The following is a 57133-nucleotide window of genomic DNA, read 5'->3' on the forward strand; positions in this document are numbered from 1 at the left end:
CCGAGACTCCAGAGATGCGACCTCCGCCGCCGCTTCAGCGACGTCCAGATGCGTCGCCACCCCGTCGCCGAGCCTTACCTGGGTCAGTTTCAGGCTGTTGCGCGCAAGGTCGAGATTCTGCCGGGTCACCGCCAGAGTGTGCTGCAGTCCGCGCAACTGGATGTAGTCATTGGCGACCTCGGCCTGCAGTGACAGCAAGGCGGCGCGCTGGTCGTTTTCCGCGACTTCGACGTTGGCATCGGCCGCCTCCACTTCGCGCCCTACGCGCCCCCAGAGATCCAGTTCCCAACTCGCGCCGATCCCGCCATCCCACTGACTGAATGGCGCCCGGCCGGAATTGCCTGAAGGATCGTTCAGCCCCTCGGCGCTGTTGCGCTTGCGCTGGTAGCCGAGGTTGCCGGACACGTCAGGCGTCTCTTCGCCCGCCACCACATCCCGCGCCGCCCGGCTCTGCGCCAGTCGGGTCGCGGCGATGCGCAGATCCAGGCTGGCGGCGGTCGCCCGGTCCATCAAGGACGACAGCTGCGCATCCTGAAACACTTCCCACCAGCGTGCCTTTATCGGGGTGGTATTGATGCGACTTGGCGCCTGGTCTTCCTGCACCGGCAGCCATTCGATTGTGCTGGTCTGCGGGCGCTGGAAGTCGTGTCCGACCTGGCATCCGGACACCGCCATCAGCACTGCCAACGACATCAGACGCTTGGCGAACAGGCGACTCATAAGGCACTCACCTGTGGCTGCCGCGCCTGAGTCTGATCACCGGATTCGGTGTCGATGCTGGCTTCGACCGACATGCCAACCCGCAGCCGGCGGGCCAGAGGCTGGTCGGCATCCAGCACGATCCGCACCGGGATCCGCTGCACGACCTTGGTGAAGTTGCCGGTCGCATTATCCGGCCGGATTGCGGCAAAGGTCACGCCGGTGGCCGGCGCTACGCTTTCAACGTGCGCCTTGAGCACTTCGCCCGGAAAGGTATCCACGCGTACTTCCACCGCCTGACCGGCGTCGACGTGAGTGAGCTGGGTTTCCTGGAAATTGGCGACCACGTAAGCCCGATCCAGCGGCACCACGGACAACAGTTTGCTGCCCGGATTGACATAATTGCCCACCCGCACCGCCCGTTCGCCCACGGTCCCGTCCACTGGCGCCACGATGCGCGTGTAGGACAGCTGAAGTCGTGCCTGATCCCGCGCAGCGCGGGCACGCTGGACGCTGGCTTCGGCGCTGTGTTGCTGCGCGACCAGAATGTCGACCTGCTTGCGTTCGGCGGCCAGCGACGCCACGGCGCTGGCATGCTGCGCGTTGGCGGTGTCGATGCGATTGCGCGCCTGTTGCGCGTTCTGCAAGGTGCCTGCGCCAGCACCGGCCAGGTGTTCGTAGCGAGTACGTTCCTGCCCGGCGAATTTCACGGCGGCATTACTCGCGGTCAGCGCCGCCTCGGCCTGAGAGATCACCGAAGCCTGACGCTGCAGCACCGCGCGGGCCTGTTCCAATTGCGCTTCGGCAGTCGCCACGCCCGCTTCGGCGGATTCCAGTGCGGTCTGCAGATCACGGTCATCGATCTGCGCCAGCAGTTGCCCTGCCTTGACCGGCTGGTTGTCTTCGACCAGCACCTGGCTGATGAAGCCGGACACCTTGGGCGCCACCACCGAATAGTCGGCGGCGATGAAGGCGTCGTTGGTGGTCTGCCGTGCGCCGTCGCCGGTCAGTGTGTAAATGCTAACGCCTGCGAGCACGATGGCCGCGCCCCACAGGGCCAGTGTCTGTCTGGAAGTCATGTTCATGATAGTTCTCGTGTTGCTCAATTCAGGGCGCGAGGTGGATACACCCGCGTCGGCATCAGGCAGATGGGCACTAGCAGCGCGACGGCCAGCCAGCCCATGCAGTAATAAAGATCGGCGCTGGTCAGCACGACCACCTGCTCGTACACCCGATGCGCGAGGGAGGCAAGGCTGTCGTCAGCGGCCAGTTCAGGTGTGTTGCCCAGACGATCTACCAGGGTGTTGGAGTGAAAATGCTGGCGGGCCGTGGTCAGCGCGTCCAGAACGCCGGTGGCGACGACGGTCGACAGCCCGCGGACGGTGTTGAACCAGGCCGACGCGAAGGGCCCGTCCGGTGGCGCGATGCCTCCGGTGGACTGCATCAGCAGCGGCAGCACCGCCATCGGCTGGCCGATGATCTGCAGCAGTTGCAGGCTGTAGAAATTGTCGCGGATCCACTCCGAGGTCATTTGATTGGCGAGTCCGCAATACAGCGCCAGAAGCCCCAGCCCGGTCGCCAGCACCCAGCGGCAGTCGATCCAGCGAAAGTTGCACAAGGCCGCGACCAGTGGCAGCGCGATCAGCTGCGGCAGCGCCACGATCAGCATCAACGGCGCGGTCTGCAATGGGCGATAGCCATGGACTTGCGCCAGGTAGCTCGCGGGAATCGACCCGACGGCCGTCAGGATCACCAGCACGCCTGCCAATGTCAGCAAAGCGTGGGACAGGTTGAGATTGCGCAGCATCGACAACTTGAAAAACGGTACCGGGGTGCGCCATTCGTTGAGCAGGAAGGCGATCAGCAACAGTGTGCCGCCGCCCAAGAGCCAACAGATCAGCTCTGATTCGAACCAGTCCAGGCGATTGCCTTGCAGTATGCCGGTGATCAGCGCAGCGATAGCCGGCAGCCCGAGCAGCACGCCGCGCCAGTTGAAATCTTTGAAGCGCTCCAGACGTAGCGGATCCTGGGGAATGCCGTGAGAAATGGCGATCATCGCCACCAGACAGGGCGGCACGACCTGCCAGAAGGTCCAGTGCCAGTTGAAATACTCGGTCCACAAGGCCGCAAGGGGCGTCCCCAGGCTCGGGCCGAAGGTCGCAGTCAGGGCGTATCCCGCCAGCCCGTAGAGCTTGATACCCGGCGGCAGAAAGCGCAGTGCAACGGTCATCAACATCGGCGGCAGGCAGCCGGCGGCCAGTCCTTGCAACACACGCAGCACCAGCAGACTCGGGTAATTGGGCGCCAGCGGGCACAACAACGCCAACACCACGAACGCGGCGATGGCGCTGAGCGTGAAGCGGCGCAGCGACAAGGTCACGGCGAACCACGGCGCGAACGCCATGGCCGCGACCGAAGTCGCCGAATAGCCGGAGATCAGCCAGGTCGCTTCATCCGCGCCGATGAACATCGCGCCGCGGATATCGGCCATCGCAATGCGCGTGACGCCATCGTTGATCCCCGCAACCAGGACCGCCAGCAGCATGCCGACCAGTCCGATGATGGTCTGCAGGCCGAACGGCGCCGCAACGGGCGCGGCTGGCGCGGAAATGGCTGGGGAAGGCGTAGCGAGAGAAGTCATGGGTGAAGCGAAATCCGGTCTTTGAGGCCGGGCATTTTAGAAAGATGTCAGCGACAAGAAAATTTACATTTGAGCAGCGTATAAGTGCGTCTGATGCATGGATTGGGCGGAGACCCTTGCTCGGGACAGTGCCTATCGCTGCCGCTTTGCGGCAGATCGCCAGCAAGCTAACTCCCACAGAGCCCGTAGGAGCCAGCTTGCTGGCGATCAGCATGCCGCCTATATCAGGTTAATCGCCAGCAATGCGGAACGCCGCCCCGGTGGCTCCTACCTAGGCCGGGGTGCCTTGGTCTAGGCGTACGGACTATCCCAATACCGCTTGTGCATGCCCAGCTGTTTCTTGACCGGCCGGGGCAGGCGCCTCTCCTGTCGGCTCAGTTTGTAGGCGACCAGTTTCAATGCATTGCGCACCAGGGAAACCGGCCACCACCAGAACCGCCGCGGCCCGATGAACTTTAGCTCGGATTTCACGTAGCGCATGCCCTCGCCCGCAATGCCGCCGAATGCTTCGTAAATCCAGGGTTCTCGAGCCTGGAACACACCGATGTCGAAGTAGCGGCGAAACTCTTCGCGCAAGCTGTAGTTGTGGGAATGGCGGCAGACCGCTGAGCCTTCGTAAGCGACTTTCCAGCCATCCAGCAGCATGCGCGCGGTCACGTACATGTCTTCGGACAGGATCACATGTCGCGGAAAACCACCCGCCGCCACCAGTGCCTCACGCCGGTAGGCGGCAAAGGAATTGGACATGAACGGGGTCTTGATACCCAGTGTCGGCGCATCATCGAGGGTCTTGATCCGGGAAACCGGCGGGTAATTGAACAGCCGCGCATGCTGGGCCAGCAGGTTCGCGTCCTTGTGGGGCAGTTGACGGCCGCAGACCGCCCCTACTCTGGCATCGGCGAACGGCAGCAGAATGTTGGCAATCGCCGAAACGTCTTCGACGTAGGCATCCTGCGTCATGAACACGTAGACGTCATAGCCGGGCCAGGTCTCGACCATCATCTGCCGGGTGCCGCCGTGGTTGAAGTCTTTGCTGTCGATCCGCACGACATTGGGACAGCGTGCACGGGCCAGTTCCAGCGTGCCGTCGGACGAACTGGAGTCGACGATGAGGGTGTCGAACACGGCGGTCTGGGCCTCCAGCGAATCCAGCAGCCGCTGCAGGTCCTTTCGCCCGTTGTAGGTCGGGATGACGCAAGCCACACGCAACGACATGACAATACTCCAGGGCTAGGACCGGATGCCCAATTTGTTCATGCGCAGAGGTTAGCTCATGCGCTGGCGGTCGACCACGCCCGGCATCGACCGCAGCCATTGAGCCGGCTTGCCGTTCAGCCCAGAACTTCGCTCAAGGGAATGAAGTTCACGCTGCCGCCTTCGGCCACCGTGGTGCCTTCCCGGATCTCGATCAGACCGTCGGCCCAGGCGGCGCTGCGCAGCACGCCGGAACTCTGGTTGCTATAGGCCACGGCGCGCCCGTTCTCCAGACGACCACGCAAGTACTCGCGGCGCCCGCCCGGCTTGTGCCAGACCAGTCCGGAAGGCACGGCGAACTGCATCGGCGTGACGTCCGCGACGCCCTGGCGGCGCAGCAGGTAGGGTCGCGCCAGCAGCGCAAACGTCACCAGCGTCGACGCCGGGTTACCCGGCAGACCGATCACCGGCACACCGCGATAGTGGCCGAACGTCAGCGGCTTGCCGGGCTTGATTGCCAGCTTCCAGAGGTCCAGTTCGCCCTCTTCGCGCAGCGCGTGCCCGAGGAAATCCGCCTCGCCGACCGACACGCCGCCGGTGGACAGAATCAGATCCACGTCACTGAGACCGGCCAGCGCGGTACGAGTCAGTTGCAGATCGTCAGGCAGAATGCCCGCGTCGATTACGTCGCATTCCAGCCGCTTGAGCCAGCTGCACAGCAGCACGCGGTTGCTATTGTAGATTTGCCCCGGCCCCAGCGCCTGACCCGGCTCGATCAGTTCATCACCGGTCGACAGCACCGCCACCCGCATGCGACGCACCACGTCCAGTTCGGCCAGCCCCAGCGAGGCGGCCAGGCCCAGTTCGATCGGTCCCAGTCGCGTGCCTTTCGCCAGCACCCGGTCGCCGGTCAAGGTTTCCTGGCCGCGAGGACGGATGTTCTGCCCGACTCTCATCGGCTCGCCGAAGGTCACCCGCTGGTCGTCCAGCACGGTGGCGTTCTCCTGCATCTCGACACAGTCCGCGCCGTCGGGCAGCGGCGCGCCGGTGAAAATCCGCGCACAGGTGCCGGGGGTCAACGGCTGGGGCGCCTGACCGGCAAAAACCCGCTGGCTGACCGGCAACGGCTCGCCGGTCCAGTCGGCCAGACACAGCGCATAGCCATCCATGGCGCTGTTGGGCCAGGGCGGCAGATCGAGTCCGGCGATGAGATCCACCGCCAGTACCCGGCCCTGGGCCTGGGCCAGCGGCACTCGTTCGCGCTCGGTGACAGGCGCCGCTTCGGCGATGTCCAGCAGGCGCGCCAGGGCTTGTTCGACGGGCATCGGGCTCATGGGTGCTTACCCACGGGTCGCGCAGGGCTCGGCCTGCTTGAGGTGCGGCACAAAATTGCACGGACGAAAGCGCGAGTCCAGCTGCTGCGCGAGGATGCCGTCCCACGCCGTGCGCACGGCATTGGTCGAGCCGGGCAGGCAGCAGACCAGCGTGCCGTTGGCAAGGCCGGCCAGCGCACGGGACTGGATAGTAGAGGTGCCGATGTCCGGCACGGAAATCTGCCGGAACAGTTCGCCGAAACCGTCGACCTGCTTGTCGAGCAGGCAAGCCACCGCTTCGGGGGTGCTGTCGCGGCCGGTGAAGCCGGTGCCGCCGGTGATGAGCACGACCTGAACCTGGTCGTCGGCGATCCAGGTCGCCACTTGCGCGCGGATCTTGTAGAGGTCGTCCTTGAGCAGCACGCGCTCTATCAGACCGTGGCCGGCTTCAGTCAGGCGGTCGACGAAGGTCTGGCCGGAGGTGTCGGTTTCGAAGGTGCGGGTGTCGCTGACGGTCAGCACGGCAATATTCAGGGGAACGAAAGGTGTGTCAGCCTTGGCTTTCATGGCCTCATCCGGTTGTGATGGAAACAGGCCGGTGTTATATCACAGCACTCCTTCACGCCGCCTGACGAGTCTCCCATGAATATCAGCACTGCCTTGCCACCCTGCTCGATTCTGTTGCTTGCCGGCGGCCAGGGTCAGCGCATGGGAGGACGCGACAAAGGACTGGTGGAGTGGAATGGCGAGCCGCTGATCGCGCATCTGCATCGCGTGACGCGTCCCTTGACCGACGACCTGATCGTTTCATGCAATCGCAATCAGGAGACTTATGCGCGCTACGCCGACCAACTGGTTCAGGATACTGACACCGACTTCGCCGGCCCCCTGGCCGGCATCCGCACCGCGCTGCCAAAAGCCCGCCACGACTGGCTGCTGATCCTGCCTTGCGACGTGCCGCTGATCGATAAAGCGCTGCTGCTGGAGCTACGGCAAATGGCGTTCGAGCACCCCGACAGGCCGATCATGGTCCGCGAGGGCGACCACTGGCAGCCGCTGATCTGCATCCTTCCCACGGCCCACGCCAGGGTGCTGGAAGCCGCCTGGCAGAGCGGCGAACGCAGCCCCGGACGGGCCATGCAGACCCTGACCCCGATCGCGCTGCAATTGCAGGAAGGAGACCCGCGCCTGGCGAACCTCAACACGCCCGATCTCTTGACCCAGGTCACGGATAGCCGACGCACGTAACTGGTCATTGAACTTGCGTCGGGTGTATACGTCTGAACGTCAGTAATCAAGCATCCCATTCGGAGACACAGTAATGAAACAACGGACCCTTCCCGCTGCCTTCCTGCTTGCGCTGGGCATCGCTACCCTTGCCGGCTGCTCTTCGCCGACTGTGATCACCTTGAACGATGGCCGCGAAATCCAGGCAGTCGATACCCCTAGCTACGATGAAGAATCGGGCTTCTATGAGTTCGAACAGCTCGACGGCAAGCAGACCCGCATCAACAAGGATCAGGTCCGCACCGTCAAGGATCTGTGATCGTCCGGGCAAGCGCGATCCCGTATTCCACGGGCACGCGCTTGCCCGAGCAGCACCTCGGTCGGCGCCTCTCGCCGTCTACCAGTCCAGCTTCAACCGACTCTCGAAGCTGCGCGCCTCCCCCGTCACCGGATCGATGAACTCCAGCTTCCTGGCCAGCAACTTGAGCGGCCTCTGGTAATCATCCTCCACGTCCTTCAGCACCTGCGGATAAAAAGGATCGTTGCAGATCGCGGCGCCCAGCGCGGCCATGTGCACCCGCAACTGATGCTTCTTGCCGGTGACCGGAAACAGCGAATAACGCCAAAGCTCGCCATTGCGTTCACAGACCTCGATCCGGGTCAGGGTGTTCGCAACGCCGGGCCCTTCCTGCATGCGGAAAAACGGTTCGCCATCCACCAGCCGGCTTTCATGGATCATCGGAAAGTGTCTGTCGGGCAGCGCCGGGGCGATGGCTTCGTAGGTCTTGTCGATACGCCGGGTGGGAAACAGCGCCTGATGAAGGGAACGAGTTTCACGATTGGCGGAAAACAGCACCAGCCCGGCCGTATGCCGGTCGATACGATGCAGCGGCACCAGGTCCGGGTTATCCAGCCGTTTGATCAAGCGCCGCAGCAGGGTCTGCTCCACGTACTCGCCAGCCGGGGTCACCGGCAGAAAATGCGGCTTGTCGGCGACCACCAGATGCTCATCCGCGTACAGGATGGTTTCCGTGACCGGAATGACCGGCTCGTTGGGGATCTCACGAAAATAGTGGACCTTCATCCCCTCCCGGTAGGCCAATCCGGCATCGATCGGGCGTCCTTCGCCGTCCAGCACACGGCCTCGGGCAACGCGGTCCAGCCATTGCTCGCGGCTGATGGCGGGAAACCGGGCGCACAGACAATCGAGCACCGTCGTCCAGTCGCCTGGCGGCAGGAACAACGTGCTGGCTTGATGCTGCGCGGGGCTGAAAACGGATTCGGACATGCGGGAAACTCGAACTCGACACGGGAAAGCGAAGGAGCGGCATTATCCCTCAAGCGGCCGATCACCGCACACATTCACGCTGCAACCCGTAAAGCGGATCTGCCCGGGCGTGAACCATCTGGTACATTTCGCAAAAAAGGCCGTATCGCGGCCGCTCGACGTGAGATCGCTCAATGAACCAGAACAAGAATTCTTCCGTGCTCGCCGGCCTGATCGGTGCCGGCATCCAGGCCTCCCGCACCCCGGCGCTACATGAGCATGAAGGCGATGCCCAAGGCCTGCGCTACCTCTATCGCCTGATCGATCTGGATGCGCTTGGCGTGACGGCCGACGCCCTGCCCCGACTGCTCGACGGAGCACAGAACTGCGGTTTTACCGGGCTCAACATCACCTTCCCCTGCAAGCAGGCAGTCATCCCGCTGCTCGATGAGCTGTCGGATGAAGCCCGGGGTATCGGCGCGGTCAATACCGTGGTGTTCGAGAATGGCAAGCGAATCGGGCATAACACCGACTGCCTGGGTTTCGCTGCGGGGTTAGAGCGCGGTCTGACCGATGCGCCACGTCAGCACGTCGTGCAGCTCGGCGCGGGCGGTGCAGGCGCGGCCGTCGCTCATGCCTTGCTCAGTGCCGGCGTTCAGCGCCTGAGCGTGTTCGAAGTCGACGCCGCGCGCGCCCAGGCGCTGGTGGACAACCTCAATGCACACTTCGGCAGCGATCGCGCCCGCGTCGGCAATGACCTGCCTGCTGCGATGCGCGAAGCCGACGGGCTGGTCAATACCACGCCGGTAGGCATGGCCAAACTGCCTGGCACGCCGTTGCCGGTCGAGCTGCTGCACGCCGGGCTATGGGTTGCCGAGATCATCTACTTTCCGCTGGAAACCGAGCTGCTCAGACACGCCCGTGCGCTGGGCTGCCGAACTCTGGACGGCTCGACCATGGCGGTATTCCAGGCCGTCAAGGCGTTCGAACTGTTCACCGGCCGCAGCGCCGATGCGGAACGCATGATGGCGCACTTCCACAGGCTCTGAGCAGAGATTTCAAGGTTGCAGGTAGCGCAACACGGCATCGCAGATCATGGCCTTGTGGCGCTGCTTGACCTCCTCGCTCCAGAGTTCGATCTGGAAGATTTCGCTGAAGGTATGGCGATTGGAAATCCGGTAGAAACAGAACGAGCTGATCATCAGGTGCAGGTCGATGGCTTCGACCCCTTTGCGGAACACGCCTTCGGCCTCGCCGCGCCTGAGGATTTCGTCCAGTGCGCGAATGATGTTCTGGCTCTTGGCCTGAATCGTTGCTGACTGCTTGACGTTTTCGCCGTAGTGGATGTTCTCGATGCACACGATGCGGACGAAATCGACGTTGTTGTCATGGTGATCGAAGGTGAACTCCACGACCCGATGGATAGCGTCCAGCGGGGCCAGCTCGGCAAGCTGCAACTGGCTTTCGGTGTTGCGAATGTCGCCGTAGAGTTTTTCCAGCACTTCGACGTACAACTGTTCCTTGCTGCCGAAGTAGTAATAAAGCATGCGCTTGGAGGTGCGGGTCCGCTCGACGATAGCGTCGACCCGTGCGCCTGACAGACCGTAAGCCACAAATTCAGCCACAGCGGCCTGGAGAATATCCTCGCGGGTCTTCTCGGGATTGTTCTTGCGGGTTCTGGGCAATACTTCGGCTGGCTCGACGCCTCGGGTGTCGGCAGTTGTTTTCATTATGCGCTCGTGACCACGGTTGAAAGCCCGATTATGCGGGCCGCTCCGCCGACAGGGAAGCGGCCCGCTCGATCGCGGTTACAAGCGTGCCTGCCGGGCGGCCACCCTGCGCGCCTTGGCCATGGCCGCCAGGCGTACCGGAACGTTGGCCGCGCCGTAGCCTGCGTAGCCATTCTTGCGCTGCAGGATTTCGAAGAAAAAGCGTCCGTCGAAGGCGTCGGTGTAGACGTGGAACAGCTCGCCGCCCTGGCTATCGCGGTCATACAGCACGTTGTAGTACGCCAGCTCACTGAGGAACTCATCGTCGAAATCGAAGCGCGCCGCCAGATCGTCGTAATAGTTGAGCGGAATGTCCAGCAGCGGCACCCCGGCCTCCTTGGCCAGACGGACCTGCGCGAATATGTCGTCGCAGGCAAAGGCGATGTGATGCACGCCGGAGCCCCGATAGGTCGACAGCGCATGGGAAATGGCCGTGTTGCGGTTTTCGGAGATGTTGAGCGGCAGCCGGATATTGCTGCATGGACTGCGCAACGCACGGCTTTTCACCAGGCCATAGGGATCGGGCAACACCACTTCGTCGTCCGCTTCGAAGTCGAGGATGGTCTTGTAGAACAGCACCCAGCTGTCGAGACTGTCGGCCGGCAGCGCCATCGCCATATGGTCGATACGCTGCAGGCCGCCCGCGCTTTTGACCTGAGGGTCGATCACGAAATCGCTGTCATAGATCGACTGACCCGGCCCCGCCTCGTCGACCAGATAGATCAGACTGCCATCCGGTGCCCGGACTGCCGGAATCTCGCGCTCGTTAGGGCCGACCAGCCCGCGATAAGGCTGAGCCTTGAACGCCCGCGCGCGATCCAGCGCCCGCTGCCCGTCATCCACCCGCAGGGCCGTAGCGCACAGCGACGGACCATGAGCTTCGAAAAAACTGTGGGCGAACGAGTACGGTTCGGCATTCAGCACGATGCGGATATCGCCCTGACCGAGCAGGCTCACCGCCTTGGAGCGATGTTGCCCGAGCCGCGCGAAGCCCAGACGTTGCAGCCAGCCCGAAAGCCGAGCGGCATGGTCTTCGTCGACCGCGAACTCGAGAAACTCCACCCCGCCGTACTGCCCCGCGGCCGGCGGGTCGAACAGAATGTCCGGGACGGCCGGCGCCGACTCGGCCGCGAGCAACTGGCGGGTCTTTTCTTCAAGGTACAGCAACGAACGCAAGCCGTCCGCGGCGTTGGCCCGCGGCGGCGCCGCGCGAAACCCGTCATTGAAGATTTCCAGCGACAGCGGCCCGGCATAGCCGCTGCGTAGAATCGGCGCCAGGAAACCGGCCAGATCGAACTCGCCCTGACCTGGGAAACAGCGGAAATGCCGGCTCCACTCCAGCACGTCCATCGCCAGCACTGGCGCGTCGGCCATCTGCACGAAGAAAATCTTGTCGCCCGGAATCTGCGCGATGGCGCTGGGATCGCCCTTGAGGGACAGCGTGTGGAAGCTGTCGAGCAACACGCCCAGCGCCGGATGATCGACCTGGCGCACCAGATTCCAGACCTGCTGCCAGGTATTGACGTGGCGGCCCCAGGCCAGCGCTTCGTAGCCGACCCGCAGTTGTCGGGCGCCCGCGCGTTCAGCCAGCAGGTGCAGGTCGTCGAGCAGAATGTTCTCGTCTCCCAGCGAGTCGGCCGCCGTATTGCTGCACACCAGCACCAGGTCGGTCCCCAGCTCCTGCATCAGGTCGAACTTGCGCTCGGCACGGTCAAGGTTGCGTTGCAGACGGTCGCGGCGAACGCCTTCGAAATTGCGAAACGGCTGGAACAGTGTGATGGCAAGGCCCAGATCGGCACAGATCTGGCGTACCGCGCGCGGACTGCCGTCGTAGTACAAGAGGTCATTTTCGAAGATCTCCACGCCGTCGAACCCGGCCGCAGCGATGGCTTCGAGTTTCTCCGGCAGGGTGCCGCTCAACGAGACGGTGGCGATGGATCGCTGCATGCTTCGAACTCCTGAATGGAACGGGGCTGTGAGCACCGCACAAGGGCCAGCCACGACAGGCTTGATCGCCCTGTTTTATGGATTTGTTGAGAGCGCAGGACAAGTATTTGCGTGCGCAAATCTGGCTGCAAGTTAAAGTGTACCAACCGGTTAGTTTTACGTTCGATTATCGAACGAAAGCGTTTTTTACGAATTGACCCTGTGTAAATCCGCGCCCAAGATCAGCCCCACATCGCAAACGCTTCACCGTTTTTTGCTCGACGAAACGGCAGTCCATAACAATTTCAAAAACAGGAACATTGCTCATGTGCACCTATGCTTTCGCCTTCACATGCCAGCCTCGCACTCTCCATTCCCGCCTGCGCCCGATCGTCGCCAGCCCCGAAATCGCGTTGATCTGAAACCAATCGGCGCACTCGATGGCCGCGACGTGTAACTTGTCCGCCCTTTGCGTCGTCAGGTAAACGCCTGTCACGACCCAATGACGCCTTCACTTTACCGGCCCGTCGAGTGGACTTTCAAAGTCCGACTACGCGTGCGGCGTAGTCCTGGAACGGATGGAACATCATGCTCAAAGCACACAGCAACCCGCTCGCCCGCCCCGTTCACGCGAGCATGGGCGACAAGATTCGCGGCGCCCTCGCCGTCGGCAAGACTCGCTGGGGCATGCTCGCCCTGGTGTTTTTCGCCACCACGCTCAACTACATCGACCGCGCCGCCCTGGGCGTCATGCAGCCGATCCTGGCCAAGGAAATGAGCTGGACGGCGATGGACTACGCCAACATCAACTTCTGGTTTCAGGTCGGCTACGCCGTGGGTTTCCTACTGCAGGGACGCTTCATCGACCGGGTCGGCGTCAAGCGCGCGTTCTTCCTGGCTGTGTTGCTGTGGAGCCTGGCCACCGGCGCCCACGGGCTGGCAACCTCGGCGGCCGGCTTCATGGTCTGCCGCTTCATTCTCGGCCTGACCGAAGCGGCCAATTATCCGGCCTGCGTGAAGACCACCCGTTTGTGGTTTCCGGCCGGCGAGCGCGCCGTCGCGACCGGTATCTTCAACGCCGGCACCAACGTCGGCGCCATGGTCACGCCGGCGCTGCTGCCACTGATCCTCACGGTCTGGGGCTGGCAGGCCGCTTTCGTCGCGATGGGTACGCTGGGCCTGCTGTGGGCCGCGATCTGGCGTCTGAAGTACTACAACCCCGAAGAGCACCCTACCGTCAGCCCGGCCGAACTGAGCTACATCAATCAGGGTGTGGAACCCGAGCCGGTCAAGGTGCCGTTCTCGCACATCCTCAAGATGCGCGGCACCTGGGCCTTCGCCCTCGCCTATTCGCTGACCGCGCCGGTGTTCTGGTTCTACCTCTACTGGCTGCCGCCGTTTCTCAATCAGCAGTACAACCTGGGCATCAGCGTGACCCAGATGGGGATTCCGCTGATCCTGATCTGGCTGACTGCAGACTTCGGCAGCATCGGTGGCGGCGTGTTGTCGTCGTGGATGATCGGTCGCGGCGTGCGCGCAAGCACCGCGCGCCTGGTTTCGATGCTGGTCTTCGCCCTGACCATTTGCAGCGTGGTATTCGCGGCCAACGCCAGCGGATTGTGGATCGCGGTGCTGGCGATTTCCCTGGCCGTTGGCGCGCATCAGGCCTGGACCGCCAATATCTGGAGTCTGGTGATGGACTACACACCCAAGCACATGATGAGCACGGTGTTCGGTTTCGGCGGCATGTGCGCGGCCATTGGCGGCATGTTCATGACTCAGCTGGTGGGCGCGGTACTGACTGCCACCAACAACAATTACAACGTGCTGTTCACGATGATCCCGGCGATGTATTTCATCGCGCTGACCTGGATGTATTTCATGGCGCCTCGGGAAGTGCCGGTGGTGAAATAGGTGCCTGACCGCGCGAGCCCCGCCCTGGGGCCTCGCGCGGACTTTCAGTCGAGCACCGAAGGGTCTTGCTGAATCAGCATGTGCTTCATTTCCTCGAAATGACGCTGCGAGAAGTCGCTTATCTTTTCCCAGGCGCGCGCCGTCTTTTCCGCGACCTCGTCATCGAGCACTTTCAGTGGCTGGCCGGTGGACCACGCGGTTACCAGGATCTGACACGCCCGCTCCAGAGTCCAGATGTCATCGAAGGCTTCGCCGATGGTCGGCGCGGTCACCATTACGCCATGGTTGCCCATGAGCAACCGACTCTTGTCGCCCAGCAGTCCGGCAAGCCGTGCACCCTCGGCGACGGTATCGGCCATGCCGCCGTAGAGTTTATCCACCGCCATGCGATTGAAGTACCGTGCCGTGTTCTGGTCAATCGGTGGAATGTGCGGTTGCGCCAGGCAGGCCACGGCGGTGGTGTACACCGGGTGCAAGTGCAACACCACTCTGGTCTGCGGTAGACGCTGGTGAATCTGTCCGTGAATCGACCATGCGGTGCTGTCCACATCGTCGCGCTCGGCGCTGCCGACGTCGTCGGCGTCCAGCAGCAACAGGTCGCTGGCGCGAATGCGCGAAAAATGCTTCCACTTGGGGTTGAGCAGAAACTGCTTTCCATCGGTTGAGACCGCGGCACTGAAATGGTTGGCCACCGCTTCATGCATGTTCAACTGGGCGATGAGGCGAAAGGTGGCCGCCAGATCAACGCGTGTCTGCTCTTCAAAAGACAGGGACATTGACAGGTACTCCTCGTGCGGGCATGTGCCGCGAGGGCACATGCCGCTGCAGGTTCAGGGTTTTGGCATCAGTTCGGCGATGTCGGCGGCCGTCGGTGCCTGAAAGTTGTACTTCTTCAGCAGCGCTGCGTATTCGGGCGTTTTGCTGTAGGTGTCCAACGCCTCGACCAGCGCACTTTTCACTTCGTCATTGCCTTTCTTCACGCCGAAGCCGTTGAGCACCGGGTAGATCAGGGTCTGCGAAGAAATCTGTACCCGGCTGCCCAGTTTTTCGATCAGCCCGCGTGCCACCGCAGCATCCGTGATCTGGGCTTCCACTGCGCGCGACAGCAGTGCCTGGGTCGTCTGAGGGTCCGTGCCGTATTCACTGATCTGGATAGGCCCCTTGCCGTTTTTCACGCAGTACTCCTCGGAGAGTTTCTGCAGCTGCTGCAACCAGGACGTAGCGCCCATCGACCCGACCTTATGGCCGCAGAAGTCTTCCGGCACCTTGGGCTGATAATCGCTGCCCTTTAGCGCGATGATGGCTTCTCCGCTCTTGAGGTAGGGAATCATGTCGATCACCTTGAGGCGGTCAGCGGTGATGTACATCGATGAATTGACCAGATCGAACCGGCCGCCCTGCAAACCGGTAATCAGGTTCGGGAAGCGTGTGTCGATGTGCTGGGCCTCGCGGCCCATGATTTTGCCCAGGCCCTGGAGAAACTCGACGTCGAAACCCGCCGGCTTGTTGTTGTCCATGTATTCGTAAGGGAAAAAGGTCAGATCGGAGCCGGCGGTGATCGTACCTGCTTGCTGAAATGCGTGAGCCGCAAGCGACGTGAAGCCGATGACCGTGCTCACGAGACCCAGCACGACAGGACGGGCGATGTTTGCAATGACTTTCATGCGATGTCCCCACAATTGAGATGTTGGTCAGTAGGCGGTTGCCAGGTCCTGCCCGGCCTGTTGAACGAAGAACGAGGCGCCGCGTGGCTTTTGCGGCAGACGGATATGGTTCGCGGTGCTGCGTACCAGGCCGCTCTCCTCGCCCGCAACCATGCATCCGGCGTGGATGCTGGGCAGCGGGTTATCGCCGTAGGGCAAGGCGTCCTCAGCGGCGTAGACGCTGATGAACAAGGTGCGCGGGAAATCGGTTTCGTTTGGAGCCGAAGCGTGCAGCAGGCGGGTGTGCATGAAGCACACCGACCCCGACGGGCCGAAGCAGGCGACCGGCTGCCCGCAGTGGCCCTTCTCGACCTCCTCCTCGACAGCACCCGTGAAGCGGCCTGCTTGCCAGTGCGACCACAGCGGACCCTTGTGACTGCCGGGGATGACTTGGAGCGGGCCGTTTTCAGGGGTCACATCGCTGACCATCAGCAGAGCCGTGACGATGTCGTCGTTGCTGTGCGGCGTGAACAGAAAGTCCTGGTGCCATTTCACCTGGGTCGCGGTGTGGGGCAACTTCGAGTTGACCTTGCTGTGATGAAAGCGCGTGCCGCTGCCGCCGATCAATTGCGCAGCGATGGCGGCCATGCGCGAGCGCAGCCCGGCATGAGCGAACGCATCGGATATTTCGGTGGGCGAGGCCACGCGGCGCAGCGAGGGATGATCCGGCCGGTGATCGCTTTCCACGTCGAAGCGGGGTCGACCATCCTGGGTTTCGCCCCAGGCTTGTGACTCACCGCGGCTTTCCCCTACCCATCGATCGAAGTCATGCTGCAGGGCCGCGACTTCCTCGCCCGACAGTACGTTCTCCACGACCAGAAAACCTTGTTGATGAAACTGTTCTATCCCGGACTGAGTAATCATGATTGCTTCCTGAAACCTGAGTGATTGAGGGTCAAGCCAGCGAGACGTCCTTGAGGAAAGCTTCCACCCGAGGGTGTTGGCCACTGCGCAACAGGTCCGGTGTGTCGTCGCACACGACCCTGCCTTTTTCCATGAACACGATGCGGTCGGAGACCTTGAAGGCGAAGTTCATCTCATGGGTCACGATGACCATGGTGATGCCCTCCTTCGCCAGGGTTTCCATGACCTGCAACACCTCGTGAACCTTCTCCGGGTCCAGAGCCGAGGTGGGCTCATCGAACAACATGATCTGCGGCCGCATCATGAGCGCGCGGGCAATTGCCACCCGCTGCTGCTGACCGCCCGACAGTTGTTGCGGATACTTGTAGGCATGTTCCAGCATGCCGACCTTGTGCAAGAGCTCGAAAGCCTGCTGGCGCAACTGCGTCACCGGTGCAAGGCGGTGGTAACGGGGCGCCAGCAGCAGGTTGTCCAGCACAGTCAGATGGGGAAACAGGTTGAAGTTCTGGAACACCATGCCGATGTTCAGGCGATGCTCGGGATGCTCCACGACCCGCGGCTTTTCCGCGCCCCGGCGAGCCAGCTGAATGAAGGGCTCGCCGTTGATGCGGATTTCACCGTTGTCGATCTTCTCCAGGCCGTTGAGCAGGCGGATCAAGGTGGTCTTGCCCGACCCGGACGGACCTATCACCGAGACCACCTCGCCAGGCGCAATGGCCAGACTCACGGCGCCGAGCACTTCGATATCGTTGTAAGCCTTGTGCAGACGGGTGGCCTGCAAAGCCGGCCCCTGGCCGAGCTGGGCGGGACGTGTCGTCGTGGCGCCCTGCCCCGCTGCAGGGACCAGCACCTCGATGCCCGGTGCCCGACGCGGCTTGCGCAGACCGACGTCGAGAAAGCGCTCGAGACGTTTGAGCAGGAAATCGAAGATCGTCACGATCAGTACGTAGTAGATCGCGACCGCGGTCATCGTCTCCATCACCAGGAAGTTCTGCGAATACAGGCGCTGGCCGACCATGAGGATTTCCGTGAGGGAGATCACCGAAACCAGCGAGCTGAGCTTGACGATGGAAATGAACTCGTTCGTCAGTGTCGGCAGGGCCACGCGCAACGCCTGGGGAATCACCACGCGCCATTGGGTGCCCAGAAAACGCAAGCCCAGTGCCCGTGCCGCTTCGCTCTGTCCCTTGGGGATCGACAACAGACCTCCGCGATGATCTCCGCCACATAGGCGGTTTCACAGATCACCAGGCCGATCAGACCGGCCCAGAACGGATCACCGAGCAGCACCGCAGTCGCGGGCACTGCCTGCGGCAAGTTGTAGGTGAATATGAGCAACACCAATAAAGGCATGCTCCGAAACAACCAGATGTAACCTTTGGCGGGCACATTGAGAAGTGGGCGAGGCGACTGTTTCATAAGTGCCAACGCAAACCCCAGCACAATACTGATGATCCAGGTAAGCACACTCAATTTTATAACAGTCCAGGAGGCCAGCCAGAAATCCTTGTAGCTGAGCAGACTCAACATGTAGTTCCAATCGAATACCATATTCATATCGCTCGGCAAAAGGGATCGAAAGCGGCTAGCCGCGCCTGGAAATTCACCAACGCGATGAGCAGAGAATGGAAACTTTGCTGTATAAGGTCAATTAGTAATTTTTTGGGACTGAATAAACCTTTCCTATACAGCGTGCCCTTCAATTCCATATTGACCCAGCCACCGATCCATTTTGGGGCGTTGACGAACTGGCTGCCACGTAGCAGTGCAGAACGCCCTGACCGCTAAAATGAACGACTGCCGCAAGGCCATGATCTATAAATGAAATCTGGAATGGCATGGATTTCGCTCAATACTTTTTTTGCGCTGCAATCCCGCTTCCTGAAAAGGGATAATCTATAGGCTGACACTTCAATGCATTTCACCCTCAAGCAACTAAGGTATTTCGTGAGCGTGGTCGAGGAAGACAGTATCGTCGACGCGGCCCGCAAACTTCACGTGTCCCAGCCTTCTATCTCAGTGGGCATAAAGAATCTTGAAGACGCATTGAAACAGCAACTTTTCATTCGCCACCACGCGCAGGGCGTCTCTTTGACGCCCAGTGGCAGACGGCTGTATGAACGCGCCAGGGAGTTGCTTCGCTTATCCGAAGAACTCGAAAATAATTCGCGCGCGGAAAACGAACAGATATCGGGCACTGTCGGAATCGGCTGTTTTGAGTCAGCGGCTCCGCTGTACATGCCCGAACTGGTGGCAGGTTTCAAACGAACGTATCCCGATATCAACGTACAACTGTACGACGGCGAGCAGCATGAACTGCTCCTGGGTCTGCATCGGGGCCGTTTCGATCTGGTGTTCACCTACGACCTGGAGCTGGGCAGTTCCATCATCAAGGAAGCGCTCAATGCGCCGCGCAAACCCTATGCGCTGTTGCCGGCGCATCATCCCCTGGCGCAAAGACGCAGCGTGACCCTGCGTGAGCTCAGCCGGGAGCCTATGGTGCTGCTGGACGTAGTGCCGAGTCGAAACTACTTCATCGATATCTTCAAGGAAAACGGCTACCACCCCAGAGTGGCGTACAGTTCTCCCTCAATAGAAATGGTGCGCTGCATGGTCGGCCAGGGGCTGGGATTTTCGGTGCTGGTGACCCGCCCGCGCACCGATCTGACGTACGACGGCAGGCGGGTCGCCCAAGTGGACATCAAAGACGAGATGCCCGCCTCGACCCTGGTCATGGCCTATCTGCGCAACTCGCAGCCGACCCTGGCCACCCGGCTTTTCATGGCGCATTGTCGGCGCGCCGACCTGTGCCCGCCGTCGGTCGGTTCGAACACGATTGTCGACCCGGTCAGCGAAACGTCACACGTTGCGCGGGAAGCGGCGCTGCCCTGACACAGCGCGGTTCATGGGCAGCGACCTGAATGACAGCGGCCGTGCCTGCCGACGCCCCTCAACCGGCCCGTCTCTGCTGCCACGCCGCCGCCAGGCCGCTCAGGCAGATCACGGCAATCCCCAGCTGTGCGATGGGTGGCGGGACGTGACCGAAAACCAGATATCCCAGCAATCCGGCCCAGACGATCTGGCAATAACTGAACGGCGCGAGCATCGCTGGCGCTGCGTAACGAAAGGCCTGGGTCAGCAGCAGATGCGCGGCCATCCCGCAGGCCCCCAACGCGAGCAGAAACGGCAGGTGACGCCATTCCGGCATCTGCCACACGAACGGCACCAGCGCGCTCATCAGCAAGGTATTGAACAGCCCGGCGAAGAAGTTGCTGGTGGTCGGGCTGTCATACGGGCTGACCAGACGCGTCAGCAGCTGATAAAGCGCAAAGCACAGCGCCGAGGACAGTGGCAGCAGGATCGCGGGAGTGAACAGTTCGCCGCCGGGGTGGATGATGATCATCACACCGACGAAACCGACGATCACCGCTGCCCATTGCCCGCGCGTGACCCGCTCATGGAGCAGCGGCACCGAGAGCGCGGTCACCAGCAGCGGCGCAAGGAAATTGACTGCCGTGGCTTCCGCCTGGGGGATGAACATCAGACTGCTGGTGAACAGCAGACTGGTGCCCAGTAGCGCCAGAGCTCGTAAGGCCTGCATGGCCGGGCGTTTGGTACGCAATACCCGCAGGCCGGCCGATGGCATGAAGATGCAGGCCATCAGCAGCGTGTGCACCAGATAGCGCGCCCACACCACCAGCAGGATCGGGTAGAAGCCGGACAGGTATTTGGACAAGGTGTCGTGGCTGGCGAACAGAAAGGTCGCCAGCAAGATGAAGCCGATACCCTTGAGCGGTTGGTTGACGCCGGACAACGGGGTACTGGCTGTGCTCATCGGGCTTCCTTGGCGGTGTGTCGAACAGAAGATGGGGGCATTGACGTCGGACGGACGAGGCACGGCACAGGAATCGCCCGCGACCGCCCCGATGATCGAACCTACTCAACTTCCGCACCGTCCGCAACAAGTGTTACGGCACAGCCGGTGCCTGAAGGTCAGGCGCGGGTATCCTCGTCCAGCGATTCGACGCCAACCTGATCCCAGACTTCTTCGGCCAGATGAAAAGTGGCATTGGCCGCCGGGATGCCGCAGTAGATCGCGCTCTGCATCAGCACTTCCTTGATCTCGTCGCGCGTCACACCGTTGTTGCGCGCCGCCTTGAGATGCAGGCGCAACTCGCCCTCGCGGTTCATGCCGATCAACATCGCGATGGTGATCAGGCTGCGGGTATGCCGCGGCAATCCCGGGCGTGTCCAGATGTCGCCCCAGGCATGACGGGTGATCATCTCCTGAAACTCTTCGTTGAAGGGCGTGAGTTTCTTCAGGCTGTTGTCTACGTGGGTGTCGCCCAGCACGGCGCGACGCACGCTCATACCGGCCTGATAGCGTTCTTCTTCAGTCATGGGGCATTTCCTTGTGCGAGGGTGTGTCCGGCGTCAGCCGCGAATGTTCGGCAAGGGCCCGCTCGACCCAGAGCTGTGCCTGGCCCAGGTAATGAGCCGGGTCCAGCAGGCGATCGAGCTCGGGGACAGAAAGCTGTCGAGTGACGTCGGGATCGCGACCCAGGACGTCGCGCAAGTGTGCGCCCTGCTCGACCGCGCTTCGACAGTTTCTTTCCACCAGTTCATGGGCGGCATCACGCCCGATACGCTGCGCCAGGGCGATGCTCACGGCTTCGGCCAGCACCAGACCGTGAGTCGCTTCGAGGTTGATCTGCATGCGCGCTGCATCGACCTCCAGGCCCTGCACGACCTGAAGAGCCTGTTGCAGTGAACCGGAAACCAGACAGCACAGCTCCGGCAGGGTCTCCCACTCCGCATGCCACAGCCCCAGACTGCGTTCGTGTTCCTGGGGCATGGCCGCGAGCAACGTCGACACCAGGCCCGGCGCGCGGGTGGCCGCCGCGATCATCACCGCAGCGCCCACCGGATTGCGTTTGTGCGGCATGGTGGAAGAACCACCCTTGCCGGGTGCCGCCGGCTCGAAGACTTCGCCGATTTCGGTCTGCATCAACAGGCTGACATCACGTCCCAGCTTGCCGAGAGTTCCGGCCAGCATACCCAGCACAGTGGCGAACTCGACCAGCCGGTCGCGGTGGGTATGCCAAGGCTGCTCGGGCAATTTCAGCGCAAGCTCTTCGGCCAAGGCTTGCGCCACGGCGAGGCCCTGATCGCCCAGCGCGGCGAGTGTGCCCGAAGCACCGCCGAACTGCAGGGTCAGCAGACGCGGCTTCAGCTCGGTGAGCCGCTGACCATGACGAGTCAGCGCGCCCAGCCAGCCGGCGATTTTCAGACCCAGAGTCACCGGCGTGGCCTGTTGCAGCCAGGTACGGCCCGGCATCGGTGTGGTGGCATGACGGCCTGCCTGGTCGGCCAGTGCGTCGCCAAGCGTTTGCAGGTCGCGCTCCAGCAACGCGACCGCTTCACGCAATTGCAGCACCAGCCCGGTGTCCATCGCATCCTGGCTGGTGGCGCCCATGTGCACGTAGCGCTCCGCTTCGGGGTTGGCTGACGCGATACGCTTGCCCAGCGCCTTGACCAGCGGGATGGCGGAATTGCCCGCGCTGCACACCGCCGTTGCCAGCGCCTGAAAGTCGTAATGCCCGGCGTCGCAGCCCGCTTCGATATCGGCGACCAGCGCTTCGGGGACCAGCCCGACCCGCGCCTGGGCCCGGGCCAGCGCGGCTTCGAAATCCAGCATGCCTTGCACCCGACCCGCGTCGCAGAATACGTCGCGCATCCCGGCGCCCGTAAACCAGGCGTCGAAAAGTTGATTGCTCGGTCTGTTCACGTTACAGCTCCAGGTCCAAGTCCATGTCTATGAGCTCAGGTGGCATCCGAATGGCTCACCCAGCCCTTGATCAGAATCGCCAGCGCCGCGAGCGCGGCCGGCACCACCAGCGCTGTCAGTACTTGTTCGAAATTCCAGCCCAGGCCCAGCAGGGTCGCGCCAGCCCAGGCGCCAAGAATCGCGCCGAAGCGACCGATGCCCAGCATCCACGACACGCCGGTGGCGCGCCCCTGGGTCGGATAAAAACGCGCGGCCAGCGACGGCATCGCCGACTGCGCGCCGTTGATGCACATGCCGGCGACCAGCACCAGTGTGGCGAGCACCGCGACGTTGCCCAGGCTTTGACCGACCAGCCAGGCGAACACGCCCGCCAGCGCGTAGGCCACACCTATGACCTTGTGCGGGTTGAAGCGGTCCATGGCCCAGCCCACCCCCACCGCGCTGAGCACGCCGCCGAACTGGAACAGCGCGCCGATGAACGCCGACTGCTCCATGCTCGCGCCGCTCTCGCGCATCAGGGTCGGCAGCCAGCTGGTCAGCAGGTAAACGATGACCAGCCCCATGAAATACGTCAGCCACAGCAGCAGGGTTCCCGCGCTGTAGGTGCCGGAAAATATCACCTTGAAGACGTTGCGACTGGCGACGGTCTTCTGCTCGGGCACGCTGAAGTCCTTGGCCAGCGATACCGGGCCGGGGCCTATCGGCGCCAGCACCTGACGCACCCGCTCGGCGCCCCGGTTGCGAACCACCAGAAAACGCGCCGACTCCGGCAGCCAGATCATCAGCACCACAGCCAGCACCAGCGGCAGCACCCCGCCCAGCAGCAACAGACTTTGCCAGCCCAGGCTTGGAATCATCTTGGCCGAAACAAAGCCGCCGCAGGCCATCCCCAGGTTGAATCCGCAAAACATGCTGGTCACCAGCAGCGAGCGGATGCGCTCAGGCGTGTACTCGGACAACAGGGTCGTGGCATTGGGCATCGCCGCGCCGAGGCCCAGGCCGGTCAACAAGCGCAGGATCATCAGTTGTTCAAGATTGTTGCTGTAGGCAGACGCCAGGCTGAACACGCCAAACAGCGCAACCGCGACCACCAGCACCAGCTTGCGGCCGAAGCGGTCGGCCAGCGGGCCTGATCCCAGGGCGCCGAACACCATGCCGATCAGCGCGGCGCTCATCACCGGCCCCAGACTGGCCCGGTCGATGCCCCAGTCCTGGCTCAGCGCGGGAGCGATGAAGCCCATCGCCGCCGTGTCCAAGCCATCGAGAAACACGATCAGAAAGCACAGGGCGACCACGCGCCACTGGTAAGAGGAAAGCGGTTGGCTGTTGATGAACGTCTGTACATCAAGCGTTCCGGCGGCGGTTCCGCTGGCGGATAGGGTCATGCTGGTTACCTTTATTGTTATTAGGAAGCGCCTGACCCGCTATCTGCGAGTCTGGCGGTACAGCGCACGCGGGATGTTGCCTAGAAGTCGAAGAACACGGTTTCGTCGTCGCCCTGGACCCGGATGTCGAAGCGGTAGCCCAACTGCCCTTCCACCGTACAGCGCCGGGCGATCAGCGTCTCGCGGCGAGGCGGTTGCTCGATCAGGTTCAGCACCGGATCGACCGCGTTGGTCTGGGCGTGGTCATCGAAATACAGGCGGGTCTGCAAGTGGATATTGATGCCACGGGCAAACAGCGAGACGTTGATGTGCGGCGCCATGCTCACGCCGGCCGCATTCGGCACGCTTCCCGGCATGACGGTCCGCAGCGACCATAAACCGTCATTGTCGGTCGCGGTGCGGCCGAAGCCGTTGAAAGGCCGCTGTGGGTCGTAGACGCTGTCGTAGACACCGGCGTGATCGGCCTGCCAGAACTCCAGGTAGGCATCGCGGATCAAGTGGCCGTTGCCGTCGTAGACGTTGCCGAGCAACAGGATGTGCTCACCCGGAGCGCCTGGCTTGGCCATGTCGTTCCAGATTTCCAGCTCGCGAGTCGGATTCCCGGCCACGGCCAGCGCCAGACCGATGTGCACGTAGGGGCCGGCGGTCTGCGAGGGCGTTTCCTGCAACAGTTGAACAGGCATGTCGAAGCTCCTCAGCAGTTTTCGAAATGGGTCTTGCGCTGACCGCGCAGCACGATGTCGAAGCGGTAGGCCAGGCAATCCATCGGGTTGCCCATGCCCATGTCGAGTCGGGCGATCAGGCTCTGTACGGCCTCGGGCTGGGTGATGGACTTGACGATCGGGCACATCGGGATCAGCGGATCGCCTTCGAAATACAGCTGGGTGATCAGGCGCGTGGCGATGGACGGGCCGCTGACCGAGACGTGGATATGCGCCGGACGCCAGTCATTGGGACCATTGCGCCACGGATACGGGCCTGGCTTGACGGTGCGGAAACTGTAATTGCCGTCGCGATCGGTCAACGTGCGCCCCACGCCACCGAAGTTGGGGTCGATCGGCGCCAGGTAGGCGTCGCGCTTGTGACGATAACGGCCGCCAGCGTTGGCCTGCCAGATCTCCACCAGGGTGTTCGGCACGGGTTTGCCGTATTGATCGCAGACCCGCCCGGCGACGATGATTCGCTCGCCGATGGGCAAACCGCCATGATCGAAATTGAGCAGCAGATCGTTGTCATGGCGACCGAACTGCAAATGCGAGAAGTCGGGCCCGGTGGTTTCGGAGATCGACTGCGGAATGCTGACCAGCGCCTGGCGCGGAGAGCGCAGGACCGAGGTTTTGTAGTCCGGTGTCAGGGCTTTCGGATGCCAGTTGCGATCACGAATGACGAAGCGGCTGTTGTCCGCGACAGACATGGTGTTCTCCCGAGTTGTAATTATTAGGAGCGTTGCGTGTGACAGCGAGCGGGTGGCGGTCACGACGCGATGCAGGCTGCGGCGGAGTGTCGCGTGAGAACACGAATTCGGAAATTGAAAAAATATCGTCGATCCATAACCGTCTGGTTATGAATAACGGCCCGCCCGATAACCTTCGCCCACGGCCCGCAGTTCGTCCACGCACCATTGGGCCGCGCGCGACAGCGGCACCGCCGGATTGGTACAGATCCCCACCGATCCGCCCGGCTCGCGAATGCCGACGTCCAGTTCCGCCAGCGTTCCGCTCTGCATGTCCTGCACGACGGCGTCCAGCGGTGCGATCCAGATCGCGTCGCTGCATTCCACATAGCGGCGACTGAGGGTCAGGGACAGGGTTTCCAGGCGCTGACGTGACGGCTGGATGCCGTATTGCACGAACAGGCTGTCAGCGAACTTGCGGATGGTCGTCCCTGCGAGCGGCAACACCAGCGGAAAATGCTCCAGATGCTCCCGGCGGCGCTCGGCGCCCAGCAGCGGATGCCCGGCCCGCACGACCAGGGTCATGGACTCGTTGTACAGATGCTCGAACGTCAGGCCCTGAATCTGCGGGCTGTCGGTCATGCGTCCGACCACCAGGTCCAGCTCACCGACCCGCAACTGCGAGAGCAGATAGGCGCTGGGGCCGGTCATCACGCTGACGATCAATGCCGGGTAACGGGCGTGCAGACGCTGGATCGCCTCGGGCACCAGCAGGCTTTCGGCGGTGGACAGCACGCCCAGGCGCGCGGTCACGGTTTCGTGCGCGCCGGAGCGCAGGCTGTTCACCCCTTCGCGAAGCGCCTGCACGCTGGGCCCGGCGAAACGCATGAAGGCAACGCCCGCCTCGGTCAGGGCCGCACCGCTCTTGCTGCGCACGAACAACGAAGTCGCCAGCAGGGTTTCCAGTTCCTTGAGCGTTTTGGACAGCGCCGGCTGACTGATCGACAAGGCATCCGAAGCCCGGGCCAGGCTACCCTGGCGGGCGACTTCGAGAAAGCACACCAGATGGCGAAATTTGATGCGGGTGTCGATATTCAATGCGCGTCCTGCCTGAAGAGTCGAGTCTGCCCGTGTCATTCAGGCCGCTCGTGGGGCCGCCGGCGCTCAGCGAGTCAGGAACGAGGCGACCTGCGCGCTTTCGAACGGCCAGTCCAGCTCGGCGCCGGTGTCGATCCGGCGCAATACCGGAATGCGCAGACAATAGCGTTCGTGATGCACGGGATCCTCGGCGATGTCCACCAGCTCCACCAACAGACCGTGCTCCACGAAGGGCAACAGTTCGGCCTCTGCCGTTTCGCACAGATGGCAACCCAGGGTCCCGAACAACTGGCATTCCGGAAGCATCGACCTATCCTCAGGCATGAATGAAAACCGGGGCCGGTATTCTAAGCCCGCGTGCCCTGTGCGTCGAGGCAAGCCTGCCGGCAACGCAGTTACAGGGTCTCTTACAACGGCTCGCCGGGCTAGCGCCAGTCGGGTTGACGGAAGGCACGATCCGAACCCGACATCTTCATGGAAATCTTGTCCAGTAACCGCTCGGCGTTGAGCTGGGTCGCGTTACTGCTGACCGCTATGAACAGCAAGCCCGCGACCACGGCGGCGGACGGAATCCGCCCGGTAGCCTGCTTTTCGAGACTGGCCAGAAACAGACAGGCCGCGACCCCGCCCAGCATGGCGCCAGCCAGCGCTTCGGGCAGCGGATGGATGAAGGGGGCGACGCAGAACGCAGCGAACAACCCGCCGAGCGACAATCCCAGGCCGGCAGCCGGCCAGCGCAATGTCGGGCGGACTTGCCGGACCAGCAGGCTCAGGCCTACCGGCAGCATCAGGCACATGTTCATCGCATGACCGCTGAGCACATAAATCCCCAGGCTTTCCAGCGCGACGCCCCAGCCTTTGAATGCCACCTTGCTGATGATCACCGCTGAATAGGTCACCAGCAGCGTCGCGGCCCACAAGGCGGCCGAGCGTCTGGAGCGGGTGGTCCACAGCCAGATTCCGATCACCAGGGCGGCGGGCAGCATGACCGAGATGCCGCCGTAGGGCGTGAGCGTATGTAAATCCATCGTTCGAGCCTCGCGTGCTGACAGTGTCGAACTGTGCATCACAGCAAAAGCTGATGGCCGCGCGCCACATATGATTTTCTATCAGCCGGTACGCAGCGCGCCGGTTTTAAAGCGCCGTTTGCTCAACGCATTGGCACGGTCAAGCACCGGCTTTTCGAAGCCGCGATAGCCGACCCAGCCGTAGCAGACCGCCGCCGCCATCATCAGCAGCGCAAACAGCAGATTGTCCAGCTGGCTCTGCGGCCAAGGCCCGATCCAGGCCCAGACCTTGCCGATCACGCCCAGCACCAGCAGGTGGGACAGGTAGATGGTGTAGGACATATCGCCGATCGCGGTCAGCGTTCCGGGCATCGTCACCCGCCCTCGCCGTTCCAGCAACGCCAGCGTCATGACGATGATGCCGAACGGGACACCCACCACCAGCATGCGCAGCAGGCCCGGACTGTCGTACAGCCGCAGCCAGCCGATCAGCGGCAGGCCAACGACCACCGCCAGGCCCAGCAAGGCCGCGACCGCAACGTCCGGAACGTCGGCGCTATGCCTGCTGTAAAAGAATTTCGCCAGCAACGCACCGGTGATGAACTCCAGCGCATACGGGTGCAGGATGATTTGCAGCGCCGGGTCGAACGACTGCCAGTTTCCAATCGCGTTGAAACCCACCAGCGCCGCGGCCCACGCCGCCAGCGCCCAGGTGAGACGCGATTCACGCAACAGCAGAAAGCCGCTGAACACCACGTAAAACCACAGCTCGAACACCAGCGACCACGCGACCATCACCAGCAGCACCTTGTCGCTGGGCAGCAGCAGGAACGACATCAGCAGGTTCGACGAGCCGTGGCCGCTGTTCACCAGCCCCGGCTGCGCCAGGTAGACGGCCAGGGTGATGAGGAAATACAGCCAGTAGGTGGGGTAGATGCGCGACACGCGATTGAACAGGAAACGTTGCGCCTCGACTGCATTCTGGAAACGTCCGCGACTGACGATCACCATCACGAAGCCGCTGATGACGAAGAACAGGTCCACACCCAGTTGAAAGAAATCCAGGAAAGCCGGCAGCAGGCTGTCGCCGCCCGAATACTTCGCTTCCACCGATATCATGTGAAACAGCACGACGCCCAGCACCGCCACGCCCCTGAGCCCCTGCAGGGAATACAGCCGCTCCATGCCACTCTCCATCACTGACCCGCGCGGTCGGTCAGGCGCCCGCGCCGGTACTGCCAGACTTCTGATCTCGAGGCAGCAGGCGCCGGCCCGCCGGCCTTCGAAAATGTGCTAGAGCATAGCTAAACCACAGCCTCCTGAAACCTGCATTTTGCGCCGGGACTCCCAAGGCGCGCCGGCTCGGCGGATCACAGGACCGCCCACAGAAATGAACCTTCTGGAATCGGCTGTACTCGAAGCCTCCATACAGTCACCCTACGGAGAGAACCATGCCTAGCCAAACCGCACAGAATGCCCAGGAAATCCTCAAGGCAGACTTCCAGACGCTGGTTGCCGATACCGAGAAACTGCTTGAGCACACCGCTTCGCTGGCTGGCGAGCAGGCCGACGAGCTGCGCGACCAGATCCGCGAAAGCCTGCTGCAGGCCAAGGCGACCCTGAAGACGACCGAAGAATCGGTTCGGCTGCGTGGCGAGGCCGCACTGGTTGCGACTGAAGAATATGTACAGGCCAAGCCCTGGCAGTCGGTGGGCATCGCCGCCGGCGCGGGTTTCCTGCTCGGTCTGCTGGTCACAAGGCGCTAAGTCATGACACATGCAACGGATCCAGTGCCGCCTGTAGCGGAACAAGGCGCATCGCCGCGACGCCTGGGCGCTGCTTTCCTGGGCCTGATGCACAGCCATGTCGAGCTGCTGGGAATCGAGCTGCAGGAGCAGAAAGCGCGCACCGTGAGCCTGCTGCTGTTCGCCGGGCTGGCCCTGGTGTTCGCCCTGCTGCTGTTGACCGGCCTGTCGGCGCTGCTGCTGATTCTGGTCTGGGACAGTTATCGAGTGGCGGGCATCATCGGACTATGCCTTTTCTACTTTCTGGCCGCGCTATTCTGCGGGCTGCGCATCCGGTCGGCGATCTACGATGAGTCGTCGCCGTTCAGCGCAACGCTCGAAGAGCTGGCCAACGACCGGGAGCGACTGCTGCCATGAGTGAACCCAAGTCCCATCAAGGCAGTTCCCGCCGCGAACTGCGCAAGGCGCTGATCCGCCTGCGCATGGAGATGCACCGCCAGGAAATCCGCCACGAATCGGCGCATCTGCTGCAGCCGCTGCAACGCTTTCGCGGCATGCGCAGCAACTGGAAAGGCGCGCTGGGACTTCCTCAGTCGCCCCTTTGGGGCGTGGGCGTGGCGGCCATCCTGGGGATGTTCGGCGGACGCGCCACCAAGACCCGCCGCTCGGGCAAGACCAGCAAAGTCGCGAGCCTGTTCAAGCTGGGCGTGACCTTGCTGCCGCTGCTCAAGGTCGCGGTGCAGAACCGTACACGCCGCCTCTGAAGCTGCATGATCAGAGCCCGTCCAGGCACGCCTGGGCGGGCTTTTTCGTTTCACGCCTTGCGTACCTTCGGTTCACCCGCGAAGCTACAGACTCTACGACTCGACGGAGCGAACCCCTTGGACTGGCAGACCCTGCTCAACCGTGAGCGCCTGGGCAAGACTCTTCACAGCCCTGAAGAGCTCGGCCGCAGCCCCTTTCACAAAGATCATGACCGGATCATCTTTTCCGGCGCCTTTCGCCGCCTGGGGCGCAAGACTCAGGTCCATCCGGTTTCCAGCAACGACCACATCCATACTCGCCTGACTCACTCGCTGGAGGTCAGCTGCGTCGGTCGCTCACTGGGCATGAGGGTCGGCGAGACCCTGCGCCCGGCCCTGCCCGACTGGTGCGACCCCAGTGACCTGGGCATGGTCGTCCAGTCCGCCTGCCTGGCGCATGACATCGGCAATCCGCCGTTCGGCCATTCCGGCGAGGACGCCATTCGCAACTGGTTTGCGCAAGCCGCCGGGCGTGGCTGGCTCGATGCAATGAGCGCCACCGAGCGCGACGACTTCCTCAATTTCGAAGGCAATGCCCAAGGTTTCCGCGTGCTCACGCAACTCGAATATCACCATTTCGACGGTGGCACGCGGTTGACCTACGCCACGCTTGGAACGTATCTGAAATACCCCTGGACGGCGCGTCACGCCGATTCCCTGGGTTACAAGAAACACAAGTTCGGTTGCTACCAGAGCGAGCTGCCCATCCTCGAACAGATCGCCTCGCGCCTGGGCATGCCGCAACTGGAAGACGAACGCTGGGCGCGGCATCCGCTGGTGTACCTGATGGAAGCCGCCGACGACATCTGCTACGCGCTGATCGATCTCGAAGACGGTCTGGAAATGGATCTGCTCGAATACGCAGAGGTCGAATCCCTGTTGTTGAGTCTGGTGGGCGACGACCTGCCGGAAACCTACCGGCAACTGGGACCGGGCGATTCGCGGCGGCGCAAGCTGGCGATTCTGCGCGGCAAGGCCATCGAGCACCTGACTAATGCCGCGGCGCGGGCGTTCGTCGAGCAGCAGGACGCGCTGCTGGCCGGGACGCTGCATGGCGATCTGGTCGAGCACATGCACGGCCCTGCCAAGCGCTGCGTGCTCAGCGCCAAGGACATGGCGCGCAAGAAGATCTTCCAGGACAAGCGCAAGACGCTGCACGAGATCGGTGCCTACACCACGCTGGAAGTCCTGCTCAACGCCTTTTGCGGCGCGGCCGTGGAACAGTTCGGTGGCCGCACGCCTTCGTTCAAGCATCGGCGCATCCTCGATCTTCTCGGCAACAGTGCGCCCAGCCCCGACGCGCCGCTGCACGCCTCGTTCCTGCGGATGATCGACTTCATTGCCGGGATGACCGACAGCTACGCCAGTGAGATGGCCCGCGAGATGACCGGTGGAGCGGGACATCTCTGACACCCGATACGGAACACGGCCGCTGATGCTGTAGTAAAACAGCGCAGCAGCCGTGATTTCTCTTAACGGCACACCGAAACTTCAGATCAGCCCTACACGCTTGTCAGAAACGTCCTATCGCCACCCCTCCCCGTCTTCACAATAATCCGCGCACCCAATTGCTGCATCGGCAGATCATCCGGCCGTCAGCGGCGACCCGATCCGCAGCTGTATCGATGCTATCGGAAGTGCCATGTTCAAACACAACCTGCGGATACTCCTGGTGGAAGATCACCCCTTTCAGCTGATCGCCACGCAAATCCTGCTCAACAACCAGGGCTACTTTCTGCTCACGCCGGCGCTCACCGCCGTGGAAGCGGTAGCTGCCATGGAGCGCAGCCCTGAACCGTACGACCTGCTGCTATGCGACCAGTGCCTGCCGGACCTGCCGGGTTTCGAGCTGATCACTCGGGCCTTCGAGCGTGGCCACGTGCGCAAGGCCATCGTTTTGAGCGGGCTGTGCGACAGCGTGCTGGAAAACATCGAACAAACCGCCCAGGAGCAAGGGCTGCCATTGCTGGGGTGCCTGACCAAACCCCTGCACGGCCCGGACCTTGCCCGCCTGCTCGCTGAGGGATTCACTGAAACGGGACGCGAGCCCCTGGCAGGCCCCTGAGAGACATCAACCGTTAAATCGTAGGAAAGCATTACTCGCACCCCTGGATTATTCCAGACGAAACTAAACAAGGGCTGTTTAAATCGCCATCGAACAGCCGGTAAACAAGTTCAAACGTGAAACTATCGCGACCCGCGACAGGTTAATTCGTACTCCGATACTCAAATTTCTGTAGGAAACTTCCTATATAGGCCTGTCGGCCCACTGCCTTCATGTGCGGCCCCGAACAACTGAGCTAAGGTGCGCGTTTTCTTCGCTGCTTCTATGGATCTAACTATGAACTCAGTTTTTATCATCGACGATCATCCCGTCATCCGTCTGGCCGTACGCATGTTGCTGGAAAACGAAAACTACGAAGTCGTAGGGGAAACGGACAACGGTGTCGATGCGATGCAAATGGTTCGCGAATGCATGCCCGACCTGATCATTCTCGATATCAGCATCCCCAAGCTGGACGGGCTGGAAGTGCTGGCCCGCTTCAGCGCCATGGGGCTGCCATCGAAGATCCTGGTGCTGACTTCGCAGACCCCGCATCTGTTCGCCATCCGGTGCATGCAGTCCGGAGCGGCGGGTTACGTCTGCAAACAGGAAGACCTCAGCGAGCTGCTCAGTTCGGTCAAGGCCGTATTGTCCGGCTACAATTACTTTCCCAGTCAGGCACTGGCACCGGCCGTGATGGAAGACGGGCGAGCGCACGAGATCGAGTTGTTCAAGCTGGTCAATGATCGCGAACTGATGGTCTTGCAGTTATTTGCCCAGGGGCGTTCCAACAAGGAAATAGCCAAGGGCATGTTTCTCAGCAACAAGACCGTGAGCACCTACAAGACCCGGCTGATGCAGAAACTCAAGACCAGAACCTTGGTAGAACTTATCGAGATGGCAAAACGCAACGCGCTAGTGTGAGAAACCGGATGCCCAGGCGCCATAAACTTTTATACGTACTGATCGCAAGCTTGTGGCTGGGATTGCAGCCCCCGCTTCTGGGCGCGGCGGATCATTATGTCCTGCTGGGCCGGTCCAGCCCCGCACACATGGACGTAAAGCTCGACAGTAATCAGTGGCGCTGGGTACGCAGCAAGCGAGAACTGATTCTCGGCACCTCGGCGCCGGACTATCCACCCTTCGACATCACCCTCTCGGGCAACGATTACGAGGGCATCACAGCCGATTACGCCAGCATCGTTTCCCAGGCGCTGGATCTTCCCGTAAGGGTTCAGCGCTTTGAAAATCGCAAGGCTGCGATGCAGGCGCTCAAGCAGGGTCTCATCGACCTGCTGGGCAGCGCGAACGGCTTCGAGGCCACGGACCCCGGCATTCGCCTGTCGCAGCCCTACGCGGTGGATCAACCGGTGCTCGTCACACGCACCGGTGAATCCAGACCGCTGGATGATGGCCTCAAGGGCATGCGCCTGAGCATGGTCTACCACTATCTGCCCACGCCGCTCGTCAAGGCGCTGTATCCCGGCGCGACGCTGGTCACTTATCCCTCGTTTCAGAATGCGATCAACGCCGTCGCCTTCAATGAGGCGGACGTGTTTCTGGGCGATACCATCTCCACCCAGTACATCATCAACAAGGGCTATCTGAACAATGTGCAGATGGCCAGTTTCGGCAAGCACGAGGCCAACGGTTTCAGCTTCGCCGTGAGCAGCGAACAGACTCCCCTGCTCGACATCGTCAACCAGGCGCTCAAGGCGATCCCTCTGGAAGAACGCATCGACATTTCCAAACGCTGGAGCGCCGGCACCGACCTGATGATCACCGATCAGAAGCTGCAGCTCACGTCTCGCGAAGAGCGCTGGATCGCGCGCCATCCCACCGTGCGCATGGTGTTCAACGAAACCTACGCGCCGCTCACCTTCTTCGACAGCAACGGACATTTCCGCGGCGTGACGGCCGACCTGCTGGAACTGGTCCGGCTGCGTACCGGACTGCGCTTCGAGGTCAAGCGGGCCGCGAGCATGGCCGACATGATGAGTCAGGTCAGCCTGGGACAGGCCGACATGATCGGCGCGCTGGTCGCCAGCGACGATCGTCAGGACAGGCTCAATTTCAGCCGTCCCTACATCGAGAATTCGTTCGTGCTCCTGACACTCAAGGGCAAGCGCAGCCCTGCCTATCTGGAGCAGATGGACGGCAAGCGGCTGGCTCTGATTAAAGACAGCCCGCTGGCGCCCTGGATCAAGCGCCAATACCCGGGGATTGTCCTGGTGGAAGTCGACAACCCTTTCCAGGTGCTGGACATGCTGTCGCTGGGACGAGTGGAAGCCGCCGCCACTTCCCTGCTCAGCGCCAACTATTTCCTGTCCTCCGGTATTTTCGGCCAGCGTCTGCAGATCACCTCCACGGTTGGCGAGGAGCCTGCACTGATCTCCATGGCCACGGCCCGCAACGCTCTTGAACTGAGTTCGATCCTGGACAAGGCGCTGGCGAGTATCGCGCCTCAGGAACTGGCCGCCATCAACAACCGGTGGCGCTCATACGCACATACCGGGGTCAACTGGCAGGATTACGAGCGGCTCATCTACCAGATCGTGGCGGGCGCCGGCCTGCTGTTGATCGCGCTGCTGACCTGGAATGCTTACATGCGACGCCAGATCAAACAGCGAGAAGCGGCCGAGCGAGCCTTGAGCGACCAGTTCGAATTCATGCGCGCGCTGGTGGACGGCACCCCGCATCCCATTTACGTCCGTGATCGCGACGGCCTGCTGCGGATGTGCAACGACAGCTACCTGAAAGCATTCGCCGCGCGGCGCGAGGACGTCATGGACAAGACCGTCTTCGACGGCGTGTTGAACGACGCCGCCGAAGCCCGGGAGTATGTCGCCGACTATCAGCAGGTCATGGCCAACGATACCGCCATGGTCATGGATCGAACCCTGCATATCGGCGACCGGTTGTTGACCATCTACCACTGGATCCTGCCGTTTCGCGACTCGCTGGGAGAAGTAAAGGGCGTCATCGGCGGCTGGATCGACATCAGCGACCGCCGGCAGTTGATCGAACAACTGCAGGCGGCCAAGGAGCAGGCCGACAACGCCAGTCGGGCCAAGAGCACCTTCCTGGCGACCATGAGCCACGAAATCCGCACCCCCATGAATGCCGTGATCGGCATGCTGGAACTCGCGCTCAAGCGGGCCGACCAGGGCGTGCTCGACCGCGGCGCCATCGAGGTGGCGTACAACTCGGCTCACGACCTGCTGGACCTGATTGGCGACATTCTCGATATCGCCCGCATCGAAACGGGTCGCCTGACCCTCAGCCCCGAGCGCGCCAACCTGCGCCAGCTGGCGGAAACAGTCGTGCGTGTATTCGACGGCCTCGCTCGTCAGAAACGGCTGAGCCTGGTGCTCAATCTGGACAGCCGGGTAAACGATGACGTACTGATCGACCCGCTGCGTTTCAAGCAGATACTGTCCAATCTCGTCAGCAATGCGATCAAGTTCACCCGCCAGGGGCAGGTCAGGATCAGCCTGCATATCGAAGACGGTACGACCGATCGGCAGCTTCTCCTCAACATGACGGTCGAGGATACGGGCGTCGGCATGAGCGAAGAGGACCGGCAGCGGCTGTTCGAGCCGTTTACCCAGGTCGATAACCAGGGCCAGCAGGCCAGGACCGGCGCCGGGCTGGGTCTGGTGATCTGCCGCAACCTGTGCCAGATGATGGGCGGCGACCTGTCGTTGCAGAGCGAGCCTGGCAAAGGAACCCGTGTCAGCATGACGCTCGAACTCACGCGGCTGGATCCTCGCGACCCGGTCGTGTGCGAACCCGACGTCGAGCCGGTCACCGCCCAGTCGCTGCGGATCCTCATCGTCGACGATCACCCCGCCAACCGGCTGCTGCTGTGCCAGCAACTGGGATTTCTCGGACATCTGTGCGAAACCGCCGAACAGGGCGCGCAGGGTCTGGAATACTGGCTCGCCGAGCCTTTCGATCTGGTCATAGCCGATTGCAACATGCCGGTGATGAACGGGTATGACCTGACGCGAAGTATCCGCGAGCATGAGCGCACCCACCACCTTCCGCGCAGTCCGGTCTGGGGCTTCACTGCAAACGCACAGCCAGAGGAAATCCGTCGTTGTTCAGAGGCAGGCATGGACGACTGTCTGTTCAAGCCCATCAGCCTGACGACTCTGAGCGAGCAACTGAGCAAGCTGACACCATTGGGTCGCGGTGAACCGGTCTTCAGCCTCGCCAGCGTTGGCAACCTGACTGGCGGCCGGCCGGAAATGGTCGAGCGGCTTGTAGCGCAATTACTGCGCAGCAGCGAGGAGGACCGCAACACTCTGGTAAGCACCGACATCGCCGACCGGCAGCAGATACGCGAGCTGGCTCATCGGATAAAGGGCGCCGCGCGCATCATTCGGGCGTCGGGAGTCATCGAGGCGTGCGAGCAACTGGAGAATGGTTGTGAAACAGCGACCGACGCGGAACTGAGCGACATGAAAGCGCAGGTAGAACGCGCAATGTGCAAGCTTGAGGAGGCACTATTCAATCGGCAGGTGCAGACCGTCGACTGAAGCTGGCGGGTGAGCAGGAGCGCGAATCATATGGAAACAGCGGAGAGAAAGCAGGCGCAAGGCCTGCTCCCTGGCACATCAGGCAACCGGATTGATTTCTTTTTCCGGATACCAGACGTCGATCAGCGGGCTGACGGTGATTTCGGTCAGTTCGCTGCGGCCCTTGAGCCAGGCTTCCACGGTAGCGCGTTGCTCTTCGCTCACCGAGCCACGCTTGCTCAGGCAGACCAGACCGAAGTCGTCTCCACCTACGTAGCCCAGACCGTTGGCTTCCATGGCCTCTTTGAGGAACGCATCGAGGAAAGCATCGATCGCCTGATCATCCAGCTCTGGCTTGAAGTCCAGGTTCAGCTCAAAACCCAGCTCCTGGAATTCATCGACGCACAGTTTTTTGCGCAGACGGCGGGAACGGTTAGTGGCCATGAAACAATCCTCATAAATAAATACCGGGCGGCACTTTACCAGTTCGGGCTGCTAAATGCCCGTTTCATGGCGTTTGACGGCCGCGATCCTCAAATCCCGCGCCGCCATCAAAAAAAATGCTTCTCCAAAGCCCGCTCGCTCACAACCCCGTCGCGCTTGCTGCATAATGCTGTTTTATTCGTCGCCGATGCAGTGTCATTCCCAAAACGTTGGGGGCGAGCTGTATTTTTACCGAGGGAATTCATCCATGCCCTCATTTTTTGTCCCCTCTTTGCAGTAGGGTTTTACTTTCATGATCAAGTCGTTGCGTCCTCTGCTGTTGGCTACACTGCTTATCCCGCTGTCTCTTCCCGTCGACGCCGCAGTCGTCAACACCACGCTTTCCCCCAAGGTTCAACAGGCGCTCAAGGCCAGCAAACTGACTGACGACGCGCTGTCGCTGGTCATGCTGCCGCTCAACGGCCCTGGCACTCCGACCGTGTTCAACGCCGACGTTTCGGTAAACCCGGCTTCCACCATGAAACTGGTCACCACCTACGCGGCCCTCGAGATACTGGGCCCGACCCACCAGTGGAAAACCGAATTCTTCACCGACGGCACTCTCAGCAACGGCGTGCTGCGCGGAAACCTCTACCTCAAGGGCGGCGGCGATCCCAAGCTGAACATGGAAAAGCTCTGGCTGCTGCTGCGCGATCTGCGCGCCAACGGCGTCCAGCAAGTGACCGGCGATCTGGTTCTGGATCGCAGTCACTTCGTGCAACCGCGCCTGCCGGTCTTCGACGACGATGGCAACGATGTCAACAAGCCGTTCCTGGTCAAACCCGACGCGCTGATGGTCAACCTCAAGGCCCTGCGTTTCGTGACCCGTAACGACGATGGGCGGATTCTGGTTTCGGTAGAACCGCCTATCGCCAACGTCCGTATCGACAACCAGGTCAAGGCGGCCGCTGGCAAGCAGTGCAACGGTGAAGTGCGCTACAACCCTGTCCCGCAACCCGACGGCAGCGTCAACGTGACCGTCAGCGGCCAGCTCGGCAACGGCTGCAACTCCCAGACCTACCTGTCTCTGCTCGACCATCCGACCTACGCTGCTGGCGCCGTTCGGGCCATCTGGCAGGAGCTGGGAGGCAGCATTCTGGGCAAGGATCGGGTCGACGTGGTGCCCGGCAGCGCCAAGTTGCTGGCGAAAGCCTTCTCGCCGGATCTGGTGGAAGTCATCCGCGACATCAACAAGTACAGCAACAACACCATGGCACAGCAGCTGTTTCTCAGCCTGGGTCAGGAATTTCGCAACGAAGCCGACGGCGACGATGCCAAGGCCGCGCAACGGGTGATCCGCCAGTGGCTGGCGAAAAAAGGCATCACCGCCTCCCATCTGGTGATGGAAAACGGGTCAGGACTGTCCCGGGCCGAACGGGTCAGCGCGCGGGAGATGGCAGTCATTCTTCAGGCAGCGTGGCGCAGCCCATACGCGGCGGAATTCATGAGTTCGATGCCGCTGGCCGGCATGGACGGCACCATGCGCAAGCGTCTCAAGCGCACGCCCGTGCTGGGACAGGCTCACATCAAGACCGGCACCCTGAATACCGTGCGCGCCATCGCGGGCTTCAGCCGTGACAGCAATGGCAACACCTGGGCGGTGGTAGCGATCCTGAACGACCCGCGCCCTTTCGGAGCTTCCTCGGTTCTGGATGAAGTGCTGGTGGACCTGTACCGGCAGCCGAAGCTGACCAACACGACGGTCTCCATCCAGCAGCCTTGAGGCGCAGGTAAAGTCGACGCACTTCCAACCGAACCCGAATCTGTAGGAGCGGATTCATCCGCGAAACGATCGATCAGGCGAAAAAAATGCTGCGCCTATGCGATCGTTATCGCGGATAAATCCGCTCCTACGCGGCCGTCCGTCAGCCGCGCAAGGTCATCTTCCACGCACGATGGATCTTGCCGTTGCGGGCGAAATCCTGGTCGATTGTCTGCCCGGTGATCTCCTCGACCGCATAACGATCCGCCAGATGCTCATCAAGCTGGAATTTGCGGAAGTTGTTGGAGAAGTACAGCACGCCGCCCTGCGCGAGCCGTGCCATCGCCAGGTCCAGCAGTTCGACATGGTCGCGCTGCACATCGAACACGCCTTCCATGCGCTTGGAGTTGGAGAAGGTCGGCGGATCGATGAAGATCAGGTCGAACTCGTCACGAGAGGCTTGCAGCCACGCCATGACATCGCTCTGCTCCAGCCGATTCTTGTCGGAGAAGCCGTTGAGCGACAGGTTGCGGCGCGCCCAGTCCAGATACGTACGAGACAGATCGACGCTGGTGGTGCTGCGTGCCCCGCCCTTGGCCGCGTGCACGCTGGCGGTCGCGGTATAGCAGAACAGGTTCAGGAAACGCTTGCCCTCGGCTTCGCGCTGGATGCGCATGCGCATCGGGCGGTGGTCGAGGAACAGGCCGGTGTCCAGATAATCGGTCAGGTTGACCAACAGCTTGACGCCGCCTTCCGCCACTTCCAGAAACTGGCCCTGGGAATTCTGACGTTCGTACTGCCGGGTACCGCTCTGGCGTTCGCGGCGCTTGATCACGACCCGGCTCTTGTCGACGTTCAACGCCTGGGGAATCGCGGCCAGCGCATCGAACAGTCGGGCCGAAGCTTTTTCAGGATCGACCGATTTGGGCGCGGCGTATTCCTGGACATGGACCCAGTCCCGGTACAGGTCGATCGCCAGCGAATACTCGGGCATGTCCGCGTCGTACACGCGGTAGCATTCGACACCCTCGCGGCGTACCCACTTGCCCAGCGCCTTGAGATTCTTCTGCAAACGGTTGGCAAACATCTGCCCGCCTTCGCTCAGCCGCGCCTGCTCGACCACCACGGGCGCGGGCTTGATCGGATTACCGTTGCGATTGAGCAGCCGTTCGCCGCTCGCCTCCTCTGGCGCTTCGCGTTCAGCCTGGCGTTGTTCGGCGGTGCGGCGCTCGCCGGTCACGAACTGGTCCGGCACGACCTTGATCAACAGCAGCTTGCAAGGCAATGCGCCGTTCCAGAACGAATACTGTTTGTGGCTGCGAATACCCATGCGCTTGCCCAGGTCCGGGGCGCCGGTGAACACCGCCGCTTCCCAGTTCAGGCACGCCTGGCGCAGGCGTTCGCCCAGATTCTGGTAGAGATACAGAAGGCTGGCTTCGTCGCCGAGTCGCTCGCCATACGGCGGGTTGCAGATCACCAGGCCTTTCTGGTTCTGGTCAGGACGCGGTTCGAAGGTGGCGACTTCGCCCTGGTAGACCTTGATCCACTCGGAGAGGCCTGCCCGCTCGATGTTGTTGCGGCCCGGCTGGATCAATCGCGGATCGGCTTCGTAACCCCGAATCCACAGTGGCGGGCGGGCCAGACCCGCCTGGGCACGGGCCAGAGCCTCGTCGTGCAGTTTGCGCCACAGCGCCGGCACGTGACCGAGCCAGGCGGAGAAACCCCAGCGTTCCCGCTTGAGGTTGGGGGCGATGTCGGCCGCCATCATGCCGGCCTCGACCAGAAAGGTGCCTACGCCACACATCGGGTCGGCCAGCGCGCCGCCTTCGGCCGCGATTCGTGGCCAGCCGGCCCGGATCAGGATCGCCGCCGCCAGGTTTTCCTTCAGCGGCGCGGCGCCCTGCTGCAGGCGATAACCGCGCTGGTGCAGGCTGTGCCCGGACAGGTCCAGCGACAGGATGGCTTCGCCACGGTCCAGGCGCAGATGCACTCGCAGATCGGGATTGATCTTGTCCACCGACGGGCGCTCGCCCTGCGGCGTGCGCAGCTTGTCGACGATCGCGTCCTTGACCTTCAGCGCACCGAAGTGGGTGTTGTCGATGCCCGAGCCATGACCGCTGAACTCGACGGCGATAGTCCCGTCCGCCTCAAGATGATCCTGCCAGTCGACATCCAGCACGCCGTGGTAAAGATCATCAGCGTTCTTCATCGGGAAACGCTTGAGCACCAGCAACACCCGATTGGCGAGTCGCGACCACAGACACAGCCGATAGGCTGTCTCCATATCCGCCATGCCACGAATGGCAGAGGTGTGTTCGCGGGCGTCTTCGAGGCCCAGGCCCGCAGCCTCTTCGGCAAGCAAGCCTTCGAGACCCTTGGGGCAAGTGAGGAAAAGTTCGTAGCGATCCGACATGTGTATTCCAGGGCCTGAGCCATCAGCGGCGGGCAACGCATTGCCCTACCAGATTCAAAACAGGCGCCTTTCAGGGAGAACGCCTGCGTGACACATAACGTGTGCCGGTCCACCGTATCCGCTCGAAAGCCGTACGGCAGTCATGACTTCATCGATTCAGCAACCTACCTGTACCGGCAGGCGATAACCACTCTCATTGCGACCCTTCGTCGCTTAAACCCGTTTGGCGGGATGCCATCAGCTAGCTGCGGACCGTCCCGCCGTAAAACGCCGAGCCCGCGGCTCAGGGGCGCTGCGTGCTACATCACCGTTACACTCGTTCGACCCTTATCACGCAAAGGATCCGAAGATGACGTGCTTATGACAAAACAATCATTCACACCGCCAGACGCTTTGGTTAGAACTCATCTCAGGTCGTTACTGCAACGGTAATGACATAGCGCCCGCGACGCCGGCAGCGGGCACCAACGGCAGATCAATCTGCCCGACCTCATCGCAGGTCTCAGGGATATAACAGTCAACAGACGAGGGCAATACCCTATGAGAAGACTCAAGCGTGATCCGTTGGAAAGAGCATTTTTGCGCGGATATCAGTACGGCGTTCATGGCAAGTCCCGTGAGCTTTGCCCATTTACTCTACCGTCGGTACGCCAGGCATGGATCAACGGCTGGCGAGAAGGACGCGGCGACAACTGGGACGGTATGACCGGCACTGCGGGAATCCACAGGCTCAACGAACTTCACGCGGTCGGATGAGGTAATTCCGACTAGTCCATCGAGACTTATTGACTGACCTTTTCACATTCGCACCAGAAACGCCCCACCCGGGCGTCGGGTTGATACCCCGGGGGGCTCTTCCAGAGCCCCCCTTCCCGGCCTTCAGCACCGCCTCTTATCCACGCGGCATCGCGGCGATCGCATCGACCGACTCACGGATCAGCGCCGGCCCCTTGTAGATGAACCCCGAGTAGATCTGCACCAGACTGGCCCCCGCCGCGATTTTCTCGGCGGCGTGACGGCCTTCGGTGATGCCGCCCGCGGCGATGATCGGCATACGCCCGGCCAGCTCACCGGCCAGTATCCGCACGGTATGAGTACTCTTTTCGCGCACTGGCGCGCCGGAAAGGCCACCGGCCTCATCGGCATGAGGAAGGCCGGCGACGCCTTCGCGGCTCAAGGTCGTATTGGTGGCGATCACCGCGTCCATACCCGATTCGAGCAGCGCGGCAGCTACCAGCACGGTTTCTTCATCGGTCATGTCCGGCGCAATCTTGATCGCCAGCGGCACGCGCTTGCCGTGTTGCAGGGTCAGATGTCGCTGGCGCTCGCCCAGTGCTTCGAGCAATTGCTTGAGCGAATCGCCGAACTGCAGGCTGCGCAAGCCAGGGGTGTTCGGCGAGCTGACGTTGACGGTGATGTAGCTGGCATGGGCGTAGACCTTGTCCAGGCAGATCAGGTAATCGTCGACGGCGCGCTCGACCGGGGTATCGAAGTTCTTGCCGATGTTGATGCCCAGCACGCCCTTGAACCGCGCGGCCGCCACGCGGCTCAGCAGATGATCGACGCCCAGGTTGTTGAAGCCCATGCGGTTGATGATCGCCTCGGCATTCGGCAGGCGGAAAATCCGTGGCTTGGGGTTGCCCGGCTGAGGCCGCGGCGTGACCGTGCCGATCTCCACGAAGCCGAAGCCCAGCTGCGCAAAACCGTCGATAGCGGCGCCGTTCTTGTCCAACCCCGCCGCCAGCCCGACCGGATTGGGAAACTCAAGGCCCATGACCGTGACCGGCAACTGCACCGGTGCCTTACACAGCAGACCATTGACACCCAGACGTCCGCCCGCGCCGATCAGGTCCAGCGACAGGTCGTGGGAGGTTTCCGGGGAGAGTTTGAACAGTAACTGGCGGGCCAGGTTATACATGGGCGGGCTGGGCTCGTGAGAAGCTGAATTCAGGGCCGCGATTATAGACGCGTGCGGGCCTTGCGCGCGAGACGCGCAATGCACTTGTCGCCAGGGCCCGGAAGATCAGTGGCATATGCCTTGCTTGATCGCGTTTTTATGGAAGTGATCGATGGTGCGGGCTTTATGAATACACCTACACACAATCCCCTGGCCTGGGTGGCCGGCAGCGACGCTCCGGAGCTGAGCAGCCTGGAATTGGGCTTCATGGCCCTGACCGACTGCGCGCCCTTGGTGGTCGCCGCGACCCAGGGATTCGCTCAGCCTTATGGCCTGACGCTCAATCTGCGGCGACAGGCATCCTGGTCGGGCTTGAGGGACAAGCTGGTCAACGGACAACTGCACGCGGCCCATAGCCTGTACGGCATGATCTACGCCGTGGAACTGGGAATCGGCGGCGGCCCCTCCACGGAAATGGCGATCCTCATGGGCCTCAATCAGAACGGCCAGTGCATCAACCTTTCCCGCCCGTTACAGGACGCAGGCGTGATCACTCCTGAGGCACTCGACCGTCGCGCGCACCAAAGCGGACCAAAACTGACCTTCGCCCAGACCTTCCCCACCGGCAACCATGCCATGTGGCTCTATTACTGGCTCGCCAGCCAGGGCATTCATCCCTTGCACGACGTAGACAGCGTCGTGGTGCCTCCGCCGCAAATGGTCGAGCACCTCGAGGCCGGGCGCATTGACGGCTTTTGCGTAGGCGAGCCCTGGGGCGCCAGCGCCGTCGCCCGGCAACAGGGTTTCACCATGGCCACCAGCCAGGCGATCTGGCCTGACCATCCCGGCAAGGTGCTGGGTTGCACGCGGGCGTTCGTCGAGCAGCACCCCAACACCGCCCGCGCGCTGACCATGGCGATTCTTGAAGCCAGTCGATTCATCGAACAGAGCCCGGAAAACCGCCGCTCCACGGCGCAACTGCTCAGCGGTGCGGAGTACCTGAATACGCCGCTCGACTGCATCGAGCCACGGCTGTTCGGCCATTACGAAGACGGCCTCGGCAACCGCTGGGAGGACAACCACGCTGTGCGCTTCCACGGCGCGGGCGAAGTGAATTTCCCCTGGCTGTCGGACGGCATGTGGTTCATGACCCAGTTCCGTCGCTGGGGCGTGCTGCGCGATGACCCGGATTACCTGGCGGTTGCCAGCCGCGTTCAGCAACTGGCGCTGTATCGCCAGGCAGCCGAAGCTCTGGACATCTGCTGCCCTTCGCAGCCGATGCGCAGCAGCCAGTTCATCGACGGCCGCATCTGGGACGGCAGCGATCCGCACGGGTACGCGCGCAGTTTCAAGCTGCACGCCATGGCCGATCAGTCATCCGCCATCAGCCGCTGAGGAGCCTGGACCATGCTGCGTATTCTGCTGATCAACGACACGGCGAAAAAAGTCGGGCGACTGAAAACCGCACTAACCGAGGCCGGTTTCGAGGTCATCGACGAATCGGGACTGATGATCGATCTACCCGCGCGGGTCCAGGCCGTGCGACCAGATGTCATCCTGATCGATACCGAGTCCCCCGGCCGGGACGTGATGGAGCAAGTGGTGCTGGTCAGCCGCGATCAGCCACGGCCGATCGTCATGTTTACTGACGAGCATGACCCGGCTGTGATGCGCCAGGCGATCAAGTCCGGCGTCAGCGCTTACATCGTCGAGGGCATTCATGCCCAGCGCCTGCAACCGATACTAGACGTCGCCATGGCCCGCTTCGAAAGCGACCAGGCCCTGCGCGCGCAGCTCCTGGCCCGCGACCAGCAACTGGCCGAGCGCAAGCGCATCGAGCTGGCGAAAGGGCTGCTGATGAAGATGAAGGACTGCAACGAGGAAGAGGCCTACACCCTCATGCGCCGACAGGCGATGAGCCGCCAGCAGAAGCTGATCCAGGTGGCCGAGCAGATCATTGCGATGAGTGAATTGTTGGGGTAAGCCCGGGCCACGTTCCCTTTGGTAGGAGCCACCGGGGCGGCGTTCCGCCTTGCTGGCGATAGGGAATGGGCTCCTCGACTCTGGCCCGGCTCTTGCTTCGCCCAACATCAGGTAGCCAACGGCGGTTGCCACCCTTACGACAAAGACGTCGCTTCACGATTTCGCTCCAGCGCCTGGAACGCAATCGCGATGCGGCGTCTTTTGCGTTTCAGCCCCGGCGTCGGGGCGGGTGGAGCAGCCGGTGTCCGGAATGCTTCGCCACAGAATCTGGATTGCTCAACGTTCCGGTCCCGAACCGACCGACTTAACTTGCGGATGATGAGGTGTGCAATGGATACAAGCTTCTGGAAGGCCGGCCATAAACCGACTCTGTTCGCCGCTTTTCTCTACTTCGACCTGAGCTTCATGGTCTGGTACCTGCTCGGCCCGCTGGCGGTGCAGATTGCTACTGATTTGCAACTGACCACCCAGCAACGCGGACTGATGGTGGCAACACCGATCCTGGCCGGCGCGGTGCTGCGTTTTCTCATGGGTTTGCTAGCTGACCAGCTATCTCCCAAGACTGCCGGCATCATCGGTCAGGTGATCGTGATCGTGGCGCTGTTCGGCGCCTGGCAACTGGGCATTCACAGTTACGGGCAGGCCCTGCTGCTGGGCCTGTTCCTGGGCATGGCCGGCGCATCGTTCGCCGTCGCCCTGCCGTTGGCTTCGCAGTGGTATCCGCCGCAGCACCAGGGCAAAGCCATGGGCATCGCTGGCGCGGGCAACTCCGGGACGGTACTGGCGGCGCTGATCGCACCGGTGCTGGCAGCCAGCTTCGGCTGGGGCAATGTGTTCGGCCTGGCACTGATCCCACTGATCCTGACCCTGATCGCCTTTACCCTGATGGCACGCAATGCGCCGGAACGCGCCAGACCCAAATCCATGGCCGATTACCTCAAGGCTTTGGGCGACCGTGACAGCTGGTGGTTCATGTTCTTCTACAGCGTGACCTTCGGCGGTTTCATCGGGCTGGCCAGCGCCCTGCCCGGCTATTTCAACGACCAATACGGACTGAGCCCGATCACCGCTGGCTACTACACCGCGGCCTGCGTGTTCGGTGGAAGTCTGATGCGCCCTCTGGGCGGAGCCTTGGCCGACCGTTTCGGCGGCATTCGCACCCTGGCGGTGATGTACACCATCGCCGCCATCGGGATTGCCGCGGTCGGGTTCAACCTGCCCAGTTCGTGGGCGGCGCTGGCCCTGTTCGTCGCCGCCATGCTCGGCCTCGGTGCGGGGAACGGCGCGGTCTTCCAACTGGTTCCGCAGCGGTTCCGCAAGGAAATCGGCGTCATGACCGGTCTGATCGGCATGGCCGGCGGCATCGGCGGCTTTTTGCTGGCAGCCGGGCTGGGCGCCATCAAACAGCACAGCGGCGACTATCAGCTTGGCCTCTGGCTGTTCGCGGGTCTTGCGGTCCTCGCCTGGTTCGGCCTGTTGAACGTGAAGCGCCGCTGGCGCACCACCTGGGGCTCGGCAGCCGTAACCGCGGCCAGGGTCTGATCGCCGGTGAGTCTGGCACTGCGCTTCGCCGACTATACCGCCAGCGGTCCGCGTCCTGAAAATCAGGACGCAACCCGGCTGGTGACGCCTTCGCCCGCGCTCGCCGCCAGCAAAGGCTATCTGTTCGCCCTGGCCGATGGCGTCAGCCAATGCGCTGACGGTGGGCTGGCCGCTCGATCGACTTTGCAGGCGCTGGCGCTGGATTATTACTCGACCCCGGAAACCTGGGGCGTTGCCCAATCGCTGGACCGTCTGTTGCTGGCCCAGAACCGTTGGCTGCTCGCCAACGGATTACTGACCACCTTGAGCGCGCTGGTGCTGCGCGGCCGGCGCTTCACCCTGGCGCACGTCGGGGACTGCCGGGCCTATCGCTGGCACGACGGCGAACTGACCCGGATCAGCGAGGACCACGTCTGGGATCAGCCGGACATGCGCCACGTGCTCAAGCGCGCGCTCGGCCTGGACCAATATCTGGTCATGGACTATCTGGACGGCGAACTGCGTGAAGGCGAGCGTCTGCTGCTGATCAGCGATGGCGTCTGGGCGACGCTGGGAGACGCGGGCATTCGGTCGATCCTTGCCGAACGATCGGACCTTGAAACCACCACACGCACGCTGGTGCAGGCCGCACACCTGGCCGGCAGCCAGGACAATGCCAGCGCGCTGCTGATCGAGGTCGAGAGTCTGGGCGCCGACGATCTGGGTGACACGCTGGCCCGATTGCAGCAGTGGCCGTTACCGCCGAATCTGAAGCCCGGCCAGGAATTCGAGGGCTGGCGGATCGATTCCCAGCTGGCCCGTTCCCGGCAGTCGTGCGTCTACCGGGTGCGGGATGCGCACGATCAGGCCTGGCTGTTGAAAACCCTGGCTTTCGACCGCCAGGACGACGGCGCGGCCATGCAGGGCCTGCTGCTGGAGGAGTGGTTTCTGCGACGGGTCGCCGGACGTTATTTTCCGGAGTTGCACCCGCTGCCCGCACGCCTGCACTTGTATTACGTCATGCGCGAACATTCCGGACATACGCTGGCAACCCTGCTCGCCCAGTCCGGCCCATTGCCCCTGGCGCAGTGGCGCGACGTGGCGAACGCCCTGCTCAAGGGCGTCGGCCTGTTGCACCGGCGCAATATCATTCATCGCGACATCAAACCGGAGAACTTGCTGCTCGAAGGCAAGGACGACCTGCGCATTCTGGATTTCGGTCTGGCGTTCTGTCCGGGCCTGTCGACCTTCAGCGCAGACGAACTGCCGGGCACGCCCAGCTACATAGCCCCGGAGATCTACGCGGGCGCGTCGCCGGACGCGCGGCAGGATCTCTATGCGGTCGGAGTCACGCTCTATCGGCTGCTGACCGGCCACTACCCCTATGGCGAGATCGAAGCTTTTCAGCATCCGCGTTTCGGCTCGCCTGTACCGGCCGGGCGCTATCGCCCGGATGTCCCGGACTGGCTGGATCAGGTATTGAACAAGGCGCTACAGGCCGACCCCGGGCAACGCTACGAAACCGCCGAGCAGTGGCTGCTGGAAATGGAGCAGGCGGAACATCGTCCGGCCCAGTCACGCTCGCGGCCTCTACTGGAACGCGAGCCGCTCAAGGTCTGGAGGACGCTGGCACTGCTCTCTCTGGGCATCAACCTGCTGGCAGCGTGCGTTTGGCTCGCTCGGCATTGACCCAGCCACGCCCCTGTTGCGTGCACCGCGCATCAATCCGGTGCACTTGTAGAGGATGGCAAGGCACCAGGGCCCCGCCCACTGCTATCTCGGAAACTGGCACAAGCGCTGCATGGATCAACCCAGATGACTACATAGAGTGGCGGTCTCAACGGCGAGAACCCACTCACCCGATAACGGGACTGGACAAAGGCGTCCTGTCAGGCAACTGGCAGGGCGCCTTTTCGTTTGTGCGGAGGCACCATGAACAGACTCAAGCTGGTGATGATCGGCAACGGCATGGCAGGTGTGCGCACCCTCGAAGAGCTGTTGAAGCTGCGTGACAACATGTACGACATCACGGTGTTCGGCGCCGAGCCGCATCCCAACTACAACCGCATAATGCTATCGCCGGTGCTGGCGGGCGAACAGGACTTCGATGATATCGTCCTCAACGACCTCGCCTGGTACACCGGGCACGGGATCGATTTGCGCCTCAACCGTCGGGTCGTGCGTATCGACCGGGTCAGACGTCTGGTGATCGCCGACGACGGCAGCGAAGCGCGTTATGACCGGCTGCTGATCGCTACCGGCTCCAGTCCGTTCATCTTGCCGATCCCCGGCAACAGACTGGAAGGCGTGATCGGCTACAGGGATATCGGCCACACCCGGCAGATGATCGAGACCGCGCGTACCCATCGCCGGGCTGTGGTAATCGGCGGCGGGCTGCTGGGGCTGGAAGCGGCCAACGGGCTGGCGCTGCGGGGCATGCAGGTCACCGTGGTACACCGGGGGCGAACGCTGCTGGAACGGCAACTCGACCCAGCCAGCGGCCTGATGCTGCAGAAGGCGCTGGAACGACGCGGCCTGACGTTTCGCCTGTCCGGCCAGACCCAGGCCCTGCTGGGCGACGCCCAGGGCCGTGTCGAGTCGGTCCGGCTGGCCGACAGTGAATGCATCGCCGCGGATCTGGTGGTGATGGCCGCCGGGATTCGTCCCAATATCGAACTGGCCGAACAGGCGGGCCTGGCCTGCAATGGCGGCATCCTGGTGAACGATACCCTGCAGACCTACGACCCGCGCATCTACGCCATTGGAGAATGCGTCAGCCATCGGGGCATTGCCTATGGTCTGGTGGCCCCGCTGTTCGAACAGGCGAAAGTCTGCGCCAACCATCTGGCCCAGCTTGGCTATGCGCGCTACTCGGGTTCGATCACCTCCACCAAACTCAAGGTCACCGGCATTGATCTGTTTTCAGCGGGCGATTTCCTCGGCGCACCCGGCACGGAAAGCATCACCTTGTCGGACCCGACCAGCGGCATCTACAAAAAGCTGGTGATCAAGGAAGACGTGCTGGTCGGTGCCTGCCTTTATGGCGATACCAGCGACGGGAACTGGTACTTGCAGCAGATATGCGACGCTTCGCCCATTGGTCGATTTCGCGACCACCTGATATTCGGTCCCTCCCTGGCTGTCGAGCGAGCATGCGCATGAACGGTTTCGTCACTCCCGCCACCCAGGTGACGGCTTCCACCTGCTGCTACTGCGGCGTTGGCTGCGGCGTGCTGATCGAGCACGACGGCGAACGCATCCTGGGCGTCAGCGGCGATCCATCTCACCCGGCCAATCAAGGCCGGTTATGCAGCAAGGGCTCGACCCTGCACCTGACCGGCGATCTCTCGGCCCGGGCGCTTTACCCCGAGCTGCGCCTGAGCAAGGGGCTGGCCCGCGCCTGTACCGACTGGGACACCGCGCTTGACCACGCGGCCAGCGTGTTTGCCGAGAGCATTCGTGAGCATGGTCCGGACAGTGTCGCCTTCTATATCTCGGGGCAATTGCTGACCGAGGATTACTACGCCTTCAACAAACTCGCCCGGGCATTGGTCGGCACCAACAATATCGACAGCAACTCGCGGCTGTGCATGTCATCGGCCGTCGTCGGTTACAAACGCAGCCTGGGTGCCGACGCACCGCCTTGCAGTTACGAAGACATCGAGCTCAGCGACTGCGTGATGATCGTCGGCAGCAATATGGCCTACGCCCATCCGGTGCTGTTTCGACGACTGGAAGAAGCCCGCACCCGACGACCCGACATGAAAGTCATCGTTGTCGACCCACGCCGCACCGACACCTGCGAACTGGCCGATCTGCACGTGGCAATTCAGCCCGGCACCGACGTCGCCCTGTTCCACGGTTTGTTTCATCTGCTGGAGCGCAACGGCCAGATCGACGAAGCCTTCGTCCGCGCGCACACCGAGGGCTACGAACGGATGGCGGCCCTGGCCTGCGAGTTTCCCCCTGAGCGGGTGGCGCTGATCTGCGGCATCAGTATCGAGGACCTGCAGCGCTGCGCGGAATGGATCGGCCGCTCGCCCGCATTTCTGTCGTTGTGGTGCATGGGATTGAACCAGTCCAGCGCCGGCAGCGCGAAGAACAGCGCGCTGATCAACCTGCATCTGGCGACCGGGCAGATCGGCCGCCCCGGCGCCGGCCCCTTCTCGCTTACCGGCCAGCCGAACGCCATGGGCGGACGGGAAACCGGCAGCCTGTCCAATCTGCTGCCGGGTCATCGCGAAGTCGCCAACCCGGAGCATCGGGCGGAAGTTGCGCGCTATTGGGGCGTAAACGACCTGCCGGCCAGCCCTGGGTTATCGGCGATCGATCTGTTCAAGCAGATGAAAGCCGGCAAGATCAAAGCGCTGTGGATCGCCTGCACCAACCCCGCCCAGTCGCTGCCCGATCAGGCGAACGTTCGGGCAGCGTTGCAGGCCTGCCCTTTTGTGGTGTTGCAGGAGGCGTTCACCACCACCGAAACCGCGGCCTTCGCCGACCTGCTGCTGCCTGCGGCGAGCTGGGGCGAGAAAGAAGGCACGGTCACCAACTCCGAGCGCCGCATCTCCAGCGTGCGCAAGGCCGTACCCGCGCCCGGCGAAGCCCGCGCGGACTGGGCAATCACCACCGATTTTGCCCGCAGGCTGGCGAAGCGAGTGCGCCCCGAGGCTGCCGCGCTTTTCGAGTTTGCGAACGCGGAAACCCTGTTCCAGGAGTTCATACCGCTTACGGCAGGTCGGGATTTGGACATGACCGGTATCGACCGTGCTCTGCTCGATCAATTCGGTCCACAGCAATGGCCGTTCCCGGCGGGTGCCAGTCGGGGCACGGCCCGGTTGTATGCCGATGGTCCATTCCCCACGCCCTCCGGTCGGGCCAGGTTCGTGGATGATCCGTATGTGCCGATACGCGAGCCGCGGGATAGCGATTATCCCCTGACGCTCAACACCGGCCGTCTGCGCGACCAGTGGCACGGCATGAGCCGCACCGGCACCGCGGCCTGTTTGTTCGGTCATGTCCCGGAGGCGGTGTTGAGCCTGCATCCGCACGACATGGCTAAACATCGCCTGCAGGTCGGTGACTTGGTGCGTGTGACCAGTCGTCGCGGGGCGCTGACGATGCCGGTCATTAAGGATGACGCCCTGCTGCCGGGCCAGGCATTTCTGCCGATGCATTGGGGCGACCGGTTTCTCAAAGGCGGGATGAACAGTCTGACCCTGCCTGATTACGATCCTTTGTCGCGGCAGCCGGAACTCAAGCAGGCCGCCGTGCGAATCGAACGCGCCGAGTTGCCTTGGCAGCTTTTCGCGCTGGTGGAAGGCGACGTCCAGCAACGTCTGACCCGATTGCGTGCGTTGTGTGAAGGCTTCGATTTCGTCAGCCTTGGCCTTACCGGTCGCGAGCGGTCGGCGCTGGTCGTCAGGGCGGCCGCGGAGCATCCACCCGAAGCAGGAGTCCTTGAAGCGATCGATCAAGCGCTCGGCCTGGACGACGGGCCGGTACTGGCTTACGACGACCCGGCCCGCTCCATCGGCAAACGGCTGCGCGTTGAAGATGACAGGGTGACCGCACTGCGGCTGGCAGGCGAAACCCTGGCACGGGACTGGTTGCAAAGCCTCTGGTCTGAAGGTCGGGTCGATGAATCCGTGCGTCCCTGGCTGCTGGCACCGCTTAGCGCCCCACCCGGCCTTGCCGAAACCCAGACCCGTGACAAAGTGCTGTGCAACTGCAAGAACGTGGGACAACGCGCGATCGTCGAAGGGATCGAGCAAGGACTGGACATGCCGGCGCTCAAGGCCAGGCTTGGTTGCGGGACGCAATGCGGGTCATGCGTTCCAGAGATCAAGCGGCTTATTCAGGCGGTAACCGTGGCGTAGGAGCGGCTTCAGCCGCGATCTGCCGCAAAGCGGCAGCAAAACCGGCCGACGCAGTGTTTCAGGTGAACCGCGTGATCGTTTATCGCCAGCAAGCTGGCTCCTACAAATCACTCACGGTCCTGTAGGAGTGAGCTTGCTCGCGATCTGCCGCAGCGCGGCAGTAAAACCGGTCGACGCGGTGTTTCAGGTGAACCGCGTGATCGTTTATCGCCAGCAAGCTGGCTCCTACAAAATTCGCGGCGGTCGCCCCTTTCTTGCAGGCAAAGAAAAACCCGGCCGGAGCCGGGTTTTTCTGGTGAAGCGGGCTAATTACTTAGCCTGAGCTTCAACTTCTGCTTCTACGCGACGGTTTACAGCGCGGCCAGCGTCGGTTGCGTTGTCAGCAACTGGACGGGTTTCGCCGTAGCCTACCGAGTTCACGCGCTCAGCACCAACACCGTACTGGTTGACCAGAACTTGCTTGACGGCGTTTGCACGACGCTCGGACAGCTTCTGGTTGTAAGCGTCAGGACCGACGGAGTCAGTGTGACCTTCAACAGTAGTGGTGGTTTGTGGGTACTGCTGCATGAAGTCAGCCAGGTTCTTGATGTCGCCGTAGCTGTCAGTTTTGACAACAGACTTGTCGAAGTCGAACTTCACGTCCAGCTCAACACGAACGACTTCGGCAACTGCCGGGCAGCCATCAGCGTCAACGGTAACGTTGGCTGGGGTGTCAGGGCACTTGTCGACGTTGTCACAAACGCCGTCGTTGTCGCTGTCGGAGCAGACTTCAGCAACCGGAGCAGGAGCTGCTTCGACTTTCTTGCTGCCGCCACCGAAGTTCACACCGATACCGACGCTAGGAGCCCACTCGGTGTCACCCTGGTCGATGTTGTACTGAGCTTCAACGCCGGCACGGGCGTAGAAGTTGTCAGTGAAGTACAGCTTGGCGCCGCCGCCAACGTTGGCGAAGGTGGAACCGTTACGGCCACCACGGTCGTTCTGGCCCAGGCTCTGGTCAGAGAAACCAGCGGAGACGTACGGACGCAGCATGTCGCCAGGATTGTTGAAGTGGTACAGAGCGTCCAGGGCAGTGTTGGAGCCCTTGATGTTCTTGCCACTGTCGCTACGAACGTTGTGCACTTCGTCGTAACCCAGACGCAGTTCTACGTCGTCGGTCAGGAAGTAACCGATCGAGCCGCCGAACAGGTTGCCGTCGTTTTTGAAGTCACGAGCGCTGTCGTAGTACTCTTTCTTGGCGAAGCCTTCGATTTCGACTGCGCCTTGGCCTTGTGCCAGAGCGCCGAACGATGCTGCGGCAACAATAGTACCAATGGCCAAGCCCAAGGTGTTTTTCAGTTTCATCCGTTAAATCCCCATCTGGTGATTGTAAAGCAGTCCCGCATACCGGGGGACAACTCGTCGGCAGTCTAACAGAACCTACCGATTGGTTAGAGATATTTGCTCCGAGTTAAGTTTCGGCGACGCCTGCAAATTTCTCGCGTAGTTTATCCAAAGCCCGCTTGTAGCGCATTTTCGTTGCGCTCAAGCCCATGTGCATGATATCGGCGATTTCCTGAAATTCCAGTTCCGCGACGAAACGCAGCACCAGGATTTCCCGATCAATCGGGTTCACATGCACAAGCCAGCGATCGAGACCGCCCCGCTCTTCAGGTTTTGGCGCCTTTTCTTCCGACGCTTCCTCAAGCGGATCCAGACTCAGCGCGTCCATCAAGCGACGCTTTCGCCGTTCCTTTCGATACTGAGTGATGCACTCGTTATACGTGATGCTGTAGAGCCAGGTCTTGAACTTCGATTTACCCTCGAAATTCTTCAATCCATACAACACCTTAAGCATCACTTCCTGACAGACATCGTCAGCATCGCGATCGTTCCCTAAATAACGCGCACAGACGTTAAAAAGTGTTCGCTGGTAACGACGCATCAGCTCTTCATAAGCCTTCGTCACGTTGAACAGCTCAACGTGGGCGCGCGCGACCAGCTCCTCGTCAGAGAGCTCGCGGGGGTCGTAGCGCGTCGATAGCGGTAGGGGTTTATTCAAAACGAATCTTGCCGACTGTCAGGTCAATGTCCGCCACTGCGCGGGTCGCGGCAATTTGGCGGCATAGTTTAGCAGGTTAACCGCTTAACGGCTGCTGACTCTCTGATCGAGCAGGACGCGATTGGAAAACGACACCAGCTCCCCTTCATCAGTCAGCAGGGTCGTCTTGACCGTGCCTATCTCTTCGATCTGCCCTTCCACTTCCCCGATCTGGACATATTGTCCGACCTGAAACAGTTCACGCACATAAATCCCGGCGATGATCTGCCCGGCGATTTCCCGGCTGCCCAGGCCCAGCGCAAGCGCTACAGCCAGACCAACGGTAATCAGACCGATGACGATCACATGATTGAGCAGGTCGGTCTTGACCTCCAGCTGACTGATCGCCACGGAGATGCTGATGATGATGACCAGCCCTTGGGCAACCCGCCCCAGACCCGCCGCATAATCGACGCCGACGCCTTCCGCGGCGCCTCGCACCAGACCGTTGACCAGTTGGGCCAGGAGTACGCCGACCAGCAGGACCAGCGCGGCTCCGAACACCTTTGGCAGGTAGAGCGCCAGCATGTCCAGCGTCGCGGACACCCGCTGCAACCCCAGGGACTCAGCGGCCGATACCAGGAAAATCAACAGCACGAACCAGTAGACGATCTTGCCGATCACAGTGGAAATCGGGACTTTCACGCCGGCGCGGCCGATGATCTTGGTCAGGCCGGTACCGCCCATCAGCCGGTCCAGGCCCAGCTTGGCGAGCAATTTGGACAGCAGTGCATCGAGCAGCTTGGCGACCACGAAACCCAGCAGCACCACGACCAGGGCGCCGAACAGGTTGGGGATGAAGTTAGCGATTTTGGTCCACAATGCAGTCATTGCAGTAACCAGACTCTGGGTCCAGAGATCCAATTCCATGTTCAATCAGCCTTATCGACAGGACGAGCGGAAGGTTTGGGACGACGGGAGACCGGCGCTACATGGGCCGAACCGTTGTTGAGGGCGATCATCAGTGCTTCGGACCAGCGGCCGAGCAATCCGAACAGGACGCCGGCGCCGACCTGACGATTGGCGGTCTTGAGCACGCGCCCCAGGCAAGCGTCATCATCCCGGCTGGAGGATGACGATTTGAGCATGTCACGTAAAGATTCTTCGAACGGGTCGTGCATCAGGCACCTCACGTAATGTCAGTGAGAGACGAGGCCGCTTTCGGTCAGGTCACAGCGGCTCGAAAAAAATCTGCCGACGCCCACGCTCGTCAGACCCAGCGCAGGCGCTTGAACAGCCACCATTGGCCGAGCGCCAGCGCCACGATCAGGCCGCAGGCGATAAGAAATCCGTAGGGACTGTCGGAGCCGGGAATTCCGCCGACGTTGATACCCAGCAGGCCGGTCAGGAAGCTCATGGGCAGGAAGATCCCGGTGATGATGCCAAAGCGGTACATGGTGCGGTTCATGTGTTCGCTCAGACGCCGGTCTTCCGATTCCAGCAGCAACCCTACCCGCTCGCGGGTTAGCTCCAGCTCTTCGAGGTAACGGGTGAGGCTGTTGTTGAGCTCGTTCCAGTAATCGGCGTCGTCGCTCACGAACCAGGGCAGCTTGCTGCGCGACATCTGCGCGTAGATATCGCGCTGTGGTCCGAGAAAACGTCGCAGCCCCGCCGCCCGCCGTCGGATCTGCAACAGCTTGCTGTGGTCCGGGGTATAACACTCGTCGGCATCGGTCTTTTCTTCTTCGCTGTCGACCGATTCGGACAGGTCGCTGACCAGCCCCTGAATTTTGTCGGTCAGGTATTGGGAGAGATAGAGGATGAGTTCCGATGACGTTTTCGGACCTTTGCCCTGCCCCAGACGCTCGATCAGGTCCTCGGTCGCGCGCAATGGCCGCAAACGCAGCGAGATCACGCGCCGCGCCGAGGCAAAAATGCGCACCGACACCATGTCTTCCGGCTCCGCGCCGGGATTGAGGTTGACGCCGCGCAGAAACAGCAACAGTTCCTCGTCGGGCAGCGGCAGCAGCCTGGGACGTGTGTTTTCCTCAAGCAACAGGTCGCAGGCGAACTCACTCAGACCACTGGCCTTGCGCAGCCAGGTGTGGGTCTGCGGGTGACTGCGGTCCCAATGCAGCCACAGGCTTTCCTCGGGCTGCAGTTGCAAGGCATCGAGTTCGGTTCTGGCGATGAAACGGGCTCCGCCTTTGCCATCCAATACGAGAGCATGCACCAGCCCCCACTGCGCGTTGGCTTCATCAAACATTCAGGTTTCGCTTATTCAGGCATTTTCAGAGGAGACGGGGAAATGATCACACCGTTGTTGTCGGCATACAGCCAGTCGCCCGGCCTGAAGGTGACGCCGGCGAAGGTAACCGGCACATCCAGATCGCCGATGCCGCGCTTCTCGGTCTTCTTCGGATGGCTGGCCAGCGCCTGGACTCCGAGATCGATCTGGGCGATGACGTCCACGTCACGGATGCAGCCGTAGATCAGCAGGCCTTCCCAACCATTCTTCGCGGCCTGCTCGGCTAACTGGTCGCCCAGCAGCGCGCAGCGCAACGAGCCGCCGCCGTCGACCACCAGCACTTTGCCCTGCCCCTCCAGCGCCACCTGCTCCTTGACCCGCGAATTGTCTTCATGACATTTGATGGTAACGATCTGTCCGCCGAACGAATCGCGTCCGCCGAAGTTGCTGAACATGGGTTCCACGGCCTGAACCAGTTCAGGGTAGGCATCGCACAGATCAGGGGTAAGGTAGTGCATGAGTTCAGCTCCTGGCGGTCGAGATGAGGGATCGAGTCTTTAGCTGCGTTCGCGATTAAACCAGCATAGTGAATTTAATCCCACCCAGGAACGCCTCCCTTCCGGGCTCAACCGGCAACCGCCTCCCGCTCAGGCTCGCCTTGCGTCACCTTACGTTGCTCGCGCAGCC

At 62.1% G+C, this 57133-nt stretch carries 53 protein-coding genes and 1 pseudogene (2 of these 54 running past the window's edge); 21 read left to right on the plus strand and 33 right to left on the minus strand.

What is annotated here, in order from left to right; genetic code table 11:
* The 6 genes from TRP66_RS04270 to moaB form a co-directional block, all read right to left on the minus strand.
* Positions 1-720: the 5' portion of an efflux transporter outer membrane subunit gene (locus TRP66_RS04270; protein WP_333400113.1), read on the minus strand. 702 nt of this gene lie to the left of the window's left edge; only the first 720 of its 1422 coding nucleotides appear in the window; the start codon lies at positions 718-720; its stop codon lies off the left edge, out of view.
* A complete protein-coding gene (locus TRP66_RS04275) occupies positions 717-1784 on the minus strand; it encodes an HlyD family secretion protein (RefSeq protein ID WP_333400114.1) in 1068 nt (355 codons plus the stop codon). Before TRP66_RS04275 ends, TRP66_RS04270 begins: the two co-directional genes overlap by 4 nt.
* A 17-nt stretch (positions 1785-1801) precedes the next feature.
* Positions 1802-3340 (minus strand): MFS transporter, encoded by a 1539-nt coding sequence (locus tag TRP66_RS04280; RefSeq protein ID WP_333400115.1) that lies wholly within the window; start codon positions 3338-3340, stop codon positions 1802-1804.
* A 291-nt stretch (positions 3341-3631) separates the two neighbouring features.
* Positions 3632-4555: a glycosyltransferase gene (locus TRP66_RS04285; protein WP_333400116.1), complete on the minus strand. Its 924-nt coding sequence runs from the start codon at positions 4553-4555 to the stop codon at positions 3632-3634.
* 116 nt (positions 4556-4671) lie between these two features.
* On the minus strand, positions 4672-5868 hold the full coding sequence (locus TRP66_RS04290) for a molybdopterin molybdotransferase MoeA (protein WP_333400117.1): 1197 nt from the start codon (positions 5866-5868) through the stop codon (positions 4672-4674).
* A 6-nt stretch (positions 5869-5874) separates the two neighbouring features.
* Positions 5875-6414 (minus strand): molybdenum cofactor biosynthesis protein B, encoded by a 540-nt coding sequence (gene moaB / locus TRP66_RS04295; RefSeq protein WP_333400118.1) that lies wholly within the window; start codon positions 6412-6414, stop codon positions 5875-5877.
* A 75-nt stretch (positions 6415-6489) separates the two neighbouring features.
* On the opposite strand from moaB, the gene mobA reads away from it, so the two are divergent.
* The gene (gene mobA / locus TRP66_RS04300; protein ID WP_333400119.1) at positions 6490-7095 is read left to right on the plus strand and encodes a molybdenum cofactor guanylyltransferase MobA; all 606 of its coding nucleotides are present in this window, start codon (positions 6490-6492) and stop codon (positions 7093-7095) included.
* 73 nt (positions 7096-7168) lie between these two features.
* Positions 7169-7393, plus strand: coding sequence for a YgdI/YgdR family lipoprotein (locus TRP66_RS04305; protein ID WP_333400120.1), 225 nt, complete (start codon positions 7169-7171; stop codon positions 7391-7393).
* A gap of 78 nt (positions 7394-7471) precedes the next feature.
* Here TRP66_RS04305 and TRP66_RS04310 read toward each other — a convergent pair whose 3' ends face one another.
* Entirely contained in the window at positions 7472-8362 is an 891-nt protein-coding gene (locus TRP66_RS04310) for a pseudouridine synthase (protein ID WP_333400121.1), read from the minus strand.
* 173 nt (positions 8363-8535) lie between these two features.
* Between TRP66_RS04310 and TRP66_RS04315 the strand changes: the two genes are divergently transcribed.
* On the plus strand, positions 8536-9390 hold the full coding sequence (locus TRP66_RS04315; RefSeq protein ID WP_333400122.1) for a shikimate dehydrogenase: 855 nt from the start codon (positions 8536-8538) through the stop codon (positions 9388-9390).
* A gap of 9 nt (positions 9391-9399) precedes the next feature.
* Here TRP66_RS04315 and TRP66_RS04320 read toward each other — a convergent pair whose 3' ends face one another.
* Both TRP66_RS04320 and quiC read right to left on the minus strand, forming a co-directional pair.
* A complete protein-coding gene (locus TRP66_RS04320; RefSeq protein WP_333400123.1) occupies positions 9400-10071 on the minus strand; it encodes a TetR family transcriptional regulator in 672 nt (223 codons plus the stop codon).
* Positions 10072-10149: 78 nt separating this feature from the next.
* Entirely contained in the window at positions 10150-12057 is a 1908-nt protein-coding gene (gene quiC, locus TRP66_RS04325) for a 3-dehydroshikimate dehydratase QuiC (protein WP_333400124.1), read from the minus strand.
* 567 nt (positions 12058-12624) lie between these two features.
* Here quiC and TRP66_RS04330 point away from each other — a divergent pair.
* Positions 12625-13950 carry an MFS transporter gene (locus TRP66_RS04330; protein WP_333400125.1) on the plus strand — a complete coding sequence of 442 codons (1326 nt, stop codon included), beginning with the start codon at positions 12625-12627 and terminating at the stop codon, positions 13948-13950.
* A 44-nt stretch (positions 13951-13994) separates the two neighbouring features.
* Here TRP66_RS04330 and TRP66_RS04335 read toward each other — a convergent pair whose 3' ends face one another.
* The 4 genes and pseudogenes from TRP66_RS04335 to TRP66_RS04350 all read right to left on the minus strand — a co-directional run bounded on the left by TRP66_RS04335 (position 13995) and on the right by TRP66_RS04350 (position 18068).
* The gene (locus tag TRP66_RS04335; RefSeq protein WP_333400126.1) at positions 13995-14726 is read right to left on the minus strand and encodes a class II aldolase and adducin N-terminal domain-containing protein; all 732 of its coding nucleotides are present in this window, start codon (positions 14724-14726) and stop codon (positions 13995-13997) included.
* A 54-nt stretch (positions 14727-14780) separates the two neighbouring features.
* Positions 14781-15614, minus strand: coding sequence for an ABC transporter substrate-binding protein (locus tag TRP66_RS04340; protein WP_333400127.1), 834 nt, complete (start codon positions 15612-15614; stop codon positions 14781-14783).
* A gap of 27 nt (positions 15615-15641) precedes the next feature.
* Positions 15642-16517, minus strand: coding sequence for a phytanoyl-CoA dioxygenase family protein (locus TRP66_RS04345; RefSeq protein WP_333400128.1), 876 nt, complete (start codon positions 16515-16517; stop codon positions 15642-15644).
* Between the two features lie 31 nt (positions 16518-16548).
* A pseudogene (locus TRP66_RS04350) lies at positions 16549-18068 on the minus strand (amino acid ABC transporter permease/ATP-binding protein).
* 363 nt (positions 18069-18431) lie between these two features.
* On the opposite strand from TRP66_RS04350, the gene TRP66_RS04355 reads away from it, so the two are divergent.
* The gene (locus TRP66_RS04355; RefSeq protein ID WP_333400129.1) at positions 18432-19409 is read left to right on the plus strand and encodes a LysR family transcriptional regulator; all 978 of its coding nucleotides are present in this window, start codon (positions 18432-18434) and stop codon (positions 19407-19409) included.
* A 58-nt stretch (positions 19410-19467) separates the two neighbouring features.
* Here TRP66_RS04355 and TRP66_RS04360 read toward each other — a convergent pair whose 3' ends face one another.
* The 10 genes from TRP66_RS04360 to TRP66_RS04405 form a co-directional block, all read right to left on the minus strand.
* On the minus strand, positions 19468-20352 hold the full coding sequence (locus TRP66_RS04360; protein ID WP_333400130.1) for a DMT family transporter: 885 nt from the start codon (positions 20350-20352) through the stop codon (positions 19468-19470).
* 158 nt (positions 20353-20510) lie between these two features.
* Entirely contained in the window at positions 20511-20918 is a 408-nt protein-coding gene (gene pcaC, locus TRP66_RS04365; RefSeq protein ID WP_333400131.1) for a 4-carboxymuconolactone decarboxylase, read from the minus strand.
* The gene (locus TRP66_RS04370) at positions 20911-22305 is read right to left on the minus strand and encodes a 3-carboxy-cis,cis-muconate cycloisomerase (RefSeq protein ID WP_333400132.1); all 1395 of its coding nucleotides are present in this window, start codon (positions 22303-22305) and stop codon (positions 20911-20913) included. Before TRP66_RS04370 ends, pcaC begins: the two co-directional genes overlap by 8 nt.
* 35 nt (positions 22306-22340) lie before the next feature.
* Positions 22341-23690, minus strand: coding sequence for an MFS transporter (locus TRP66_RS04375; protein ID WP_333400133.1), 1350 nt, complete (start codon positions 23688-23690; stop codon positions 22341-22343).
* 80 nt (positions 23691-23770) lie between these two features.
* Complete coding sequence (gene pcaG, locus TRP66_RS04380) at positions 23771-24373, minus strand: protocatechuate 3,4-dioxygenase subunit alpha (RefSeq protein WP_333400134.1); 603 nt, start codon at positions 24371-24373, stop codon at positions 23771-23773.
* Between the two features lie 11 nt (positions 24374-24384).
* Positions 24385-25104: a protocatechuate 3,4-dioxygenase subunit beta gene (gene pcaH, locus TRP66_RS04385; RefSeq protein WP_333400135.1), complete on the minus strand. Its 720-nt coding sequence runs from the start codon at positions 25102-25104 to the stop codon at positions 24385-24387.
* 147 nt (positions 25105-25251) lie between these two features.
* Complete coding sequence (gene pcaQ, locus TRP66_RS04390) at positions 25252-26181, minus strand: pca operon transcription factor PcaQ (RefSeq protein WP_333400136.1); 930 nt, start codon at positions 26179-26181, stop codon at positions 25252-25254.
* A 66-nt stretch (positions 26182-26247) separates the two neighbouring features.
* Entirely contained in the window at positions 26248-26487 is a 240-nt protein-coding gene (locus tag TRP66_RS04395) for a glutaredoxin family protein (RefSeq protein ID WP_333400137.1), read from the minus strand.
* 119 nt (positions 26488-26606) lie between these two features.
* The gene (locus TRP66_RS04400; protein ID WP_333400138.1) at positions 26607-27209 is read right to left on the minus strand and encodes a hypothetical protein; all 603 of its coding nucleotides are present in this window, start codon (positions 27207-27209) and stop codon (positions 26607-26609) included.
* 81 nt (positions 27210-27290) lie between these two features.
* Complete coding sequence (locus TRP66_RS04405) at positions 27291-28373, minus strand: acyltransferase family protein (RefSeq protein ID WP_333400139.1); 1083 nt, start codon at positions 28371-28373, stop codon at positions 27291-27293.
* Positions 28374-28639: 266 nt separating this feature from the next.
* Here TRP66_RS04405 and TRP66_RS04410 point away from each other — a divergent pair, with 266 nt between their 5' ends.
* The 7 genes from TRP66_RS04410 (at position 28640) to TRP66_RS04440 (ending at position 36324) form a co-directional block, all read left to right on the plus strand.
* A complete protein-coding gene (locus tag TRP66_RS04410) occupies positions 28640-28954 on the plus strand; it encodes a DUF883 family protein (protein WP_333400140.1) in 315 nt (104 codons plus the stop codon).
* Positions 28955-28957: 3 nt separating this feature from the next.
* The gene (locus TRP66_RS04415; RefSeq protein ID WP_333400141.1) at positions 28958-29350 is read left to right on the plus strand and encodes a phage holin family protein; all 393 of its coding nucleotides are present in this window, start codon (positions 28958-28960) and stop codon (positions 29348-29350) included.
* Entirely contained in the window at positions 29347-29697 is a 351-nt protein-coding gene (locus TRP66_RS04420) for a hypothetical protein (protein ID WP_333400142.1), read from the plus strand. The genes TRP66_RS04415 and TRP66_RS04420 overlap by 4 nt, the downstream gene beginning before the upstream one ends.
* Positions 29698-29814: 117 nt before the next feature.
* On the plus strand, positions 29815-31146 hold the full coding sequence (locus TRP66_RS04425) for a deoxyguanosinetriphosphate triphosphohydrolase (protein ID WP_333400143.1): 1332 nt from the start codon (positions 29815-29817) through the stop codon (positions 31144-31146).
* Between the two features lie 232 nt (positions 31147-31378).
* A complete protein-coding gene (locus TRP66_RS04430) occupies positions 31379-31801 on the plus strand; it encodes a response regulator (protein ID WP_333400144.1) in 423 nt (140 codons plus the stop codon).
* A 276-nt stretch (positions 31802-32077) separates the two neighbouring features.
* Positions 32078-32704 carry a response regulator transcription factor gene (locus tag TRP66_RS04435; RefSeq protein WP_333400145.1) on the plus strand — a complete coding sequence of 209 codons (627 nt, stop codon included), beginning with the start codon at positions 32078-32080 and terminating at the stop codon, positions 32702-32704.
* Between the two features lie 8 nt (positions 32705-32712).
* Positions 32713-36324: a transporter substrate-binding domain-containing protein gene (locus TRP66_RS04440; protein ID WP_333400146.1), complete on the plus strand. Its 3612-nt coding sequence runs from the start codon at positions 32713-32715 to the stop codon at positions 36322-36324.
* A gap of 78 nt (positions 36325-36402) precedes the next feature.
* Here TRP66_RS04440 and TRP66_RS04445 read toward each other — a convergent pair whose 3' ends face one another.
* A complete protein-coding gene (locus TRP66_RS04445) occupies positions 36403-36747 on the minus strand; it encodes a YggL family protein (RefSeq protein WP_333400147.1) in 345 nt (114 codons plus the stop codon).
* Between the two features lie 292 nt (positions 36748-37039).
* Here TRP66_RS04445 and dacB point away from each other — a divergent pair, with 292 nt between their 5' ends.
* Positions 37040-38509 carry a D-alanyl-D-alanine carboxypeptidase/D-alanyl-D-alanine endopeptidase gene (gene dacB / locus TRP66_RS04450; protein WP_333400148.1) on the plus strand — a complete coding sequence of 490 codons (1470 nt, stop codon included), beginning with the start codon at positions 37040-37042 and terminating at the stop codon, positions 38507-38509.
* Positions 38510-38651: 142 nt separating this feature from the next.
* On the opposite strand, the gene rlmKL is transcribed toward dacB, so the two are convergent.
* The gene (rlmKL, locus tag TRP66_RS04455) at positions 38652-40901 is read right to left on the minus strand and encodes a bifunctional 23S rRNA (guanine(2069)-N(7))-methyltransferase RlmK/23S rRNA (guanine(2445)-N(2))-methyltransferase RlmL (RefSeq protein WP_333400149.1); all 2250 of its coding nucleotides are present in this window, start codon (positions 40899-40901) and stop codon (positions 38652-38654) included.
* Positions 40902-41441: 540 nt separating this feature from the next.
* Between rlmKL and rmf the strand changes: the two genes are divergently transcribed.
* Positions 41442-41657, plus strand: a complete 216-nt coding sequence (gene rmf / locus TRP66_RS04460; protein WP_002553055.1) for a ribosome modulation factor — start codon at positions 41442-41444, stop codon at positions 41655-41657.
* A 136-nt stretch (positions 41658-41793) separates the two neighbouring features.
* Here the strand turns inward: rmf and TRP66_RS04465 are convergent, their stop codons facing one another.
* Positions 41794-42819 (minus strand): quinone-dependent dihydroorotate dehydrogenase, encoded by a 1026-nt coding sequence (locus TRP66_RS04465; RefSeq protein ID WP_333400153.1) that lies wholly within the window; start codon positions 42817-42819, stop codon positions 41794-41796.
* Between the two features lie 165 nt (positions 42820-42984).
* Here TRP66_RS04465 and TRP66_RS04470 point away from each other — a divergent pair, with 165 nt between their 5' ends.
* From TRP66_RS04470 to TRP66_RS04500, 7 genes are all read left to right on the plus strand, one after another.
* The gene (locus TRP66_RS04470) at positions 42985-44193 is read left to right on the plus strand and encodes a CmpA/NrtA family ABC transporter substrate-binding protein (protein ID WP_333400154.1); all 1209 of its coding nucleotides are present in this window, start codon (positions 42985-42987) and stop codon (positions 44191-44193) included.
* 12 nt (positions 44194-44205) lie between these two features.
* The gene (locus tag TRP66_RS04475) at positions 44206-44781 is read left to right on the plus strand and encodes an ANTAR domain-containing response regulator (RefSeq protein WP_333400155.1); all 576 of its coding nucleotides are present in this window, start codon (positions 44206-44208) and stop codon (positions 44779-44781) included.
* 330 nt (positions 44782-45111) lie between these two features.
* On the plus strand, positions 45112-46323 hold the full coding sequence (locus tag TRP66_RS04480) for a nitrate/nitrite transporter (protein ID WP_333400156.1): 1212 nt from the start codon (positions 45112-45114) through the stop codon (positions 46321-46323).
* A gap of 6 nt (positions 46324-46329) precedes the next feature.
* Positions 46330-47991, plus strand: a complete 1662-nt coding sequence (locus TRP66_RS04485; RefSeq protein ID WP_333400157.1) for a bifunctional protein-serine/threonine kinase/phosphatase — start codon at positions 46330-46332, stop codon at positions 47989-47991.
* A gap of 243 nt (positions 47992-48234) precedes the next feature.
* A complete protein-coding gene (locus TRP66_RS04490; protein WP_333400158.1) occupies positions 48235-49464 on the plus strand; it encodes an NAD(P)/FAD-dependent oxidoreductase in 1230 nt (409 codons plus the stop codon).
* Positions 49461-52178, plus strand: a complete 2718-nt coding sequence (locus TRP66_RS04495; RefSeq protein WP_333400159.1) for a nitrate reductase — start codon at positions 49461-49463, stop codon at positions 52176-52178. Before TRP66_RS04490 ends, TRP66_RS04495 begins: the two co-directional genes overlap by 4 nt.
* Before the next feature lie 133 nt (positions 52179-52311).
* A complete protein-coding gene (locus TRP66_RS04500; protein ID WP_333400160.1) occupies positions 52312-52500 on the plus strand; it encodes a hypothetical protein in 189 nt (62 codons plus the stop codon).
* Here the strand turns inward: TRP66_RS04500 and TRP66_RS04505 are convergent.
* The 7 genes from TRP66_RS04505 to TRP66_RS04535 all read right to left on the minus strand — a co-directional run.
* The gene (locus TRP66_RS04505; protein ID WP_333400161.1) at positions 52488-53522 is read right to left on the minus strand and encodes an OmpA family protein; all 1035 of its coding nucleotides are present in this window, start codon (positions 53520-53522) and stop codon (positions 52488-52490) included. The genes TRP66_RS04500 and TRP66_RS04505 overlap by 13 nt on opposite strands.
* A 106-nt stretch (positions 53523-53628) precedes the next feature.
* Positions 53629-54219 carry an RNA polymerase sigma factor SigX gene (gene sigX, locus TRP66_RS04510; protein ID WP_333400162.1) on the minus strand — a complete coding sequence of 197 codons (591 nt, stop codon included), beginning with the start codon at positions 54217-54219 and terminating at the stop codon, positions 53629-53631.
* An 84-nt stretch (positions 54220-54303) separates the two neighbouring features.
* Positions 54304-55128 carry a mechanosensitive ion channel family protein gene (locus TRP66_RS04515; protein WP_333400163.1) on the minus strand — a complete coding sequence of 275 codons (825 nt, stop codon included), beginning with the start codon at positions 55126-55128 and terminating at the stop codon, positions 54304-54306.
* A 2-nt stretch (positions 55129-55130) separates the two neighbouring features.
* A complete protein-coding gene (locus tag TRP66_RS04520; protein WP_333400164.1) occupies positions 55131-55379 on the minus strand; it encodes a CrfX protein in 249 nt (82 codons plus the stop codon).
* An 89-nt stretch (positions 55380-55468) separates the two neighbouring features.
* Positions 55469-56464 (minus strand): zinc transporter ZntB, encoded by a 996-nt coding sequence (locus tag TRP66_RS04525; protein ID WP_333400165.1) that lies wholly within the window; start codon positions 56462-56464, stop codon positions 55469-55471.
* Between the two features lie 11 nt (positions 56465-56475).
* Positions 56476-56964, minus strand: a complete 489-nt coding sequence (rraA, locus tag TRP66_RS04530; RefSeq protein ID WP_333400166.1) for a ribonuclease E activity regulator RraA — start codon at positions 56962-56964, stop codon at positions 56476-56478.
* Between the two features lie 107 nt (positions 56965-57071).
* A protein-coding gene (locus TRP66_RS04535) for an alpha/beta fold hydrolase (protein WP_333400167.1) crosses the window boundary here: on the minus strand, positions 57072-57133 show its final stretch. Its footprint extends 928 nt past the window's final position; only the last 62 of its 990 coding nucleotides appear in the window; its start codon lies off the right edge, out of view — the gene reads right to left on this strand; the stop codon is at positions 57072-57074.

Source organism: Pseudomonas sp. JDS28PS106, from assembly GCF_036706555.1.
Lineage (GTDB): Bacteria > Pseudomonadota > Gammaproteobacteria > Pseudomonadales > Pseudomonadaceae > Aquipseudomonas.

Bases quoted from the DNA above. Each gene is read 5' to 3' on its own strand.
- TRP66_RS04275 (WP_333400114.1), bottom strand. From the start codon at position 1,784: ATGAACATGACTTCCAGACAGACACTGGCCCTGTGGGGCGCGGCCATC.
- TRP66_RS04280 (WP_333400115.1), bottom strand. From the start codon at position 3,340: ATGACTTCTCTCGCTACGCCTTCCCCAGCCATTTCCGCGCCAGCCGCG.
- TRP66_RS04285 (WP_333400116.1), bottom strand. From the start codon at position 4,555: ATGTCGTTGCGTGTGGCTTGCGTCATCCCGACCTACAACGGGCGAAAG.
- TRP66_RS04290 (WP_333400117.1), bottom strand. From the start codon at position 5,868: ATGAGCCCGATGCCCGTCGAACAAGCCCTGGCGCGCCTGCTGGACATC.
- moaB (WP_333400118.1), bottom strand. From the start codon at position 6,414: ATGAAAGCCAAGGCTGACACACCTTTCGTTCCCCTGAATATTGCCGTG.
- mobA (WP_333400119.1), top strand. From the start codon at position 6,490: ATGAATATCAGCACTGCCTTGCCACCCTGCTCGATTCTGTTGCTTGCC.
- TRP66_RS04305 (WP_333400120.1), top strand. From the start codon at position 7,169: ATGAAACAACGGACCCTTCCCGCTGCCTTCCTGCTTGCGCTGGGCATC.
- TRP66_RS04310 (WP_333400121.1), bottom strand. From the start codon at position 8,362: ATGTCCGAATCCGTTTTCAGCCCCGCGCAGCATCAAGCCAGCACGTTG.
- TRP66_RS04315 (WP_333400122.1), top strand. From the start codon at position 8,536: ATGAACCAGAACAAGAATTCTTCCGTGCTCGCCGGCCTGATCGGTGCC.
- TRP66_RS04320 (WP_333400123.1), bottom strand. From the start codon at position 10,071: ATGAAAACAACTGCCGACACCCGAGGCGTCGAGCCAGCCGAAGTATTG.
- quiC (WP_333400124.1), bottom strand. From the start codon at position 12,057: ATGCAGCGATCCATCGCCACCGTCTCGTTGAGCGGCACCCTGCCGGAG.
- TRP66_RS04330 (WP_333400125.1), top strand. From the start codon at position 12,625: ATGCTCAAAGCACACAGCAACCCGCTCGCCCGCCCCGTTCACGCGAGC.
- TRP66_RS04335 (WP_333400126.1), bottom strand. From the start codon at position 14,726: ATGTCCCTGTCTTTTGAAGAGCAGACACGCGTTGATCTGGCGGCCACC.
- TRP66_RS04340 (WP_333400127.1), bottom strand. From the start codon at position 15,614: ATGAAAGTCATTGCAAACATCGCCCGTCCTGTCGTGCTGGGTCTCGTG.
- TRP66_RS04345 (WP_333400128.1), bottom strand. From the start codon at position 16,517: ATGATTACTCAGTCCGGGATAGAACAGTTTCATCAACAAGGTTTTCTG.
- TRP66_RS04355 (WP_333400129.1), top strand. From the start codon at position 18,432: ATGCATTTCACCCTCAAGCAACTAAGGTATTTCGTGAGCGTGGTCGAG.
- TRP66_RS04360 (WP_333400130.1), bottom strand. From the start codon at position 20,352: ATGAGCACAGCCAGTACCCCGTTGTCCGGCGTCAACCAACCGCTCAAG.
- pcaC (WP_333400131.1), bottom strand. From the start codon at position 20,918: ATGACTGAAGAAGAACGCTATCAGGCCGGTATGAGCGTGCGTCGCGCC.
- TRP66_RS04375 (WP_333400133.1), bottom strand. From the start codon at position 23,690: ATGACCCTATCCGCCAGCGGAACCGCCGCCGGAACGCTTGATGTACAG.
- pcaG (WP_333400134.1), bottom strand. From the start codon at position 24,373: ATGCCTGTTCAACTGTTGCAGGAAACGCCCTCGCAGACCGCCGGCCCC.
- pcaH (WP_333400135.1), bottom strand. From the start codon at position 25,104: ATGTCTGTCGCGGACAACAGCCGCTTCGTCATTCGTGATCGCAACTGG.
- TRP66_RS04395 (WP_333400137.1), bottom strand. From the start codon at position 26,487: ATGCTTCCGGAATGCCAGTTGTTCGGGACCCTGGGTTGCCATCTGTGC.
- TRP66_RS04400 (WP_333400138.1), bottom strand. From the start codon at position 27,209: ATGGATTTACATACGCTCACGCCCTACGGCGGCATCTCGGTCATGCTG.
- TRP66_RS04405 (WP_333400139.1), bottom strand. From the start codon at position 28,373: ATGGAGCGGCTGTATTCCCTGCAGGGGCTCAGGGGCGTGGCGGTGCTG.
- TRP66_RS04410 (WP_333400140.1), top strand. From the start codon at position 28,640: ATGCCTAGCCAAACCGCACAGAATGCCCAGGAAATCCTCAAGGCAGAC.
- TRP66_RS04415 (WP_333400141.1), top strand. From the start codon at position 28,958: ATGACACATGCAACGGATCCAGTGCCGCCTGTAGCGGAACAAGGCGCA.
- TRP66_RS04420 (WP_333400142.1), top strand. From the start codon at position 29,347: ATGAGTGAACCCAAGTCCCATCAAGGCAGTTCCCGCCGCGAACTGCGC.
- TRP66_RS04430 (WP_333400144.1), top strand. From the start codon at position 31,379: ATGTTCAAACACAACCTGCGGATACTCCTGGTGGAAGATCACCCCTTT.
- TRP66_RS04435 (WP_333400145.1), top strand. From the start codon at position 32,078: ATGAACTCAGTTTTTATCATCGACGATCATCCCGTCATCCGTCTGGCC.
- TRP66_RS04440 (WP_333400146.1), top strand. From the start codon at position 32,713: ATGCCCAGGCGCCATAAACTTTTATACGTACTGATCGCAAGCTTGTGG.
- TRP66_RS04445 (WP_333400147.1), bottom strand. From the start codon at position 36,747: ATGGCCACTAACCGTTCCCGCCGTCTGCGCAAAAAACTGTGCGTCGAT.
- dacB (WP_333400148.1), top strand. From the start codon at position 37,040: ATGATCAAGTCGTTGCGTCCTCTGCTGTTGGCTACACTGCTTATCCCG.
- rlmKL (WP_333400149.1), bottom strand. From the start codon at position 40,901: ATGTCGGATCGCTACGAACTTTTCCTCACTTGCCCCAAGGGTCTCGAA.
- rmf (WP_002553055.1), top strand. From the start codon at position 41,442: ATGAGAAGACTCAAGCGTGATCCGTTGGAAAGAGCATTTTTGCGCGGA.
- TRP66_RS04465 (WP_333400153.1), bottom strand. From the start codon at position 42,819: ATGTATAACCTGGCCCGCCAGTTACTGTTCAAACTCTCCCCGGAAACC.
- TRP66_RS04470 (WP_333400154.1), top strand. From the start codon at position 42,985: ATGAATACACCTACACACAATCCCCTGGCCTGGGTGGCCGGCAGCGAC.
- TRP66_RS04475 (WP_333400155.1), top strand. From the start codon at position 44,206: ATGCTGCGTATTCTGCTGATCAACGACACGGCGAAAAAAGTCGGGCGA.
- TRP66_RS04480 (WP_333400156.1), top strand. From the start codon at position 45,112: ATGGATACAAGCTTCTGGAAGGCCGGCCATAAACCGACTCTGTTCGCC.
- TRP66_RS04490 (WP_333400158.1), top strand. From the start codon at position 48,235: ATGAACAGACTCAAGCTGGTGATGATCGGCAACGGCATGGCAGGTGTG.
- TRP66_RS04495 (WP_333400159.1), top strand. From the start codon at position 49,461: ATGAACGGTTTCGTCACTCCCGCCACCCAGGTGACGGCTTCCACCTGC.
- TRP66_RS04505 (WP_333400161.1), bottom strand. From the start codon at position 53,522: ATGAAACTGAAAAACACCTTGGGCTTGGCCATTGGTACTATTGTTGCC.
- TRP66_RS04515 (WP_333400163.1), bottom strand. From the start codon at position 55,128: ATGGAATTGGATCTCTGGACCCAGAGTCTGGTTACTGCAATGACTGCA.
- TRP66_RS04520 (WP_333400164.1), bottom strand. From the start codon at position 55,379: ATGCACGACCCGTTCGAAGAATCTTTACGTGACATGCTCAAATCGTCA.
- TRP66_RS04525 (WP_333400165.1), bottom strand. From the start codon at position 56,464: ATGTTTGATGAAGCCAACGCGCAGTGGGGGCTGGTGCATGCTCTCGTA.
- rraA (WP_333400166.1), bottom strand. From the start codon at position 56,964: ATGCACTACCTTACCCCTGATCTGTGCGATGCCTACCCTGAACTGGTT.